This is a genomic window from Pedobacter miscanthi (assembly GCF_032678605.1).
Classification (GTDB): domain Bacteria; phylum Bacteroidota; class Bacteroidia; order Sphingobacteriales; family Sphingobacteriaceae; genus Pedobacter; species Pedobacter miscanthi_A.
Genome location: NZ_JAVTSU010000029.1, coordinates 1 through 57,671, shown reverse-complemented (window position 1 = coordinate 57,671; position 57,671 = coordinate 1). Strand labels below are relative to the sequence as shown.

Here is a 57,671-nt window from a genome sequence, read left to right as displayed (position 1 = left end):
CGTGGTAAATTACTTTGTTAAAAGCTCAAATTCTTCATCTGTTAACTCAATTTCTGAAGCTTTTAAATTTTCTTTTAAATGGGTTACCGATTTTGTTCCTGGGATTAAAAGAATATTCGATGATCTTTTGAGTAACCAGGCTAAGGCAATCTGTGCGATTGTGGCATCATGTTTTTCGGCGATTGCTTTAATGCTATCTTCTAATTTATCCGGACCAGAAGCCAGAGGAAACCAGGGAATAAAAGCAAGCCCTTGTTCGGCAGTAAAATCGAGTACACCCTCCCATTGCCGATTTCCTAAATTATATAAATTCTGAACCGAAACAATCGGCAAGATATCCTGCACCTGTTTAATCTGTTCGATGGTTACTTCCGAAAGACCAACATATTTTATTTTACCTTCTTTTACAGCTTCTACTACCGGCGCGAGGGTTTTAGCTACATCCACATTTGGATCGATGCGGTGCAATTGCCATAAATCAATGCAATCTACTTTTAAGCGCTGTAAACTGCTCTCAATATTTTCTTTAATATTTTCTGGCGAACCGTTTGGCACCCAATTATTAGGCCCAGGCCTGTTAAAACCACCTTTGGTAGCAATAAGCAGATCCTGTTTGTATGGATGCAGGGCATCAGCAATTAAAGACTCATTAAACTTTGGCCCGTAAGCTTCTGCAGTATCAATAAAATTAACGCCATTTGCTACAGCTTCCTGTAAAACCTTTATCGCGTTATCGCGATCTTCTACTTCGCCAAAAACGCCGTTACCCGTTAATTGCATGGCCCCATAACCTAAACGGTTAATTTCAAATTCACCTAATTTAAATGTTGTATTTCCCATTTCGTTTTAGATATGATGATTATTTATATGATAAAGATAACCCTAAGCAGCTGGCATTGTTTGTGAAATGGATTTTATGATAAACAGATGAACAAAAACAGCATTTAATAGATACTAACCGATGCGGCCAGATTAATTTAGTTTATCAGAACGATTTAAATAAATTTCAAGCATTGCTACCTGGTGTTTGTAAAATCAAAAAAGGCCTTGAATACTATTTAAAAGTACCTTCGAAGACCAATTTGGTGTTCCGAACTAGAAAAAAGCCCTTCCGAAGGGCAAATTGCTCTTCCGAAGTACTAAGCAGGAGCTCAGAGGAGCAAAAAGGTAGCTCCGAAGGGCAAATTGCTCTTCGGAAGTACTAAGCAGGAGCTCAGAGGAGCAAAAAGGTAGCTCCGAAGGGCAAATTGCTCTTCCGAAGTACTAAGCAGGAGCTCAGAGGAGCAAAAAGGTAGCTCCGAAGGGCAAATTGCTCTTCTGAAGTACTAAGCAGGAGCTCGAAGGAGAAAAAAGGTAGCTCCGAAGGGCAAATTGCTCTTCCGAAGTGCTAAGCAGGAGCTCAGAGGAACAAAAAAGCCCTTCCGAAGGGCAAATTACTCTTCCGAAGTACTAAGCAGGAGCTCAGAGGAGTAAAAAGGTAGCTCCGAAGGGCAAATTGCTCTTCTGAAGTACTAAGCAGGAGCTCGAAGGAGAAAAAAGGTAGCTCCGAAGGGCAAATTACTCTTCCGAAGTACTAAGCCGAAGCTCAGAGGAACAAAAAGGTAGCTCCGAAGGGCAAATTACTCTTCCGGAGTACTAAGCCGGAGCTCAGAGGAGCAAAAAGGTAGCTCCGAAGGGCAAATTGCTCTTCCGAAGTACTAAGCAGGAGCTCAGAGGAACAAAAAGGTAGCTCCGAAAGGCTATGGTGAACTTATAGATTTCTCGGCTGCGCTTGAAATGACGACCGCGTAGGATATTGTGCTTAGTTTGCGCTCGTTTCCAAACGAGTGCAAGAATGGTTTTACGATTTAATCGTTAGAAATGAGCGCTGGCAGATTTCGCTGCCCTATCAATGAAAGATTCTAAAAAATGGTCGTCATTCCCGCGCACGGGGCAATCTTAATGCAAACTGCAAGCCCTACCAAGGCATTACGATTGCCAGTCGAGCTGGCAATGACGATTTTACGCGCTGTCATTATCCCTCAGCATGACAAAAAACAAAAGGCTGCCCCAGTTTGGAACAGCCTAATCGAATATAAGGATAATATGACTTAAAAGGAATGTACTTACTTAAATGGGACTTGGTGTTTACTTAGTTCCATCCGCCACCAAGGGCATGATAAATATCTACAACAGCGTTTAATTGCTGTTTTTTGGTTTCAATAAGTTCTAATTTTGATTGTAAGGCATCACGTTGGGTCATCAAAACCTCAAAATAATCTGCTCTTGCGGATTTAAACAAATCGTTCGAAATATCGATCGATTGTGTAAGTGCGGCTACCTGTTTTGATTTTAAATCGTAACTTTTTTGCAGGTTACTGATTTTCGAGAGCTGATTGGCCACTTCGATATAACCATTCAGAATGGTTTTTTCATAATCAAAAACGGCTTGTAGCTGTTTCGCGTTTGCAGAAGAATATTCTGCTTTTATAGCGTTTCTATTGATCAACGGTCCGGCTAAATCTCCGGCTAAGGAATAGATCAGGGATTCTGGCGTTCTTAACAGATAAGATGGATTAAATGCCTGGTAACCAATGTTTGCAGAAATGCCTAATGAAGGATAAAACTGAGCCTTGGCTACTTTAACATCTAGTTTAGCAGCTGCAAGTTCGAATTCGGCCTGTTTAATATCCGGACGGTTAGCCAATAACTGCGATGGTAAACCTGCCTGCACGGTTGGTGGTACCAGATCGGTAAAACTAGATTTATCCCTGATCACCGGCTGAGGAAAACGACCTAACAGAAAATTAATTTTATTCTCGGTTTCGGTAATGTTTTGCTGAATATCAAACTCCAAGCTTTTCGAGCTTAATACTTCAGCCTCAAACTTGCGTACGGCAAGTTCGTTAACCCTGCTCGCCTGTTTTTGGATTTTCATCAGTTCTAAAGCATTTTTCTGCAACTCAATGTTCTTTTTCACTGTTTCCAACTGATTATCTGCAGCTAATAACTCATAATATGAATTGGCTACTTCAGCAATTAAATTGGTGATGACGAAATTTTTGCCTTCAACGGTTGCCAGATAATGACTCACAGCGCCTTTTTTTGCATTGCGCAATTTGTGCCAGATATCGGCTTCCCAATTGGCCTGTAAACCAAAGTGATAATCGGGCAATACCTCAGGTACTTCTTTACCGGGAGTAATTTCTGTTGAAGCATCGCCGGCCCCCGAGCTGGTATAACGGCCAACTTTATCAAAACCTGCCCCCACACCATAACTTACACTTGGCAAAAGCTCTCCTTTTTTAGCTTTGATCTCGTTTTTCGCAATCTCAATATCCTGAAGGGTGATATTCAGCTCCTGGTTATTTTTTAGTGCTGTATCGATCAGGTTTACCAGATTTGGATCGGTAAAAAAATTACGCCATTTAATGCTGGCTGTGCTTACGGTATCCTGAGAGCCATTAAAGCTCACAGGTACGTTTTTATTTTCGGAGCGTTGGGCCACTTCTGGCAATTTACAGGCGGTATATGCAGCGCATATCAACACCAGTACAAGGCTTTTATAAAGATTCTGTTTAAACATTATTCTCAATTTCTTCAGTTAACGGATGTTCTTCTTCAATTTTGATCAGCTTGTGTTTTGCTGCAATTGTTCCGAATATATAATACAGTCCCGGGATTACAATTACTCCGAAAATGGTACCGAAAAGCATACCACCTGCAGCAGCCGATCCGATGGTACGGTTACCAATCTTACCTGGGCCGGTTGCAATCATCAAAGGGATTAATCCTGCTATAAAGGCAAAGGAGGTCATTAAAATTGGACGGAAACGCACTGTAGCACCTTCCATGGCCGCCTTAAATACCGTTGCCCCCTGTGCGTGGCGCTGTGTGGCAAACTCCACAATCAACACGGCATTTTTACCGAGTAAACCGATCAGCATCACCATGGCTACCTGTGCATAAATGTTGTTTTCCAATCCCAATAATTTAAGGAACAAAAAGGCTCCAAAAATACCCGCCGGTAAAGAAAGGATTACTGAAAGTGGCAAAATGAAACTTTCATATTGTGCAGCCAAAACCAAATACACGAAACCTAAACAGATCAGGAAGATATAGATTGCTTCGTTACCTCTTGATACCTCATCTTTAGAAATACCTGCCCAATCGATACCAAAACCCCTGGGCAATGTTTTCTTGGCAACCTCTGTAATCGCTTTAATGGCTTCACCAGAACTATAACCCGGTGCCGATTGTCCGCTGATCTCAGAAGCATTGTACATATTATGACGGGTAATCTCCGATAAGCCATATACTTTACGCATTTTGATAAAGGCCGAGAAAGGCACCATCTCATCGCGGTCGTTTTTAACCGATAGTTTTAAAATATCCTCCGGCAAAGCCCTGTATTGAGGCAAGGCCTGTACAATTACCTTGTATTGACGGTCGTATTTAATAAAGCTGGTTTCGTAATTACTACCCACAAAGGTTGATAGCGTGTTCATCGCGTTATCGATACTTACTCCTTTTTGCTGCGCAATGTCATTGTCAACATCCAGCATGTATTGAGGGAAACTGGCACTGTAAAAAGTAAATACAGATGAAAGCTCTTTACGTTTGTTCAACTCGCGTACAAAATCGTTGGCTACGGTTTCCATTTTTTTATAATCGCCGCTACCTGCTTTATCCAATAAACGAAGCTCGAAACCGCCCGCTGCCCCATAACCCGGAACTGCCGGTGGCTGGAAGAACTCGATGGTTGCACCCGGAATTGATTTTGATTTTTCTTCAAGTTCTTCGATAATCTCTACTGCCGAATGTTTACGTTCGCTCCAATCTTTCAGGTTAATCAAACAGGTACCTGAGTTGGATCCCGTACCTTCGGTAAGGATTTCATAACCAGCTAAAGATGAAACCGATTTTACGCCATCAATGTCTTCGCACATTTTCTGCAGTTTCTCTGCAATCTGGTCAGTACGCTCTAAAGTAGATCCCGGAGGGGTTTGAATAATCGCATAAACCATCCCCTGATCTTCGTTAGGGATAAATCCTGATGGCACACTTCCACTCAGTGCCCAAACACCCAAACAGAAGGCAATCAATACCCCAAAAGTTAATAACCTCCGGCTTACCACTTTGCTTAATACCAGTTCGTATTTACCCGAAAGTTTATTAAAACCATTATTAAAACCATCCAGAAAACGGTCGATCAGGGTTTTCTTTTTCGCTGTACCATGATTATTCTTCAACATAATGGCACATAAAGCCGGTGTGAGGGTTAAAGCTACAATACCCGAAAGGATAATCGCCGTTGCCATGGTAATGGAAAACTGACGGTAGAAAATACCCACCGGACCCGACATAAATGCCACCGGAATAAATACCGACGCCATTAAGAAGGTAATGGCGATAATTGCCCCACCAATTTCTTTCATGGCCTGTTGCGTGGCCTTCAATACCGAAAGATGCCTGTCGTGCTCCATCTTGGCGTGAACCGCCTCGATTACCACAATCGCATCATCTACCACTACCCCAATGGCCAAAACCAGGGCAAATAAGGTAATAAGGTTGAGCGTGATGCCGAAGAACTGCATAAACACAAAGGTTCCGATTAAGGATACCGGTACGGCAATAGCCGGAATAAGTGTTGAACGCCAGTCGCCAAGGAATAAGAACACCACTAAACCTACCAAAATAAAGGCTTCTACCAGGGTATGGATTACTTTTTCGATAGATGCATCCAGGAATTTAGAAACGTCGTAACTGATTTCGTAATCTAAACCTTTTGGAAAGGAAGCCGCTTTAATTTCGGCCATTTTAGCTTTAACATCTTTAATAACCTGGCTGGCATTACTACCATAAGATTGTTTTAAAACGATCGCGGCAGATGCTTTTCCATTTAAGGTAGAATATAAATTGTATGCAGAAGCACTAAAATCTACATCGGCCACATCTTTTAAGCGGAGCAATTCGCCATTAGGCGTAGCCCTCACCACAATATTTTCGTAACCTTCTTTGGTATTAAAACGACCAGAATATTTCAGTACATATTCAAAAGCCTGCGAGCGTTTACCCGAACTCTCCCCTGTTTTACCTGGCGAAGCTTCTAAACTTTGCTCATCAAGGGCTTTCATTACTTCATCAACCGAGATTTTATAAGCCTGCATACGGTCGGGTTTTAACCAGATACGCATCGCATAATCCCTGTCGCCCAAAATATCTGCAAAACCTACACCATCAACCCTTTTCAGTTCCGAAAGTAAGTTGATATCGGCATAGTTATACAGGAAGTTCTGGTTCATTTTAGGGTCTTTACTATACAAGTTGATGTACATCAACATGTTCGACTCTTCACGGGTAATTTTTACCCCTTCACGAACCACCAAAGGCGGGAGTTTGTTGGTAACGGCCGCTACACGGTTTTGTACGTTAAGCGAAGCCTGGTTAGGATCGGTACCGAGGTTAAATACCACCTGAATTGATGCTTCACCATCGTTACCGGCATCAGAAGCGATGTATTTCATGCCGGGTACACCGTTAAGTGCACGCTCCAGCGGAATAACCACCGATTTAATTAATAATTCGTTGTTAGCTCCAGGGTACTCTGCCGTAATATTAACTTTAGGCGGAGAAATGGATGGGAATTGTGTAACCGGCAGGTAGCTGATGGCCAACACACCCAGAAACACAATAATAAGCGATATTACGATAGAAAGGACGGGCCTTTGTATGAATTTACTAAACATAAAATAAGTATGGAGGGTTTAGATTATTCTGTTTTTAATCTCAATTGTTTCATCACATCCTGAGGCTGCTGGAATTTAAAGGCGATTTTATCATCGTCTTTAACTTTTTGTACGCCTTCAAGTAAGATTTTGTCTTCCACCGTGATGCCGTCGCCGATGATGTATAAGTCAGGTAATTCGCCTGCAATGGTAATGGCCCTTGAGTGGACTTTATTATTCTTATCGATTACAAAAACGTAGGTTTTATCTTGGATATCGTAAGTTGCTTTTTGTGGAATAACAATCGCATTTTTTAAAGGAACAACCATTTGTATTTTACCCGTTTCGCCATTTCTCAACAGTTTATCGGAATTATTGAACCTGGCCCTGAAAGCAATATTTCCGGTTTCGTTATCAAACTCGCTCTCGATTACCTCCACTTTACCTTTCGATTTAAGCAATTCGTTATTGGCCAATAACAAACTCACCTCTTGCTGTCCTTTTGCTTTTGCAGCACTCTGATAGTTTAAATATTCAGGCTCTGATACATTGAAATAAGCAAAAACCTGACTGTTATCTGAAAGGCTGGTTAATAAAGCACCTTCATCTACCAAACTTCCAAGCTTTAAAGGAATACGATCGATGGTGCCATCAAACGGCGCCCTGATTTCGGTATTGGATAAGTGGAATTTTGCCAGTGAGGTTTCGGCATTTGCCGATTGCAGTTTAGCCTTCGCCATGGCCAGTTCGTTTTTAGAAACGATGTTTTTATCAGAAAGTAATTTGGTATTCTCCAGCTCAATTTCTGCCGATTTGGTTTCGGCCTGTGCTTTTAATAATTCAGACTGCGCCGCTTTAGGCATAATTTTAAATAGAATTTGACCAGCTTTTACATGCTGACCTTCATCTACATAAATGTTTTGAAGGTAACCCTTTTCCTGAGCCCTAACTTCGATATTGCGCACAGATTTGATCTGCGAAACATATTCTTTGGTAAAGGAAGTGTCCATTCTTAACGCGGTGGTTACCGCATAAGTGGCTACTTCTTCTTTTTCTTCTTTTTTCGAGGTACAAGCCGTTACGTAAAGCAAAGCACTCAGGCCCAGGCATATTACAACTCTTTTCATTTTTCTTTGTTGAATGGTTAAATCTGATTTATTTTTTCTCTAATTAGTTTAGCTGAGCAGCCTTTTTACGATATAAGCATTTACAACCGCGGTGCGGTGCCTACTTAATCTCAATAAATGGTGGTTACTCAACGATTTAATTCGATAGCGAAATAAATACAGATTTATGAAGTTTAAATGAAGTTGAAATTCATGTTTTACTTATGAAAAACGCCTTTTAGCAGGTAAACAGGTGATTTATAGGTATAAATAAATAATTTGAAGTAGTTTTTGCCCTGTTATTTAATTAATTAATCTTTTTTATTGATAAAAAGAGCTTTTTAAGCAGAAAATCCGGTTTACATACTTCCTTATTTTTTTTTAAACAAATGGGTATTAAGTAAGTTTTATGACTGTTAAACTACAGATTCAATTAGTCATTTTGAGCGTAGCGAGCATCCGGCAACACAAATTCACATCCCATATTTTATCAGAGCGTAGCATCCCGTCATCATAAAATTCTCTCTGTATAACCCATTGTTCACAAACGATAAAATCGTAAAGCTATTTCTGCACTCGTTTGGAAACGAGCGCAAGCGAGACTGTTAAACTACAGATTCAATTTGTCATTTTGAGCGTAGTGAGCATCCGGCAACACAAATTCACATCCCATATTTTATCAGAGCGTAGCATCTCGTCATCATAAAATTCTCTTTGTATAACCCATTGTTCACAAACGATAAAATCGTAAAGCTATTTCTGCACCCGTTTGGAAACGAGCGCAAGCGATCGAAGCTAATGATTCTCAATGTTTATGGAATCTCACCTATAAAACCATCATATCTTAAAACTAAACCACTCCATGGAAAAAAAATCCTTTGCCTTCATTTACTTTTTGATAGTCTTATTGGCTTCGGGCTGTAATGCTATTAATGACACGAAACAATGGGATGATGCACACCTCGACCCGGGATTGCCCAAAAAAGTTATTTACGGTGAGATGAACACGAGAGAGGAAGTTTATTCTTTTTTCGAAAAACCAGATGGATCTAAACGGACCAGCGATGTAGCCTATTTCCGTTACGGCAAACACGAAAAGCAAGACGCTGCTTTTGCAAAACTGAACAACTGCCGCGCCTACTACTATTCAAAATCGGATACTTTGTCGATCAGGATTGGCATAAGCGATGGCTTTACAGGACAAGGATTAAATATCAGATACAAAAATAAAAAGTTTAATGCCGCTGCATATCAATTTACAGATTTAATTATTGAAGGAGAAACTAAACCAATGCAAAAAGTAATCCATCAGAAACTAATACTAAATAAATTAAATTATAAGGTTGGAGATAGTTTGTTTGGAAGAATTGAACTGAAATCTATTGACATTAATGATCGGGGCGATACCGTTTTAAACGTGGCTAATGGAAATTTCAGGACCAAGGTAAAGAGCATGATTATTGAGGAATAATTTTTTAAAAGTTGTTTGAATAAGTATTTCCAAATTATGCGCCCGTAGATATTCCATTGATTATATTCGTAATATAAAAAATTCACTATAAACTTCAAATGCCTTTTTTATCACAGATACTTTTACAACGAATGGTACCCGGTGTAAGTTATACCTCACAGATTCCTAGTTTGTGTGAAGGACTACAACTTAGTTTAAAAAGCAATGTAACGTTTTTTGTAGGAGAAAATGGGTCAGGCAAATCTACCTTGCTCGAAGGGATTGCAGAAAAGTGCGGCTTTAGCCTTAAAGGCGGTAACCGTAACCATAACCTCAATACCGGTTATCGTTTTGAAGGTTACGAATCGCCAATAACACAGCTATTAGCGCTAACCTGGACACCCAGGAGGATAAACGACGGTTTCTTTATGCGGGCTGAAAATTTTTTCAACTTTGCCAGCTATATTGATGAACTGGCAAGGGAAGATAACCGCATTTTAGATGCGTACGGTGGTCGTTCGCTACACGAGCAATCGCACGGAGAATCTTTTCTATCGCTCTTTAATAACCAGTTCGAATCGGGTATTTACATCCTTGATGAGCCTGAAGCAGCCCTATCGCCAGCGAGAATTCTGGCTTTTATATCGGTTATTAATCAATTGGAACAGAGCGGCCGCGCCCAATTTATTATTGCCACACACTCACCCATACTCATCTGTTATCCTGGAGCCAGCATTTATCAGTTTGACGATGATGGCATATCAGAAATCGGTTACGAGGATACGGAGCACTTTACGCTAACCAAATCATTTTTAGATAATCCACAGCTTTACCTTCGCCATTTAACAAATAGTTAAAGCAGTAAAACCAGTCAATGCAAAAAAAATAACAACCTAAAAATAAAACACTTAGCAACAAACATTGTATTTATTTAAACGATAATTACCCATCACTGTAAGCAAGCCTTACCTTTGCAAAAAAATACCATAATGAACAGTACCCATTCAAAAGCGCTCGAACTTGTTGTAGGCATCATTAAAGATACCATAAGCGATATTAAAATCGAAAACACATCTGCTAACACCGCCACTTTAAAAGACGGGAATGCGACTATACAATTAACACAACAACCAGGCGAAAGCGGAGATAAGGAAACGGTTGTGATCCTTGATCCAAAAGACATTATTTACAGTGAAGACCTTCTTCCGGAACTAAACGACCTTACATCGGTTACGGTAGTGATAAACGGTTTGGATATAGAAACACACCTCGTTTTTCAGGCCGTTAGAGATTGTTTTGACCAGATCAGCAACAGCTACGAATTTTTGAAAACCTTTGAAAAAGATGTAATCAGAATTAAATGCGGGTTTAAATTTGGAAGTCATGCCTTTGTACTGAATATCCTGAATGAAAAAGACCAGATTATCTTAAGTGCAGAATTTGCGGCTTCATTTGATGCTGCTGTTAGAAAAACAGTTGAAACAGATGTAATTAAAGTCCAGAAAGCCATTAATAAAATGGTTAAGGAAGATGGTAATCTAGGTTAACCTGGTACCTAAAATAATTAAATAGCCTTATGGCAAACATAGGGCTATTTTAATCCTTTACCGTCAACCGCTTTGGGTTACTAAAAACCTAAGTAACTCCTTTTATAGACGAATATATTAAACCACTAGTGCCGATAGGCTAGCTTATAGGGGTCTACTTTCATCAAACGTGCAACCTTAGGCCCGTTTTCAGCGTCACCACCATATGAAAAAAGCCTTAGTGATCATCCTCTTTCTTTTATTTAATCATCTTTTACTTCGTGCACAAACCATTGATAGCGTAAGGATTTTCCTAGATAAAAGTCTGGAAACAATCCAGTTAAATTCGATTAACCGTGATTCGATAGATTGGCCAGCCTTAAAGAAAAATGTATATGAAAAGGCGGTTAATGCAAAAACTTATCAGGAAGCAGCAAAGGTTTTTCCTTATATTTTTGAGCAGATTGGCGATCATCACGGCGCCCTTAAACTTGGGAAAGAAACTTACTATTGGAAAACCAATGAACCATACCTTAATCAGACGGTAAAACAAGCTGTAAAAACCCATACTCAAGTAAGCGTACAATTATTGAAAGGCAACATTGGTTATATCCTCCTGCCCGGTAACAGTGATTTTTCGGGCCAGCAGATTGATGCAGATACAAAAGAAATCAGGGCTGCAATTGCCACACTTAATGGAAAAAAGATAAAAGGATGGATTCTAGACCTCCGTGTGAATACCGGTGGAAGCATGTATCAAATGTTGGCAGGCCTTGCGCCAATTCTTGGTGATGGGAAAATCGGAAGTTTTATCAACCAGCATCAAAAAAACGATGGCAACTGGATTTTGCGCAAAGGAAATATTTACCTTGATAGTACGCAGGTTTCTAAACTTACTGAACAATTGCCTTCCATTAACCAAACCTTACCACTTGCTGTGTTAATCAGCGGAATAACAGCAAGTTCGGGCGAGGTAACCGCCATCAGTACCATAGGCCGTAAAAAAACGGTACTTATCGGCGAGCGCAGTGCAGGTTACACCACCGCAAATGAAGGTTTTAAAATAAACAAATACGCTGGACTCAACCTCGCTGTTGATTATGACGCAGACCGGAATGGAAAAATCTATAAAAGCTTTATTAGTCCTGTTATACTCATTCAGGGCGGCGACAATTTCAGTGATATTGCCCTGGATAAAAAAGTAATGGGTGCAGTGAACTGGATCAGAAAACAACATTAATTAAATATGAGCTAAAAAGCTGTATGGTGATGTTAGATTTAACTTCACAACGGAGATGCTTTGCAAGCAACCATTACCGTTTTAAGTTAAGAAAAATATTTTTTCAAAATCAAAAACCCCTTTTAGGAATACTTCGTATATGTGGCATAAACCAAACATTTATTCCCGATTCGAATGTCCCAATTTTCAGCATACCAGAATATACTTCCGCTGATCAAGTATTTTGAGCAGTATCATCCATTATCAAAAGGTTTTATTGCCGACCATGTGTTACACTGCAGAAAAGTAGGAATAAAAAAGAATAAATTTATCCTTTCCCCTATTGATCATAATGCATCGCTTTATTTTGTAGTTCGTGGCCTGGTAAGGGGATTTATTAAAGATAATGGCAAGGATATTACCACCCGGTTCAGTTTTGAAAATGAAACCATAGGTGCTATCCACCACCCTGATCATGCTACTCATCATTCTATTGAGTATTTACAGGCACTGGAAGACTCGGAGGTGATCTGCATTCCCTTTACCCTGATCGATTCGGTTTATTCGCTTTATCCTGAAGCTAATATCATTGGAAGAAAAATATTATCTCTGCAGTATTATGCGGCCTCTGAGCGTTCTATTTTAGCCAGGATCCCAAATGCGGCGACTCGCTACAAACGATTTGCCGGCACTAAACCAACAGGCGTAGATAGAATTCCATTGCGCCACCTGGCAAGCTATCTGGTGATGCGAAGCGAAACTTTAAGCAGGATAAGAAGCAAGGAAATTCGTCTGGATCAATAACATAGTTAAGCATCAGTGTTGTATCCCTGGCTACCGATGGAAAATTGGTACAGGGCTGCCGCCGCCAACAGGCGCATTCATTTTACTAAAAAAAGAAAACCGTTCGGCTAGAAAAAACACACCCTTTGAAAGATGGGAATTTATGCAGCTAAATAATATTTAAATCACCTCGGTGTATGTCACTTCAGACCTAAGTAAAAAATCACCATAAAAATCAGGGATTTCACTTTCGTAAATGGCTTTTGCCACTTTTTCGATGGCATAATCTACCTTTATAATCTCTGCCCCTACTTTTCCATCACTGATGGTTAATATGCTATAGGTTGCTTTCTGGTCTGTTTCCCTGCTCCTGCCTACAGAACCACAGTTAACCATCAGTATACCGGACTCATTTTTAATATAAGAGGCGTGTGTATGCCCCATCACCAGGGCATCAATAGTTTGATCAGGCAACATATTGATCAGCCCCTGATTTGGGTGCGTTTCATAAATATACTCGTCGTTACTCCTCGGACTGGCGTGTACCAATAGTATATTTTTTACGGCATCGCCTGTTTTAAATGAAAGTTTTAATTGATATGGCCGTTTTGTTAACCAGTTTTTATTTTCTGCAGTAATGGTTCTTTTACTCAAATTAATGGCCACATTCCGGTGAAAGGTTTCTTCCTCATTATGGTGCACCAAAGGGATAATGGGCTGATTAAAACCAATACGTTCATCATGATTTCCTAAAAGGCAGGGAATGCCTTTATTTTGGATTAATGCAATTACTTCGTTGCCCCATGGCGCAAAATCGACCAAATCGCCCAGGCAATAAATGTCGGTAATCTTTCTTTTTTCAATATCCTCTAAAATTGCTTCTAAGGCAATAAGGTTGGCATGTATGTCGCTAATGATGGCTAATTGGATCATAATCTGTTTTTCTCACTGGAGAAATATCCTGCGCGCAAAACTAAATGGTAAATAAGCAAAGTAATTGTACAGATCATTAAAATTATGGTACTTTTTGAAGAATTTGGCTCTTACTCATCTGTTTTAAAGAAAATTATCAGTTAGCGTTTGAACGAAAAAGCCGATGAAACAGGCTTTCGATGTTGACTTAACCCGAGATATAAAACGAAATAAAACACCTAAATTAATAGTCATGTACAGGTATATTTCTGTATAGAGACATCGGTTGTAACTTTACATTTACTTAACTTTCAGTTACAATACTACCTGATGTCGGATTATGTACATTATTAATTTTTCTGTCTGAATGAGCAGACGCAAACGTTTGTTTAAGAATAAGCAGAAATGTGCTTATTCTTCCTCACAAGTGCCACACACACATCCATCAATCAGATAAACAGCAAGTTACATAACGCCATAACCTTTATGTTACCTAGATAAGCACTGAATTTATCCCACTGGCAATATTGGCTTTACAATAGCGCCCGCTGTCACACCGATAATACTTTTTTCTTAATCTATTTTAACATTCGCTTAATCTGGGCTTTAACTGACAAAATGAACTTTGGCGCAACTAATTCAATAACAGATAAGATCAACATGAAAAAAATCTTTACCATTTTGTCCTTATTGTTTGCTGTGATTTCTCTGCATGCGCAGGTCACGACGGGTAATTTATCCGGAACAATAAAAGATTCTAAAACCACTCTTCCCGGAGTGACGATTAAAGCCACACACTTACCTTCGGGTACCAGTTATGTGGTAAGCACCAATGATGATGGCCGCTTCACCATCTCGAACATGCGCCCTGGCGGACCATACAAGGTAGTGGTTACCTATGTAGGTATGGATCCGAAAACCATTGAAAACATTAACCTGCCATTAGGCGACACCTACATCCTGAACCTGAACATGGGTTCAGGAGGAAAAGAACTTGGAGAAGTGAACATTAAAGGTGCCTCTAAAAACTCGGCCCTAAATGCAAGCAGAACGGGTACATCAACCAACCTGGGTAAAAAAGAGATCAACGCACTTCCAACTTTGAGCAGAAGTTTGAACGACCTGATCAGGCTTGCTCCGCAGGCTAACGGCGCATCTATTGGCGGCGGTAACTCACGCCAGAACAATGTAACTGTAGATGGAGCCGATTTTAATAATAATTTCGGTATCGGGAACAACCTTCCCGGAAACGGAAATCCGGTTTCTATTGATGCATTGGAAGAAATATCGGTAAATGTTACGCCTTATGATGTAAAACAGACAGGTTTTATCGGTGCATCCATCAATGCTGTTACGCGTTCGGGTACAAACGAATTTTCTGGTTCGGCCTACACGTATTTCAGAAACCAGAACCAGATCGGTAAAAAAGTAAGCAATTACCCTGAACTGGCCGATCCAACAGACCAGACCTACAAAACTTTCGGTGCAAGAATTGGCGGTCCGATTATTAAAAACAAATTATTCTTCTTCTTAAATGCAGAAAGAGAAAATGAAGTAAGACCTGGCCAAACACGTTTAGCAGCCACACCAGAAGCCCCTTATGGTTCGGGTATTCCGAATGTGGTCCGTCCGACGGTTTCAGAGCTGGATGAAATCAGCAATTACCTCAAAACAACCTATGGTTACGATCCGGGGATTTACCAGGGTTATCCTTCTGAAACAGAAAGAACAAACTTATTGGGAAGGTTAGACTGGAACATCGACCAGAACAACCATTTCAATATTCGTGGTAGTTATGTTAAAACCAAATCACCATCGTTTGTAAGTACTTCCAGAAGTCCGCTGGGTGCATTTCCGGGTGGAGGATCTAGAACTGGTAATACAGCACTGGCCTTTAAAAATTCCAATTATTATCAGGAGAGCAATTTATACTCCATTACAGCGGAGTTAAACAGTAAGGTGTTTAACCGTTTTGCCAATACTTTACGTTTATCGTATACCAATCAAAACGACCCAAGGAGTTCAGACAGTCAGGTATTTCCTTTGGTTGATATTTTAAAAGCAGATGGTAACTCGGCACCTACACCATTTACCACATTTGGTTATGAGCCTTTTACGTATGGAAATTTAAGGGATGTACAGGTTTATTCATTAAATGATTATGTAACCTGGTCAGTAGGCAAACACAACATTACCGCGGGTTTACAAGGCGATTATAGCATTACCAAAAATGGTTTCCAACGTTTTGGAACCAGTTATTATACTTTTAACTCGTGGGATGATTTTAAAAACGGTGCTAAACCGATTGAATTTGCGCAAACCTATTCGTTATCGCCAAATTATGAGCAGGCCTTCCCTACCTATAAATTCTGGCAGTTTTCTGGTTATGTACAGGATGAAATTTCGGTTACTGAACGTTTAAGGGTAACAGGCGGTATCCGTGCAGAATTAGGAACTTATCCTAAAATCCTGAAAGAACATCCGCTGGTATCGTTGCTTACCTTCCATGATGGTGAACATTTAAACACCGGAAACCTTCCAAAATCAAGGATTTCGATTTCTCCCCGTGTTGGTTTTAACTGGGATGTTGCTGGAGACCGTTCGATCCAGTTAAGGGGTGGTGCCGGCTTATTTGTGGGCCGTATTCCAAATGTTTGGATTGTGGCACAAGCCGGTGATGCAGGTATGTTACAAATTACCGAAACCTATTCCGGACAAAATAATACTCCTGGTCCGTTTAACCCGAATATCGGCGCTTACCGCCCAACTACGGTACCAGTCGCCGGGACGGTATTACCTAACCCGATTACGGTAATGGACAGAAACTTAAAAATGCCAGCTGCCTTTAAAACCAGTTTGGCTGCAGATTTCAAACTTCCTTATGGGATAGTGGCATCTGTTGAAGGCATTTTTAACAGGGATATCAGAACCATCCTGTTCCGTAATGCCAACCTGGTTGATCCAAAACCATTAAATGTTGCCGGATATCCTGATAACAGAATGATCTATCCGAGTGCGGCTACCGATAAATTTATCAATCCGATTTTAAACGGTTTGCCAGTGGCAAACGGTACTGTAATTGCAGGAGCTAACGCCAGACAGCCTGATGCGTTTAACGTAATTGTACTTGGAAATGCCAACAAAGGGTATTATTATTCTTTGACAGGTACTTTAAGCAAACGTTTTGATAACGGTTTTGGTGCTACGGTTTCTTACATCAGAAGCTCGGCAAAAAGTTTATACGAAGGCAGTGGCGACCAGACTTTATCAGGCTGGCAGGCTACAAGCACTGTAGACGGTGCTAATAACCCGACTTTAGGTTATTCGGGTTTTGTTTCTCCTGACCGTATTATCGCGTCTATTTATTACCGTAAAGAATTTATCAAACACCTGGGTACACAATTAACTTTGGTTTACGATGGTTCTAATGGTCGCTCATCATATACTTACTCTACCGATATTAACAGGGATGGTGTAAACGGAGATTTGATTTATGTACCAAAAGATGCTTCGGAAATTACATTTGTGCCTTTAACTGTTGGAACAGGTGCTGATGCGGTTACTTTCACCCCCAAACAGCAAAGTGATATGTTTTTCCGTTATGTTGATCAGGATAAATACCTGCGTGGCAGAAAAGGACAATATGCAGAACGTAATGCAGTAATTACACCATTTAACGGCCAGTGGGATTTTAAATTCCTACAGGATATTTTTACCAATGTTGGTGGCAAACGTAACACCATCCAGTTCAGTATCGACATCAAAAACTTTGGTAACTTATTGAACAAAGATTGGGGTATGCAAACCAATTTTGGAACAACTTCTATCCTTGTACCTACTAACGTAGCGGCCTTAACACCAGGTGGAACAACCAAACCAACTTTCCGTATCGCAACAGACAGGAACTTCCCTATCGTAAACGGCACTAAGGATGTGGTAGGTTATGCCTCTACTTACGAGATGCAGTTTGGTTTCCGTTATATCTTCAATTAATTTATTTTTTTATCAGGGAAAGCTGTAACGGCTTTCCCTATATCATTATCCCATGTTAAAAAAATTACTATTCCCTGCGCTTTTGGTCACCATTTGTTTTGCTTTAGTCTCATGGGGCGTAACTGGTCACCGGGCCATTGGTAAAATTGCCGAAAACCACCTGAGCACTAAGGCGAAAAAAGCGGTTCAGGATATTTTAGGCAGTGAGCGCCTGGCCATGGTAAGTACCTACCCTGACGAGATCAGGTCTTATGCTCAATATGCTTATACTGCACCATGGCATTATGTAAACCTGCCTGAAGGTTTAAATTACGATGATTTTAATGCTCAACTGAAATCAATGGAAAAGCCAAATATTTATAAAGCGCTTTTGCAATGTATAAGTGACTTAAAAGATGCTTCGAAAACCAAAGAAGAACATATTTTTGCACTAAAATTCTTAGTGCACCTGGTTGGCGATATCCACCAGCCGATGCATACCGGCCATTCTGAAGATTCGGGCGGTAACGGGATTAAGGTAAAACTGATGCGTAAAGAAAGTAACCTCCATGGCCTTTGGGACAGTGGTTTAATTGATTATGGAGGTTTAAGTTACCGTGAACTGGCTGCAGATTGTGATGTGGTAGAAAAAAATGAAGCAAAAACCTGGGAAAAAGATGATGTGGCAAAATGGGCTTTTGAATCGTACGAAATCAGCAAACAGCTTTATGCAGAAGCAGCAAAAAACCCAGAATTCGACTACAGTTATTACCCTGCCCATGCGGATATTGTTAAAAAACGCCTTGCCCAGGCCGGTATCCGCTTAGCGGCTATCCTGAACGAAATTTATAAATAATTACAAAATGAAAAAAATCAAATATAGCTTCTGTTTTATTGTTGCGGCTTTCCTTTTATCAACAGCAAGCCAGGTACAGGCACAAACTGATACGATAGAACACGTAGCCCAGGGGCGCAAAAATGATGCTGCTCAAATTAAAAAACCTTATGTGATTTTAATTTCGGCAGATGGCTTCCGTTATGATTATGCAGCGCGTTACCAGGCAACCCACTTACTTGCACTTAGTCAAAACGGGGTACAGGCCGAATCCATGATCCCGAGTTATCCATCGGTAACTTTTCCAAATCATTATACTTTGGTAACCGGAATGTACCCTTCGCACCATGGCCTGGTGAACAATAGCTTTTTAGACGAAAAAGCGAATGAAAAATATTCAATGGGCGCAAAAGCAAAAGTAAGGGATGGAAAATGGTATGGCGGCACTCCACTTTGGGTGCTGGCAGAACAACAGCATATGATTGCTGCAAGTATGTTCTGGGTAGGTTCTGAAGCCGAAATTAAAGGTATACGCCCTACTTACTACTATGATTATACGGAACAGATTACGGTTGATAAAAGAATCAGCATTGTTAAAAACTGGCTAAGTTTACCAGAGGATAAAAGACCTCACCTGATTACTTTTTACCTTTCAGAGCCTGACCATGCCGGGCATAGTTTTGGTCCGGATGCACCACAAACAGAAAAAGCAGTTAAAATGGTCGATTCTGTTATTTATGCCTTAACAAAAGCCATTGAGCCGCTTAATCTTCCGGTAAATTATGTATTTGTTTCTGATCATGGTATGACTGCAGTAGACCGTGAACATCCGATTGCAACGCCACAAGCCATTGATACTGCGAAATACATCATTGCGTCATCAGGCACGCTGATGGATATCCACGCTAAAAACAAAGCAGATATACAGCCATTATACGAGCAGTTAAAAGCCAGTGAAAAGGATTATAAGGTGTACCTGAAAAGCAATATGCCGGAGCATTTTCATTACAATGCAAAAGATGACCGCATGAACCGCATTGGTGATATTTTACTGGTACCTGAATGGCCAAAAGTATTTTCGAACCGCAAACCGGGTATCGGTCATCATGGTTTCGATCCATCGGTAGTAAAAGATATGCATGCTACCTTTTTGGCATGGGGCCCTGCCTTTAAAAAACAGGTAAAAATTCCATCTTTCGAAAATGTAAATGTATACCCACTGGTTGCTAACATTCTTGGCCTGAGTTATCAGGAACCGATTGATGGAAAGCCAGAGGTATTAAAACCCATTTTAAAATAAAATACAATGAAAAGATTATTATTCATTTTTATCGCACTGTTCAGTTTCAGTTCGTTATACAGTCAGCAATATGCGCTGAAATTTAAAAAGGTAGAGGAGTTTCAAAAATTTATGCAGTGGACGCCTTCACGTTATCCGCTCATCAGCTGTCACCGCGGTGGCCCTATGGCTGGATTTCCTGAAAATGCCATCGAAACCTTTGCCAACAGTGTAAAACTTCATCCTTCCATTATCGAATGTGATGCGGCCTTAACCAAAGATTCGGCATTAGTGATGATGCACGACGACCGTTTGGAAAGGACATCAAATGGCACCGGTCCTATCGGAGAAAAAACACTTGCAGAACTAAAAGATATCCTTTTAAAAGATAATGCGGGTACCGTAACTGCTTTTCGCATCCCAACCTTGGATGAAGTTTTAAAATGGGGAAAAGATAAAGTGATTTATACCTTGGATGTAAAAAGAGGTGTTCCCTATAAAAAAATGATCGAAGCGGTGCGCCGGAATAAAGCGGAAGCTTACAGCATCATTATTACCTATAGTGCCACGCAGGCTGCCGAAGTTTACCGCCTTGCACCCGATCTGATGATTTCTGCGTCAATTAGAAACATTGCTGATCTGGAACGCTTAAACCAAATGGGCATCCCTAACAACCGAATTGTAGCCTTTGTCGGAACTTCTGCACCAGAAAAAACGGTGTACGATTACCTGCATAGTAAAGGCATCTGGTGTATTCTGGGTACCATGGGTAACCTTGATAAAAGTGCAAAAGCCCAGGGCGACAAAGTTTATTCAGCGTTAATTGATAACGGCGCAGATATTTTATCGAGCGACAGGAGCACTGAGAGTGCAAATGAGCTGTTAAAATATGCTAAAGAAAAAGGATTAACGAGCAGTCATCTTGCTCCGGTAAAAAAATAAAATGAAATAGATCCGTATGATCTTCTTACGGATCTATTTTTAATAAAAAGCTGTTATTATACCTTAAAGATTTCCCCCGGATTGTTTTAGCTTTGAGCACTAAAATCCCATGCTCTTAAAATCACTTATATTTGCCGGTGCTTTACAGGGTTTATTCCTGGTTCTCTTGCTTCGTGCTAAAAAGCCAAAACCCTTGGCCGATCAATGGCTTATGGCCTGGTTAATACTGGTAAGTATACAGCTGTTTTTTTATTTAGATAGCCTTTCGATAAAGCCTGTTGCCACAAATTTTTGTGGCATTATCGCTTTTTCTATTCCTTTACTAACTGCTCCGATCCTGTTTCAGTATATTCTTAGTATTTCATCTGGTAAAGCACCACATTTAAAAACTGTGGCATTTTATGTCGTTCCCTGGTTGATTTATGTAATCCTAACCACCGCTACCGGATTAACCTATCACAACGGAATCACAGTTAGATACGGCTTTCCGCATTTCACAGCAATTGTTCCAAAGCTGCTTATTTACCTTTTTACCATGCCCATTGCAGTAATACCCGGACTTTATGCCTTAAAAGGATTACTTGTTCTCAACCGCTACCGAAAATCGCTGCCCGATAAGTATTCTTACACCGAAAAAATCAATTTAAACTGGCTTAAATGGTTAGTCATTTCTATTCTGGGTTTATTCGTGTTGCTGTTTTTATTTATCCGTTTCGGAAGGCAACAACAACTTGCGGGTACTGAAAACCTTTTCGCATATGTAGGAGCTACACTTGCGCTATATGTATTTTTTATTGGCTACATGGGCCTGCAACAGCAAAGTGCAATAGAAAAAGATAGCAATACAGCAAAACTGGAACAACCAGCTGCTTATCAGAAAACAGGGCTTGATGAAATTTCATCTGCACAACTATACTCAAGTTTACTGAACTATATGGAAGAAGAAAAGCCATATCTTAACGATGAGCTTAACCTTGCTATGCTGGCACAACAAATTGGTATAAATGCAAACCAACTTTCTCAGATCATCAACCAGCAATCGACAAAAAACTTTTTTGTTTTTGTAAATGGTTACCGCGTAGAAGCGGTTAAAGTAAAACTTCTGGATCCTCAGTTTTCGCATCTTTCTATCCTGGGTATTGCCTACGAAAGTGGTTTCCGTTCGAAATCAGCTTTTAATAGAATTTTCAAAACCCAAACCGGCCTCACTCCGCTCGAATATCAAAAACAAAATAACCTGGGTACAAGTCCTGCCTTATAAGCTGGGGCAGTAACCATCACCAAATGTGGTTCCTTTGGGATAAAAAAGCAAATGGAACTCTTATCAATCTTGCATAAAAGCAATATCATTCTCCACGTAAGCGCTGGTTCGCTGGCATTATTAACCGGAATATTTATCTTATTGTTTAAAAAACAGGGGCGAATTCACCGCCAATCAGGAAGGCTCTTCTTAATACTTTTGGGAATTGTAATTTTTACAGGCCTTCTGGGTGTGTTTGTATTTAAACGTAACAGCTTTTTGTTAGTGATTACGGTTTTAAGCGGTTATATGGGTTTTTCTGGTTTCCGCGCCATACGCAACAAATCAAACATTCCTCAGGCAATTGATATCGTTATGGCTTTACTCGCCCTGGCTTCGGTATCGTTTTTTATATTTTACTTTAATGCCATCGGGATGATCTGGTCGCCTGTGATTATTTACAGCACCGTTGGATACCTGTTGATGGCTGTTGGTTACGATTTAGGCCGTTATCTGCTCTCTACAAAAACTTATGGTCAACTTTGGCTATATGAACATATTCTTAAAATGGTAAGTGCTTTTAGCGGATTGCTTTCTGCCTTTGCGGGTACAGTACTACCACAATATCAGCCCTACAGTCAGTTTCTTCCATCGGTACTTGGAAGCCTGATTGCCATAGCTTTTATGGCTAATTATTGGCGACGACTAAAAAGAAACAAGCTTATAATCAAACAGAAAGGCAATTAGCGACTAAAAAAATGTAAATTCTGAAAACAAAGTAATCTCTTACTGGTTTATACCGCACATCTATTTATTAAAACATGATCTGATACTTTGGTTAGTTGATGGATCAAAAAAAGGTTATCATCCTATGATGGTAACCTTTCCTATTTATAGATCTTGATAAGATATAGATTCGAGCGTTACTTTTTTTGATTTTTTACCCGTAATTTGACTTGGTAAAATCACGAAGAAATACGGTTTTTATATACTTATTGATTAAAAAATGATAAAAACACTAAATTCGCGAAAAGACATCCTTAATGAAAACTCCTTTTTTTAACCGTCCTGTAACGGGATTCATCCTCTCCATTATCTTTACGATTGCAACTTCTGCCCTATCTTATTTTTCTGTAGAAAAATTTTACAACAGCGAAAAATGGGTAGACCATACCAATACTGTGCGTGGTAAACTCGAATCGATTATTTCATCAATGAAAGATGCAGAAACTGGTCAGCGGGGTTTTCTGCTTACGGGCAATGAAAAATTTCTGGAACCCTATAAAGGTGCAGCGCAACTTACCCGAGCAGCATTTGATACGGTTAAATACCTGACCAAGGATAATGCTGCACAGCAAAATGAGTTTAAAGGGCTAAAAGAAATGATCGATTCGAAATATGACCTTTTAGAAAATACCATTAACCAGAAACGCCTTGGCGGCACCATTAGTCAGGATGTACTTTTAATGGGCAAATCGTATATGGACAGGGCCAGAACGATTATTACCAGGATGGAAAGCAGGGAAGAAATATTACTGTCGACCAGGTTATCTACCCTTAATCTGTATGGTACAATCTCCTTAACTTCTATTATAATTGCTTTTCTGGTTTCTTTAGTGAGCACCATTTATTTTTACAGGCGTACCATGAGTGACTTTGAAGACAGGATCCGTTTGGAGGAGCAGGTAAAGCAGGAAACATTGGCCATGGAGAAAAAGATAACCACCCTTAAAAACCTTTCAGAAAGGATTGGAAAGGGAGAGTATGGTATTCGGGTAGACCCTGAAGAACTAAAATAAGCATCAATAAATCATTAATTGATTGTTTTTAATATTTTTAGGATGTTTTTTCCATCATTAAGATTATACGTCATTTAAGAAGCATATCACTTAAATAAATAATTGTTAACAAATCACAATTGATTCTATTATTATTTTAAATAAATATCCCGGATTGTAGCACTAGCTGGTTCATACTCGTTTTGGTAAAAAATAAAACGCTTTAAAATATGAAAAAACTAACCTTACTTTTTTTAGTCATCGGCCTGTTTTCTTGCAAAAAAGAAGAAGTTTATGGTCCGCTGAAACTTAAAAACGGACAGGAAGTAGAGCTTCTTGTTGACCACCGTTATGGTTCGGATAAAGATATCTTGCTCAAATTCCCGGAAAAAGAGCTGGCTGGCGCAGCACTTGTAGGTTTTGATCAAAGAGAAGTTGGCTACACCTACCGGGTCAAAGCCAAATTCCACAATGATGATAATCCACCTCAGGATGATTCTGCTTATTCATTTATTTTTTCAAGAATCGTAAGCAAAGAACAATATAAAGGCAACGAATCTTTCGATGTTCAATTAATTGTTTCCTATGTACCAGGTGGTCCGGTAATCAGATTGAACAAAACAGGTAATGACTACTTTTTTAACTATGATAAAGTACAGTTAACTTACGCAAACAGCACCGTTCAAAGTCAGCTAGAAGAAATCTATCAAAATGCATTGGAAGTGCGTACCAACGGGCAAAAAGCCCAGTTACCAAAATGGAAAGCCATTAAAGCAACGGTAACGCACGATCCTCAAAAATTCGGCAAAGCTTACCTGGTTCAAAAGATAGAGTTTACGCTGTAAATTTTTTCTAATAAATAAATACCCTGAAAAAAGGAATCATAATTAAACCATATCAGACAATTCAGGTCAATATGGGTATGGTGAGAAACACAATATTCGGGGTATTTAAATCTTTTTTTTTCATCCTACTATTTATCTGTGCTTCAGTTTTAGGTGTCTATGCCCAATCTGCTTCAGAAATCAAAAAGTTGCACTGGACGGTTGAGGGTACCGAGAGAGAAGCTTTGGTACACCTTCCAGCTACGGCAAAAACGAAAGTAAGCCCGCTTATTTTTGTGTTTCATGGTCATGGGGGCACCATGGAAAATGCTTACCGGAGCCACCAATTCGAAAAACTTTGGCCTGAGGCCGTTATTGTATACCCGCAGGGATTAAATACGCCCGGACAGCTTACCGATCCGCAGGGCAAATTACCAGGCTGGCAAAAGGAAGCCGGAGATATGAATAACCGCGACCTGAATTTCTTTGATGAGATGCTAAAAACGTTCGAGAAAGATTACAAGGTAGATGATAAACGCATTTATGCTACCGGACACTCTAACGGTGGTGGATTTACCTACCTGCTCTGGGCTACCCGACCTGATGTATTTGCGGCCTTTGCACCATCATCGGCTGTGAGTAGAAAAGCAGCCGGCCAGCTTCAACCCAAACCGGCCATGCACATTATGGGCGAAAAGGATGCATTGGTAAAACCCGAGTGGCAAAAACTAATGTGCAACCTGATCTTAAAAATAAACAGCTGCGAAACACAGGGAAAACCCTATGGCGAATATGCTACCTACTACCCATCAAAAACCGGGAATCCTGTAGTTTTGTATGTGCATCCGGGCGGACATGTTTATCCAAAAGAAGCTGATGAGGTAGTGGTTAAATTTTTTAAGGACATTAAAAAGCCATAATGAGAATACAGATTTTAAATTTGAGTGGAGGTGTTTATAAAGGAGTAAAGTTTTAAAAACCTTACTCCTTTAAATATAACATTTTATTCTTATCTACTCTTTTACTTCCGAAGCGGTAATTATTACACTATCGGTAATGGTGCGATAATTGGGCGAATATTGCTGTACTTTTTTAATAATCTCATTATAATCGGTATGTGTTCCGCTACCTTTTACCTCGTAATTAAACTTCAGTTCCTTAAAGCCGATACTGGCTTGCTCATCAACAGCTAAAAAGCCACGCAGGTTAAGATCGCCGACAATATGGAGTGCTACACTTTCAAGTTTAATGTTCCTTGCTGTGGCTTCGGCAACAAAACCAACCATCATACAGCCTGCCAAACCGCCCAAAAGGTAATCTTGCGGGGTAGGATTTAAATTGCTGCCCAATAACTCTTCTGGTTCGTCTATATCAAAAGTGAAATTTTTGATCACTTCTTTTGTGCCTACAAATTGGTTGTGTGTATGAATCTGCGTTTTTACGCCACCTTGCCATTTTGCGCTAATTCCGTAAGCAGATATTGCTTCAGCAGGTGTTTTGGTAATGAGCGCTTTATAAGCCTCGAGACCTTCTAAATTAATTTCATTCAACATCAATATATCCGGTTAATTACGACCAGCCATTACCCCACCATCAATATCCCAAATTGCACCTGTTACCCACGAGCTATCATCTGATAATAAAAAGGAGATTGTTTTGGCAATATCTTCAGGTCTGCCAACTCTTCCAATGGGATGAAAAGCGTTAAAGCCCTGTAGTGTTTCCTCAATTTTACCGGCTTCGATGAAAGAACCATAAATTGGCGTTACCACAACTGCTGGCGATACGGCATTTACCCTAATATTATCTTCGGCCAGTTCCATTGCCAAATGTTGTGTCAAACTGTGCAACCCGGCTTTTGCCATAGCGTAAGCGGACGATGGTGTGGCCTTAATGGCTTGTTGTGCCCACATAGAACCAATGTTTACAATAGCGCCACCTCCGTTTTCTTTCATCACTTTTGCAGCAGCCTGGGTGATGAAGAAAAATGCTTTATTGAAATTGTGGTAAATATCATAATCCTGCTCCGAATGTTCGAGAAAAGGTTTTGGACTAAAATAACCTGCGGCATTTACCAGGAATTTCAGGTTTGGCATTTCTTTTTTAATTGTTGATGCAAAGGCTGTAACCTCTTCGATTTTGGAAAGATCTACCCCTATTGTCCTGACCTGACCTAGAGCTGATAAATCTTTTTCGGCAGTTTCGAGATTCCTGTCTGTCCTCCCTACTATAATCACCTCTATTCCCTGTTTTAATAAAAGTTCTGCAGTGGCCCTGCCCATTCCGGTTGTTCCACCAATTATTAATGCTTGTTGAATCATTATTTTCTTATTTATTATCTGCAGGCAAAATTGCGACAGATTAAACAAGCATGAAATGGACAAATAAGAGAATAGATGGTAATTTTAGGAAATGGTTTTCCTAAAGGCACTTGGCGATTGTTTGGTATGTTTTTTAAAATACTTTACAAAGTAAGAAGGATCTTCGAAACCTAAGCGATAACCGATTTCATTTACATTCAGGCCTGAATGCGTTAATAAGCGTTGTGCCTCTATAATAATCCTTTCCTGGATAATGATAGACGGTGTTTTAAAAACAGTTTTATTGGTAAGCTCGGTGAGTGTTTTGGCCGATACATTTAATAAAGCGGCGTAAGCTGAAACACTAAGTCCTTTTTGATAGTTCATTTCTACCAGATCGATAAAACGGAGCAGTTGTAAATGTTTTTCGTTTGGAGAAAACAGATGCTGACGGAGCGTTGCATTTCCTTTTTCTCTTTGTGCGCGGATCAAAAATGCATTTACATAAAGCCTCAACAATTCCAGATGCCCGAAATCACTGCTTTTGTTCAGTTCAGCATTAATTTGCTCCACCAAAATTTTCAAATCCGTTTCTGCCAGTTGACTGATTTGACAAAAAGGATGCTGATGAGGATCGTTGAACAAACTGTATTTCAGGAAAAAGTGTACATCATCATCCTTTTGCACCAAAAAACGTTCGTTAAAATGGATCATGATTCCATCATAACCAGAAGCCTGGTCAAAATAATGCACCTGATTTTTGCCGATAAAAAACAAGGTATTGGGTAAAACTTCATATTGTTTAAAATCTACAAAGTGACTACCCGCTCCTTCAAAAAACCAAAGAACCTGATAAAAGCTATGGATATGCGGTTTAGTGGTATCCTGTTTATTTTTGGCAAGGTAATCTTTCATAGAGAATACCTCAAACTGTCTTTTTCCAGGTTGATCTTTATGTAAGTGATACTCGTTTATTTTGCTTTCCTTCATGTTCAGCTTGCTGTTAAGCCGTCCAAAGCTAGTTATTTATTTTTTTTATATTACCCAAAGTGTAGTCTCGTTTGTAAGCAGGATTAACGAAGTCCGTATTTGTAATGCTTATAAGAAAGAAATGAAGTTTCGGTTGGCGAGACACCAACCGATAAAAAATAACGATAAAACCACGATTCTCATGCATCCTCGTTACAACGAGAACGATATGTACTATGGTCTTTGTATGTTATCCCCACCATAACTAAAATTCGGTTTACTTCCCATTACAAATTTCATTGTTCCACCATTCACAATATCCTGATGTTTAATAAAAGTCTTATGATAAGGTTTTCCATTTAGCTCAACACTTTGGATATAAATATTTTTCGGACTGTTATTTACAGCTGTTACCGTAAAGCTTTTTTTATTGGGAAGTTTAATAGAAACCGAATCAAATTTCGGACTGCCAATTACATATTGTCCGGATGCCGGAAACACAGGATAAAAACCAAGTGAAGAAAAGATATACCATGCCGACATCTGTCCACAATCTTCGTTGCCTATAATTCCATCCGGACGATCGTGATAAAATTCATCCATGATGTAACGCACTTTTTCTGCTGTTTTCCATTGCTGTCCCACATAATTATACAGGTAGGCGATATGGTGACTTGGTTCATTGCCATGCGCATACTGACCAATGTTTCCGGTAAGATCAACTAAATCCCCTGCGGCAGGAACGGTAAAAAACTCATCCAGGCGTTTGGTAAATGTTTTTTCTCCGCCCAACATTTCAATCAGTCCTTTAACATCCTGCGGCACCAGCCAAAGGTATTGCCAGGCATTGCCTTCTGCATAATCAGTGGCATAAGGTTTAGTCGATTTTAAAGGATCAAAAACAGGGTTCCAGCTACCATCAGTCATTTTGCCCCTAGGAAATCCAACCGATTTATCATAATATAACTGATAATTTCCGGCTCGTTTTTCAAAATATTTATAATCGGCATCTTTGCCCATTGCTTTGGCCATTAAGGCGATACTCCCATCGGCAATGGCATCTTCCAAACCATTGGCAACAGGACGGTTGATACCTACATCAGATGGAATAGCTTTAAAATCACTCACATAATTTAATCCTCGGAGATCGCTCATCGCCGTTTTTTTCATGGCGGCAAAAGCACGTTCAGCATCAAAACCACGGAAACCTTTTAAATAAGCCTCTGCAATAATCTGCTGACTGCTTATTCCAACCATCGTACCGGTATCGTAACCATTTAAATGCCATATGGGCAAATAACCCTGCTCATCATAAATGGCGAGCATGGTATTTACAAAATCGCTGATTTTATCGGGATTAAGAATGGTAAAAAGCGAATGCTCGGCACGATAGGTATCCCAGGTAGAAAACACCGAATAATTGTTGAATGAAGGTTTTTGATGTATTTTATTGTCTGCTCCCTGGTAATCACCGTTATTATCGTTAAACAGCGACGGATGCATCATCGCATGATATAATGCGGTATAAAACACCCTTTTATCGGCTTTATTTTCAGTTTTGATTTCTACTTTCGACAATTCTTTGTTCCATTTATCATCTGCTGATTTAATTATACCGGCCATGTTCCAATCCGCAATTTCGGCGGCGATATTGGCTAAAGCATTTTCACTGCTTACAGGCGAAATACCTACTTTAAACTGTATGGTTCCGGGCGACTGGCCTAAACTAATCATGCCTTTAATTGCCTTTCCTTGTCCTTTTTTGGTGTTAAGCAATTTTGAACCTTCATACACATTAAAAGCCTCAATTGGCTTTTCGAAACGTATCGCAAAAAATGCCTGTTGTTCTTTGGCCCAGCCTGAAGAAAAACGATAACCTTTTAGGGTATAGGCATCAACCTGTTCGATATAGGTATCGGTAGCTTTATCGTTAAGCCCTTCCTGCAAATCGATAATAATTTGGGCCGGTTTACCTGCGGGGAATTTATAGCGGTGAAAACCTACCCTTTCTGTCGCAGTGAGTTCCACATCAATGTTATAATCTTCCAGTTTCACAGCATAATAACCCGGACGAACCTTTTCATTTTTATGAGAATACAAAGACGAGTAACCACTTTTATGATTTTGTTCGGTTCCTTTATCGGTTTTGATGGCTCCTGTAAAAGGCATAATCAGCACATCACCAAGGTCGCCTATGCCAGTCCCACTTAAACGCAGGTGCGAAAAACCTGTTAAAATACTATCGCCATAATTATAGCCAGAACACCAGTCCCAGCCTTTAAAAATATTCATCGGGCCAAGCTGCACCGCTCCAAAAGGAACATTTGCACCTACAAAAACGTGTCCGTGGCTACCCGAACCAATATAAGGATCTACATAGGTGGTTTTAGATTGGGCATGGGTGAGTGTAATTGTTAAAGTAAAAAGAAAGGTTAAAAGGTGTTTCATATTGTTTGACTGTTAGGATTGTTAGTTGTTATTTAATAGAAGACCCTGAACTAAATTCAGGGTGACGAAACGCAGGCACTTTTGCCTTACTCGATGCCCTAATATTTAACATGCAGGGAATATTAACTGTAGAAAACATCTCCTGATCGTTTTTTTGAGTGAGTTTTGCCAAAAGCAGTTTCATGATATGCTGTGCGATTTTCTCCATCGGTTGCTGAATCGCTGTAATGGCCGGAGAAATGAATTCGAGCAGTTCAAAATCATCAAATGAAACCATGGCCAAATCATCCCTTAACTTTCCGTTTGGTATTTTTAAAGCACGTAAACCTTCCATGGTAAGGTAATTAGCAGCAAATATTATGGCATCGATGTGGCTGTTTGCGTGTAAGAAACTGGTAATTGCATTTACCGTACTTCCGGTACCTTGATATTTCATTTTAAAGATCTGTTCTTCTCCATTGTGATCAGCAACCGCCATCCGGTAACCTTCTAAACGATCGGTCATTTGTTGTTCAGCTGTATCGGTGGTAATAAAGGCACAATTGTGGTAGCCATTTTCAAAAAGATGTTGAGTAGCCTTATAGGTACTGGCAAAATTATCTACCAATACATAATCTGCCGGAATGCCGGGCAGGTAACGATCAAAAAGCACTACAGGAATGCCAGAATCAACCAGCTTTTTCACTTCATCCTCCATTCCAACGGCTGTGGCTACAATGTAACCATCAACACGCCTTTCGGTAAAAACATCTACCAGTTCGGCAAATTTATTCCTTTCCTTACCTGTGCTGCTGAATAATATTTTATAACCATGCTGTGCGGCAATTTCTTCGAGAAAATGGGCAATGCCCGAAAAGAGAGGATCTGATATATGATCTACCAGAAAACCAATGGTATTCGATTTTCCTGTTCTTAACCCTTTGGCAAAAGAATTTGGCCTAAAGCCCACTTCAGCAACCAGGTCGAGAATTTTGGCGGTTACCTCTTTGCTGATAAACTTTTCTTTCGCTTTTCCATTAATTACAAAGGAAACGGTAGTAGTAGAAAGATTTAGCCTTTGGGCAATGTCTTTAATCGATATTTTTTTCGTCATGAGATTTAGATCAGCAAACTTATGGCTGACTAAATCAATACGGCGTAAATATAACTGGTATTCATTTGGTCAGCAGTAGCCAAACATATCCCCGTTCGATTAATAAAGCCTTAAAAAATGATTAAAAATGGGTTTTATTGTAGAGATTAATAGAAAAAAACACTTCCTAATGGTCTTAGCGTCTCGCGAAGATCTTGGTTTTTGCTTTTTGCCACGGATTCACGGAAAACACGGATTTTTGCCGAGTTGGAAAGAGTTTAATAAAAAACGTCTTCATCTCGACCAAAGCATGGCGGAGTGGAGAGATCTATCTCCGTAGATTTCTCGGCTTCATTTCATTCCGCTCGAAATGACGGCTTACTGCGGCTCTGCTTTAATCCTTTCCCTATGCCTCAAGCCCCATTCTACCAAAGTATCGGCTACAGGGAGCACGCTACAGCCATAACAGGTAATAGAATAGGCTACCGTTATTGGTTTAGAATCGATTACCTCTCTCGAAACTAAGAGATTTAATTCCAGATCCTGCAGTTCTTTAGATAACATTTTTGCCGAAATACCCTCAATTTCCCTTTGTATTTTTTTAAAGGTATTGCGTTGATCCTGCCGCGCATCCAGATAACGCATAATGCGGAGCTTCCATTTTCCGCCTAAAATTTCCAGACTATCGCGAATAGCCGAAAGCTCCTGCTCGCAGGTGGCTTCATGTACTTCGCCATTGATATTCGTTGTGAACATAGCTCTAATAGTTAACTTGAGGTTACCGGTTACCTTGAATTAACCCATAGCAAAAATAAACTATTACAGTCTAATTTTGAGATGAATTTTAAATCTAAAGGTCATGTTTAACAAATTTTTATATTACTGTTCGCGGATTAAAAAACTTTATACAACGATCGAAAATTATAAAATCATCACAGGTCTCAACAAATAAAACCATAAAAATGAAAAAATTAGATTATTACGTATTGGATGTTTTTACCGTTCAACGTTATACCGGCAACCAGCTTTCAGTAGTTTATACTCCCGAAGAGCTTAGCCTCGAGCAATATCACCAGATTTCGAGAGAATTTGGTTACTCCGAAACTTCTTTCGTGCATTATAGCGAAGTAAGTGGAGCTTTGGAAGTAAGATCATTTACACCTGCAGGTTTCGAAGTTAACGGCGCAGGGCACAATTTATTGGGTGCGGTTATCCTTGCGCTATTAAAGCAATGGGATATTTTTAAAACACAGGGTGATGCTAGATGGGTGGCTATTAATGGTACACCTATTCCATTAAATATATCACAGAATAACGGGCATCCTTTTGTGGCGATGAAACAACGCCGTGCCGAAATCCTCGGCAATATACCACATGCAAGGATTGCAGAAGCTATAGGGCTCGATGTGGAATCAATTGGCATTAATGGTTGGGAAAGTAAAGTGGTAAAAACAGAAGTGAGCCATTTGATGGTACCAATTAAAGATTCGAATACGTTAATACACGCCATCCCAAATAAAGCACTTTTAAAGGCATTGAGTGAGGAATATGATTTTGATGGATTTTATCTTTTTTCTACCGAACCATCGGCCAAAGGTTATCTTGCCAGTACAAGGTTTTTCAATCCGGGCATCGGCATTGATGAAGATCCTGCAACAGGTACAGCTGCTGGTCCGTTAACAGGTTATCTTGAAAAACTGGGCCATGTACAAAAAAACAAGGACCATATTATTTTTCAGGGCGAACAAACCGGGCATCCTTCAGAAATACATGTGCGGGTGGAGGATGATGGCGTTATGGTTAGCGGCTCATCGGTAATTGTAATGGAGGGAAATATTTATTTGTAGGTGAGAATGGTTTTCCATTGAGAATGTGCAATTCCAAAGGATTCGTCATTGCGAGGAGGTACAACGAAGCAATCTTACAACGATCGCTACCAGCGTTCGCTTTAGGATTGCTTCGTACCTCGCAATAACTAAGTCTTTTAGTTTTAATCTACTCAAAATAATATGTTTTCCCTGCTTCAGTCTTCACATCATACAAAAATGATGCTTTTAAAGCTACAGGATTAAGTTTTGCACTTTCAGCTATAATCGGTTTTTGCTGCTCCTCCACCTCAAATAATGGGTTTGGATTTTTCCCTTTTGCCAATGCAGGTGCAGATCCTTTTACAGACTTTATTTTATTTGGCAAACGTAACCTGCAGTTTCCGCCAAGCGCTGCGTGAACCACTAGTTTATTGATTTTGCCATCTTTCCAGCTGATATCAAAACTAAATCCACCACGCGACATTAATCCATTTACACTTCCCTCTTTCCATGCATCCGGCAAGGCAGGTAAAACATAAATAAAACCATCCTGCGATTGGAGCAGCATTTCGGCCACGCCCGAGGTACAGCCAAAGTTTCCATCAATCTGGAATGGAGGGTGCGCATCAAAAAGATTCGGGTATGTGCCTCCATCCTGCCCGCTTTCGGCCACCGGCGCCGGACTAAGCTGATCGGTAATCAATTTATAGGCGTGGTTACCATCCAGCAAACGGGCCCAGAAATTTACTTTCCAGCCCATACTCCATCCGGTCGATTTATCGCCCCTGTTGAGCAGCACGGTTTTAGCGGCATCAAAAAGTTCGGGATTATGGTAAGCAGAAACCTGATTGGAAGGATATAAACCATAAAGATGTGAAGCATGGCGGTGTTTATCGCCTGGCCTGTCGAAATCCTGCAACCATTCCTGCAGCTGACCAAAACGCCCGATCTGCATCGGCGGAAGTTTAGCCCTTAACGTTTTTAAGCTATCAGCAAAAGCAACATCCTGTTTTAAAGCAGACGAGGCTTTTATTACGTTACTGAATACATCAAAAACCAGTTGGTTATCCATTGTGGTGCCGGCAGCAAGCGCTACCCCTTTCTGGTATTCGTTTTCTGGCGACATTGATGGAGATACAATCAGCCATTTGTGCGTAGGCTCTTCCTGTAGTACATCTTTGTAAAACATAGCCAGTTCTTTTAACACCGGGTACATTTCTTTCAAAAACTTTTTATCTCCGGTATAGAGGTAATGCTGCCAGATATGCTGTGTTAACCATGCCCCGCCCATCGGCCACATGCCATAATAGCCACCATCTGTTGGTCCGGTAATGCGCCATAAATCGGTATTGTGGTGCATGTTCCAGCCGCGGGCGTGGTACATTTTGGCCGCACTCTGCTTCCCTGTAACGGAAAGATCTTTAAGCATGCTGAATAAAGGCTGGTGCATTTCGGAGAGGTTGGTTACCTCGGCCGGCCAATAGTTCATTTCTGTATTGATGTTTACGGTGTACTTGCTATCCCATGGTGGTGCAATTTTCGAATTCCACTTTCCCTGTAAGGTTGCGGGCTGGTTTCCGGGTTGCGAACTGCAAATCAATAGGTAACGGCCAAACTGGAAATAAAGTGATACCAATGCCGGATCATCGCCCGATTTAAATTTCCTGATACGTTCATCGGTAGGGAGTTTTGCGTCATCCGTAAGGCCAAGATCGAGTTTTACCCGGTTGAAATATTTTTGGTAAGCCTGGATGTGATCGGCTTTTAAGGCCTGATAACTTTTGCCCATCGCCAATGAAAGAAAGTTCGAAGCCTTTTCATTTTCATTAACATCTAACGTTTTATAATCCTTAAAATTGGTCGCGATAGAAACGTATATGGTTGCCGCATCGGCATTTTTAACCGTTAAGCTGTCCTTTTCTGTGCTTGATGTACCACCTTCAGTTTTGGTTTTAACAAGGGTTACATATTTAACTAAACCTTTTTTACCTTCCAGATCGCAGGTGACCCCACTTAGTTTAAGCGTATTATTTTCGGTGATGACTTTATAATTCGGCATCGGACTTTTCATACCTAAGCTAAAACTGATGCTTTTCGGTTTATCTGCAGTGATTCTGATGATCAGCACCTGATCCTTGAGTGAGGTAAAAGTTTCGCGTTTATAGCTTACGCCACCTTTACTGTAAGTTACGGTAGAAATGGCATTACTGAGATCGAGATCGCGGTAATATTCAGTGGCAGGCTGTAGATTTTCTGCGTTAATAAAGAGGCTACCGGCAAGCTGATACTGCATCCCATGGTTGTAACCTTCGCCACTGGCCCTTTTAAAGGTATTGTTCGCCAACTGCTGGGCATCATTGTATTTTTGATCGGCCAGTAGTTTACGCATGTCGGTAATATTGCCGTAAACATCAGGCAGCACGTTATTGCCTGGTCCGCCAGACCAGATGGTTTCTTCGTTTAGCTGAATTTCTTCCTTATCGGGGTTTCCATAAACCATGGCAGCAAGTCTACCGTTACCCAAAGGCAAAGCCTCATTCCAATTGCTGGCCGGTTTATCGTACCAGAGTTTCATGGTATTGGGTTTTCCTTTTTGAGCATGGCTAATCAGGGAGCAGAAGAGCAATGTGGTGCTAAGGAGGCTGATTTTTTTCAGTAACATTATATTCTGGTTAGGGAGATTTTTAATTTATTGGTATTGGCTGTCAAGATAAGATTTATTGTTTTATTTTATATAGAGCATCATGGATCCTTCGACTACGCTCAGGATTGATGACAATTTAATAAAACGAGCGTCATTGCGAGAAGGCTTTTTCAGCCGACGAAGCAATCTTTTTTGCAGGAAAGATTGCTTCGTCGTACCTCATCGCAATGACGATTTTTTTTGCTTGCGTCTTTTCACTTTGGTCTTTCTGCTTTAATCTTTCAGCTTTAACCTTAACTCCTCAACCATATTTACAAAAAGTTTTGCGGCAATCGGGTCGGTGTTTCCTTTGCTCAACAACATTTCAGAAAGTATTGCAGTTCCTTTATCTGTTATTTTCACAATCGGAAATCCCCTTATGGCATCTAAACTTTTGGTACGCTGGTAAATATTCCCTTCGAGGTAACCGTGTACTTTGGTAAATGCTGCGAGGGCTTCTACCCCCGAGTTTCTATTAATGCGGTAGGCGCCAGCACTCACCGTTGGGTTTTGCCTTTCGTTGTTATTAAAATAGCGCAATTCCATCGGTTCAATGCCTTTAAAAACATTCGATTCCGGAATTTCCATCGAAACGATTTCCCCCTGCTCTTTTACCATACTTCTAATCTGCTCCGGAAAGATAACCGAAGCAAGGCTTCCACTGTTAAACAGCAATAGTTTTCCCCCGTCTTTTACAAAGTTTCTGATGGCAGCAGCTGTTGCAGCTGAGGTATTTACAGAGTCCATTCCGCTTAAGATCAATACATCGGGTTTTTGTTTTACAGCAGCATCAAAACTGGCAACAGCAATTACATTTATACCAGAATTTGCAGCCAATGGCGCGATTTTACCACTTTGATCTAGCAATACTATTTTTTTTCCATTCAAACCAGTTGCACTGATATAATTTTTATCGGCAATGGTAATTTCGTAATCGTTTGCTGAAATTTCTTTTCCTTTTTCGATCAGTTTAATCACCAGTTTAGCGGCTGTTTTCGCTGAAGAAAGGTTTTCAGGAAGACTGATCTTTGGTGCAATCCATTTGCGTCCATAATAATCAACCGGAGGAACAGTTTCTTTCCCTTCTTTTAATACTTTTCCGTTCTGATCTTCGATAGACCACTGAATGGTACTTTGCGCGATGGCATTTCCGTCTTCGCTATCATTTACCAGATAAAAGCGGACAGGTAAAGTTGCGCCGGCATAAAAATGCCTGCCCCATAACTCTGCAGATACTAAAACGGGCTGCAACGCTTTTTTCATCTGGTAATAAGTACGTTCAGGTTTAAGCAGTTTAGCATCTTCAATATTGCTGAACCAGGTTAGTGCCGCGAAATGCAGGATACCGGCAGCTTTATCATTGGTACGCCTTACCGCCTCGGCCGATTCGCGGGTGATGAAAGATTGTGCTTCTAGAAAATATTTCGGATCGGCATATTCGTAGGCATAATTCCCGACCAATGAGGAAGGGTTTTGATGCACATAAGTGTAAAACCGCGTCGGATGTCCGGTTTCGGAAGGATAACCTGTAGAAAACTCCTGACTGATCAAAGGTCTGCCCGGATTTTTGAAACGCTGTTGCCATTCGCCATTAAATTCGGAAAAAACAGAGCCATGATACCAGTTCAGGTACCAATGCTGATCATCAATATCACCATCATCAATGTTGGTATAAAAATCTTTCCCGAATTTTTTCTCCTTGCGGGTATAATTAGAATCAAAGCTGATGGGCCTGGTTGGATCAATTTCCCTCATTTTTTTCACAACGTCTGAGATAATCTTCATTTTAAGTTTCGCCCGTTCCAAATCAGGATCGTTGTCATAAAATTTCATTTCGTTGTTTACCGTCCAGAATAAAAGCGATGGATGGTTGCGGTATTTTTTAATCAGGTCGAAAAATTCGTTTTTCCACAAATCGATCAATTTTGCATCGGGCATACTGCTGTTGATCATGAGCCATGGCCAGCCGCCTTCGTAACTTACGCCCACCCCCTGATGGTCGGAAGCGTTCATCCAAACCTCGCTGTAAGGTGCAGTGTGCGTACGGGTGATCGCAATATTGCCCTCATGCATTAATTTGGAAAAAGCATTGGCCAATAAAGTATCATTTGGTGCGAGCGACATTGGCGTATGGTTTCCACCGCGCAGCCAGTAAGGTTTGTTGTTGAGGTAAAAATAATCACCTTTGGCGGTGAAGGTCCTAAAGCCTGATTCTATTGTTAAACGATCAGTTTCCTGTTTGTTTTTAGCAATGATGAAGCTAAAATTATAAATATTAGGAGTAGCCGGAGACCATAATTTAGGTTTTAACCCAGTGATATTGTATTTAAAAACTTTTTCTTCGCCGGCATGCAAACTTTGATCTTTTAAGGCGTCGCCAGAGAATAATGCCCGGAGATCTTTATTCTCCACAATCGAGGTAGACAGATTGAACACACTGTTTTTAGCGGTATTGTTTTTTACGGTAACTTCTATATCGGCACCTGTTAAATTTGGTTTAATAAACACATCGGTGATTTTCAACGGATCGGAAATCACCAGCGATACGGGTTGCCAGATCCCGGCGGGATCATCATTATAAAAACCATGTGCCAGATCCTTAATCATTTTATTGGTGATGGGCACCGTTACGGCCACATCGGTGATTTTATCGGCATCTTTAATATCTTTCACAAAATCCCTCGAAACTTTTACTACAATCAGGTTTTTACCTGGCTTAAATAAGCCTGTTCCCTCAACTTTAAAAGCGCCGAACATGCCGATATGTGCTTCATTGGCTTTTTTTCCATTGATAAAAACCTCTCCGACCTTTGATACCGCGTCAAAATCAAGCTCGAGATTTTTGCCCGCTACATCTGCCGGAAGTTCAATCCACTGACGGTAGTAACCCACATCTGTTTTTTTATAATCGAAGGTATAGGCTTCGCAACGTTCAATTTCTTTCTGATAATGATTATCGGCAACACCTTTACTTGCGGTATTGTACTTTTCGCCGTGTAACCATTCCCTGTTCGGGTTCCAGAACTGTGGTACTGTCATTACATGCCAGTTTTCATCATTATTTTCAGGTGAAATTGCCTTTTGAGCATCGCTGATTTCATATCCCGGCGCAAATAACCATTTTCCGGTGAGGGAAAGATTAGTCCTGCCTTTTGATAATACATTTAGCTTTACCGATTTATAAGCGGAACGTTCCTGGATTCTTTTTTGTGACTTATTGATCAATGGAGCAGCAAATTCCTGTACTTTATCATTTTTAAATGCATCAGCAGGTAACGGTTTGATCGATAAATCATCAAATTCATTTGCCAGCCAGCTGCCACCAAGGATTACTTTTCCATTAGGCGAAAACTCCGTATAAGGATCTTTTACATCAATAAGCGGAAGTGTTTTATTATCCAGAAAAACCTTAATCCTGTTGCCCACCACCTGAATGCGTAAATTGTACCACTGACCAGGAATAAGGTTAAAATCAAGGTGACGAAGGGCCAGATGATCATCAGTACCCATATAACCAAGTCTGGCAAGATAAAGGTCGTTCTGGATGCCACCTCTTAAACCAATAATATATTTGTCGTTCCGCGATGAAGCCCTGAAACCGGCCCAAATCTGCACTTGTTTTTCATTTTGAGGCGTTCTCGCTTTAAAACTCACTTCATAATCACTCGCTGTAGCATCTCCAAAAGCGACATCAATAGCTTTGGTTTTTAAAACACCTTTTTCTATTTTGGCCGTTCCACTACCGGTAGTTTCTAATTTGTGAGCGGTTTCAAAGCCTTCGTTAATGCTGTTTTGGGCATGTAGCGAAATAAAAGGGAAAAGGCAAAATAATATGGTTAAGGTAAGGTTAAGTTGTTTCATCGTTTGGTTTGTTGAGTGTTTTTTGGAGCAGTAAGTCCTGGCCAATCGTCGGTACGGAAAGGGCTTGCAGGCAATCCATCAAGGTTATAAAGATTAACATCGGGCGGATTATCGGCCCAGCAATAGCGCACCGCCATAGGTGCTGGTACATTAGCACAGGAAACCACCACCGTATTTTTTACAAGTATGGCTTTGGCAGGAAAGAATTTTCCATCAGCCCCGGCAATAATAAAATTGTTAACAGAATCAACTGGCTTTATCTGTCCTGAATGTTTGGTAAATTCGATAAAGGCTTTATTCCCTTCAATTTTTAAAGCAGCATAACGTAGACCAGATGCCTGTAGTTTCTCATGATAAATGAGCTGTTGGGCCATTAAAGCAGCCCGGTTACCGATCGGTTTTTTCTCTTTAGGGTGCAAATCACCATTGGCGTTAATATCAATAGTAGTTGCAAAATCTACGTTTGGCATCAAAGCCGCCATAGCCTGGGCTTCGCGTAACTCAGCAATGGCACTTCCATTAAGTTGTGGCTGCACTTTATTGTAATTAGGCAATTGCACAATGATAAAAGGCAGATCTTTTTTATCGAAATGTTTACGCCAGTCGTTAATCAGCGTAGGCAATAATTTTCGGTACTGAAAAGCCCTGCTGGCATTAAATTCGCCCTGGTACCACAATACACCTTTAACATTATATGGAGTAAGTGGTGATAACATGGCATTAAAAAGCGTGGTCGGGTTCGATTGCTCGGAAGCTAATTTTGGTTGTTTTAAAAAACCGGGAAAATCTGCCAATCCTTCTTTACTAATCCAGGCCTCGGCTAATGATGAGCCATAACTGCTGTTGATTACCCCAACAGGAATTTTATATTTTTCGAATAGAGCTGCCGCATAAAAATAAGCCACGGCCGAAAACCTACCCAAAGTTGCAGGCGATGCGCTTAGCCATCCTGTATGCAAAAGAATATCGTTACGCACTGTATCTGCAGCCTGTCTGTTTACTTTAAATTGCCTGATTTTTGGATTAGATGAATCCTGTATCTCTTTGGCATATAAAAATTTATCAATGCCATACTCCATATTCGACTGACCTGCACATAAAAACACATCACCGATCAAAATATCATGAATGGTGATGGATTCGTTTGTCGCGCTAACCATCATTTCATAAGGTCCGCCCGCATTTGCTGCAGCAAGCTGCATATTCCATTTCCCATCTCCTGCAGTAACTGCTGAATAGCTTTTTCCCTTAAAAGAAATACTAATCATTTCTCCGGGTTTAGCCCAACCCCAAACCGGGATTTTAGCCCCGCGTTGAAGCACGGCATGATCGCCGATCAGGGCCGGCAATTTTAGCACAGCCCTGGCGTTTACGCATAACATTACCAGGAAAATTGAAAATACTGCTTTCATTTTGCTATTTCGGTAAAGGAATGTTTTGCTGAAAAGGGATTTGTTTTTTGAGCATTTTTGAAGCAAAACCAGCCAGGTAGAGGTAATAATCATTCGGGATGCCCTCTTCAAATTTCACAAAACTATTTTCGCCAACCGGTGGGTTTTTAGAAGCCTTGAAAATAGCCGTTCCTTCATCTACTTCATCAAACATGGCTACATAAATCATTTCAACCCCATTATTGATGGCTCCTGAAAGTTGTTTCCAGAAAAATTGTCCCCTATTTCGTGGGATCTGATCGAATGGTGAATTAGGTTTCATGTTATGCCAGCTAAAACCGGGGTAAATTACCGGAACAAAATCAAGCCGATTGGCTTTGCACCAGGCTATATCGGCTTTGATCCGTTCCATCATTACCGAAATATTATCTTCTCTAAAACGGCCAACAAACCAGGGCTGAATAATATCAGCCTTTTTGCATACTTCCAGCAATTCCGGATCTGAAGTGGCATCTCCTTTAAGCTCACGCCACTGGGTAGGCACGCCAAGCAATAAAGAACAACCGCCATAAACCGGATCGTGCTGCAGAAAATCCATAATTTTGGTGATGGTTTTTAGCGTATAACGTCTTTTATCGTTAAACCCGATTCCCCAGAGGGCAACCAGTGGTTTTTGGTTATGGTATAAATAACTTTGTTTATTGCCACGGTTGGTTAGCCTTAAACTATCCACCAGGTTTTTAAAATCATTGATCACCAGGTCTTCGTCTCCCTCCTGCATGCCCGAAAAATCGTACATCAGCGATATCGCTCGTTTGTGTTTTCCGGCCGCATCTAGCGCCGAACGCAATACTTTGTTGTTGTGCGCCAAACTCTTTGCATTTTTAAGGTTGGATACAAAACGCTGTACAAATACGCCATCAATGCCATACTGTTCCATCCATTTAAAATGCAGCTGAACGGTCGATTCATCATAAGAACTGAAAAGGTATGCGGCGCTTCCATCTGCATGTTGAAAAGCAGTTTTATAGGTTTTTTTATATTCAGAAACATCAGGCCATAAATCAATTTTGATGCTGCCCGGTGCAAAACCTTTGGCCCCGGCATAATGGTTCCAGCCGCGCCCGCCGCCATCGCCCATGGCATTAAACCAACCCTGATAACCGGCCATTACCAAACCTTTATAACTTTTAAATGCACTGGTAGCACTATGTTTAAGCTGTGCACCTGCCGTGCAGGCAAAACACATGATCAACAAGAATATCGTATTTCTTTTCATTATTTGCTTGCATTAATCGTTCCATTGCCCCAATTTTTGTTTGGTTTTGGCCCCATTTCGAGTTCTAAAGTAGCACCGGCAACCAGTTGCTCGTGCGTAAACCACGGGGTGTTCAATTCTTTTCCGTTTAGTTTGGCACTTTGTATGTATTTATTCACCACCGAACTGTTATTGGCAATTACACGGAACGTTTTTCCATTGGGTAAGGCAATGTTTACTTTTTCAAAAACCGGACTTCCGATGGTATAGGTAGGAATACCCGGGGTTAGCGGATAAAACCCCATAGAAGAAAATACAGCAAAGGCTGTCATGCCGCCACCATCTTCGTCACCAGGGATACCAAAAACATTATCTTTAAACCAGGTATCCAATAAAAAGCGGATCCTTCTTTGTGTTTTCCATGGTGAGGCAGTGAAATTATAGAGGTACGGAATATGGAAACTTGGTTCGTTTCCCATCGAATACTGACCTACTAAACCGGTTGCATCGGGAAATTTGGCATTAAATTCATATTTACTCCTGTCTAACGGTTCCCTGAAAAGCTGATCGAGTTTATTTTCGAAGTTTTTTGTCCCGCCGAATAAGCCGATCAAACCTTTCACATCATGTTGCACCTGCCATACATATGTCCAGCCGTTATTTTCATCGTAATAATCACGTCCGCCCATTCCACCATCAAATTTAGGATCGATGTTGATCCAGTTACCTTTGTTATCCTTTGGCATAAACAATTGCTTTTTCGGATCCCATAAATTATGGTAATTCTGTCCGCGTGCATTGAACTTTTTATAATCTGCTGTTTTACCAAGGTCGTTGGCCAGTTCACCTAAAGCCCAGTCATCATAACTATGGCCAAGGGTTATCGCTACCGCCTGGCGTTTTTCAAAATTATGCACTTCTGCAACAGTTTCCTTTTCTCCGGGATGTAATGCAGGAAAATAACCTTTTTGGTAATACACTTCTTCCAGTTCGGTTTTCGGGCCATTTTTCCAGGGTAACATGGTGGCTTCCGTCGCGTTTTTGTACATGCCTTTATAAGCTTCTGCCATGTCGAAATTTTTCAATCCTTTACGATGTGCATCCAGAAAACTCACGGTAGAGTGAAAACCATTCATGCAAACGTGATCACCAAAAAGCACCGGAAATGTGGGCATCCAGCCACTCTGGCTGTACATGTTTACATAAGAATTAAGCATATCTTCTTCCTGTGCGGGGTTTAAGATTACGCGGAGCGGATGATGCGCCAGATAGGTATCCCAAGCCCAGTCATCCACAAAAAAAGGACGGTTGGTTTGGTGGATCTTATTATCGTAACCACTAAAATACTGGCCATCTTCGGTAATATCCACCATACGTTCGTAAGTACGGTAAAGCGCGGTATAAAACGAACGTTTTTGTGCTTCCGTACCTCCGGCGGTCTGGATCTGGTTAATCACCTTCGCCCAGGCATTTTCGCCCTGCGATTTAATGCTTTCAAAACTTTGTCCTGCAAATTCTGCATTATAGTTCTTTTTGGCCTGCGCTGCACTGATGTAAGAAATGGCATATTTAAAACTGATGTTTTTCGCTTTGCTCTGGTCGAAATTGATCCATGCTTTTACACTTTTACCATCTATGCCAGGCTCATTTACCACCTGATTGCCTTTAACTACACCAAAACTCGCACCGGCATCAAAAACGCCATATAAATATACCTTAACATTGCCGTGGTAAGTTTCCAGCCCTGTTAATTCGGTATCGGAAATGAATTGATAAGCCGATTCGCCCGGATTGTAAGTACCCAATAACAGCGATTTCTGTGCGTTTGCAGGAAATACGAAACGGTAATAACCTGTCTTTTTACCGGGCACAAATTCTACATTCACCTCATCATCAAGCAAAAATGCACTGTAATACCATGGTCTGGTTATTTCAAGATCATAATCATAGGTCATTTGGTTTTTCCAGTTGGCTAACTCAATCTTTTTTACAGATGGTTTAATAGAAAATACTTCACCCAAGCGGTGAGAAACCACGTTTAAGGGGAAGCTTGAAATCTGATCATCCATATAATCGGTACGTTGCGGAAACATGCGGATCATCTGGTTGGGCAATTGTACGGTTGGCCGGGTAGGCTGCAACAGCTGCCCAACATTACCGATACGGGGATCTATATATTTGAGGTTTCCTGCCCCATCGTTATTTTTTTCCTGTGCCTGGGCTGATATAATGGTATTAAGAGAGAGCAATACAATATTGGAAAGGGTAATACAGGATCTGAATAGGTTCTTCATTTATGGGTTAAAAGTTATCGTAAATTTGTGATGGCTTGTTTAAATTACATGTAAAGATTTTGATGCCCGTAATTTTCTGGAGCGCATGTAAAGCAATAATCCGGTAAAGGCAAGCACCAATATCAAAGGAATTACCAATGTAGCCTGCAGGATTTCTGGTCCGGCCATATTTTTGGCTTCGTTCAGATCTTGCGCTAAAAGCGAACCTTCTGAAGCTTTTGAATAAATTTTGAGGTCTGCCCCGGCAGGAAGGTGTTTTACAATTAGTTTATCGTAAAAATTACCCATAAATACGGTGTACACCGATACGGCAAACATACCTGCTCCCCCCATTAAATTTAAGCCTAAAGCACCAGAACCCGGAATGTTTTCGGCCACAAAGCCGATCATGGTTGGCCAGAAATAACATACACCGATTCCGAATACTATGGCGGCCAGGAAAATTGAACTTCCGGTTAACGTACTGAGCATGTAAAGCCCGCTGGCGGCAAATATCGCCGACAATAACAATACGCCTTGTGGAGCCAGTTTATGTACTACAGGTTCGGCAAATGCACGGCCGATTACCATAATACCCGTGGTAAGGGTAAGCAAAAGCAAAGCATTATCGGTTACGTTTTTCAATAACAAACCAATCCATTGTCCGGTAAAAAGTTCGGTGATGGCTGTACCGAACATACAGATAAACATAAAAATAAAAAGGGGTGATAATACGGCACGGTACATATCGGATGTGCTGTAACCAGAGGTAACACGTTCGGTTTTCGGAAAATCGAGTTTCGAAAAAAGAAAACCATAAACCAATGTAGGCAGTAACATCACGGCAACCTGCCATTGCCAGCTCAAACCAACTTTTACAAACAACGTAACCACCAGTGTGCCGATTACAATGCCTCCGGGAAACCATAAATGAAAGTGGTTCAATTTTGTAGTTTTATTCTCGGGAAATAAAGTTGCTACCAAAGGATTACAGGCAGCCTCAACAGTTCCGTTTGCAATACCGATAAGCAAGGTAGAAAGGAACAAACTCCAGTAACCCTGTGCAAAAATGGTTAAAGCGATGCCTGCCAGGTGAAATACGAAAGCGGCAACAAGCAGGCGTTTCATGCCCACGGCATCTACAATGAAACCACCAACGATAATGGCCAATGGGAAACCCCAAAAAGCCGTAGCGGTAATGGTACCCAATTGTGTGGCACTGAGCTGAAACTCGTTGGCAAGCTGCCCCATCATACCCGCCCTGATCCCGAAAGAGAGCGAGGTAACGAGCAAAGCCAGGCAGCTTGCCCAAAATAATTTGTTGGTTTGAATGTTTGGCATATTGTTTTTTATAGGTTTATTTAGAAGATTCGAGTTCGGTGATGGTCCATGGTTTGGTGCGCGAAGCATGTAAATCGCGGACTTTTTTTACATCAGCAGGTTTGATAGTGCTGGCTTTATTGCCTAAATCGTTACGGATATAACTTAATACTGAGGCAATATAATCGTCGGTATTAAAGCCTAAAGCAGGCATTACATCCGGATAGGTTTTAGCATTGATTGGCCCTGAAAGCCCATGAAGCAAAATTTTAATCAGTTTCTGCGGATCGCCGGTTACATCTTTCGATGAGGCAAGTGGTGGCGCTGGCATATCTTTACCACCGATAGAAACCCCTTTTCCATCTGCACCGTGGCAGGTAGCACAAAGCTGTTTAAAAATCAACCCGCCTTCGGTTACCAGCTTACGGTCAGCCTCTACCATTAATTTGGCATTACGCTCTGTAGCCGCCCTGGCATCAATAGCTGATTGGTATTTCTTTTGAGATTCGGCTAAAACCGCAATTGATTTATTTTGAGCCAATACATCAGCCAATAAGGTTTTAGCTTGTTCTGATTTTGCATAACGCAGGCTTAGTGCCAGCTGGAAACGTACATCTTCGCTCGGATCGTTTTTAAGTGAGGCAAGTGTGGTTAATAAACTGGTATTTCCTTCCCTCAATTTGTCATCGCAAATCCAGACGGCGGTTTTCCTTACCGAAGCATCTTTATCTTTTAAAGCTTGATTCAGGCTTTGTTCATCAAGCGATTTTAAGCCATTAAGTGTCCACAAGGCATGGATGCGTGCAAGTGGGTTTGTAGAACTGGTTGCCATGTTTTTTAATGCCGGCACAACCGATTTATCGCCACGTACCACCAATAATTTCTGTGCATTATCTCTCCACCAGCCATTTGGATGCTCTAAATAAGCAACAAGTTCACTGGCAGGCTGGTTTAACATCTGCGGACGTTTTTTATCGGGTTTGATCCCATCATAAACCACACGGTAAATGCGGCCACGACCGATATTCTTGTCCAAACCACGCGGTACAATTTTACTTCTTAAAAAACTGCCAGGTTTTGTCCAGTTTCCTTCCTGGATAATACCACGGTACATATCTACAATGTAAAGGCTGCCGTCCGGACCGGTTACACTGTTTACCGGGCGAAAATTCATATCGGTAGAAGCAATAAATTCTTCTTTATTATAGGCATTGGTCAGCGTAATTTTGCCTCCGGTATTGGCTACTTTAGCCCTGCGGATTAAACGGCCCACAGGCTCACAGATAAACAGATCTCCTTTGGCATCATTCGGTAAAGCAGTTCCTCTAAAAACAGATTGGCCGGTACAGCCTGTAAAGTGGTTCAGGGTACTATCCGGACGGAGCCGGTTCACCCCACCCTGTACATCAGGCGTAGAAATAATTGGCCAAACGGCCTGAAATTCATCATTAAACTGATCTTTAAAATCAAGCCTGCCATAAGCCGGGTTCTGCTGAAAACTTAATGCCGGTGTTTCGGAACCTGCAGCAGAGAAATACAACCTGCCATAATCATCGTTGGTTAGCCCCCATTGTCCGCCGGGGCCTTCCGGTAAAAATTCGCGTTTAATTTGTCCGTTATCATAGCTATAACGGGCATTTTCTACTGTAACATAGATTTTATTATCGATGTTCCAGATTAAACCACTTTTCTGGTGTTCAAGATTACCTGTATTAATGGCATCATTATTAAATACCTGTTTTTTTTCGTCGGCCACGCCATCACCATTGGTATCGCGGTAGCTGTAAATATTGTTAGAATTGGTTTCGTTTACCAGTAAACGGTCATCGAGGGTTAAAATCATGCGCGGAAGCACCAGATTATCGATAAAAATGACTGATTTATCCATTTTTCCGTCGCCATTGGTATCCTCAAGTCTTTTAACCGAACATACAGCTTTCATCTCCCCGGTACCGTCTACATCCTGCATATAGGTATTCATTTCGGCAACGTACATTCTTCCGTTCCCATCCCATACCATGGCTACAGGCTCGTGAATCATCGGTTCGCTGGCCACCAGTTCTAAATGGTATCCTTTCTGCAGGTGGATGGTTTTCATGCTTTCTTCCGGAGAAAGATAAGCCGGAGATGGTTTGGTATTGACAATAATTTTCCCATCGGCATCGCGCTTAAGGGCGGTTTGGGTAACTTTACAGGTATAGATGAAACTCGAAAGTGCCAGTATACCCACTACAATTTTTTTGTTCTTTTTCATTTGTTGGTTTTGTGTTGTGGTTATTTTTTGCGACCCAATGCATATTTAATGCCTCCTAATAAATGCTGAAGGAACAGTGGTTCGTTGTAAGATGCTTCTGTATGGCCCAATTCGGTATAAAAAGCCCTGCCGCCATCATAAGTATGGTACCAGGCCATGGGATGGTTATCGCCCATTTTGGCCTTGCCTGCATCGTAGCTTTTTTCGTTAATGGTCATCAGCACTTTAAGATCAGTAGCAACAGATTTAAAATTATACCATTCATCTTTCCGTTTCCATAAGGCCGGGAGCATTTCGGTTGAAAGGTGATTTTTATCGGTTACATTCAGTTCGGCTTCCTGCTGGTTGGGGTGACCGGCAAAATAAGCCCCCACCAATTTTCCATACCATGGCCATTGGTATTCGCAATCGGTTGCGGCGTGCACGCCAACAAAAGCACCACCCTGATGAATATAATCTTCAAAAGCTTTTTGTTGTGTATCATTTAATACATCGCCGGTAGTGCTTAAGAAAATTACCGCCTTATATTTTTTAAGGTTAGCGGTGTTGAAGTTGGTGGAGTTTGTGGTGCTATCTACTTCAAAATTGTTTTCTTCGCCCAGTTTTAAAATGGCTTTTATCCCATCGGCAATGGCATTGTGGTGAAAACCTGCCGTTTTACAAAAAATAAGGACTTTTTGTTTTTTTGCCGATAAACTGTTGCTGAAAAGCAAAATGGCGAGTACAATCAGACTGCTGATGTATTTAATTTTTTTCATAAAATAGGTTTAATCTGGTTAGTTTAACAGAAGGTGAATTTAGGCGAAGGGCTTAAAAAAATATTAATAAACAATTAATAGAAATTTGTTATTTGTAACGAATTGGTGATCAAAAAACACAACAAAAACATTAACACCTAATAATCAACAGATTAACACAAAACAAACCAAGTGTTTAATAATATATTATTGTGAAAATTAATTACTGCTGAAGTTGCCTGTATTCTTTAAAATAAAACCGACAATGGGTTTAGGATTAGGCAAACGATGTGGCTGATGTGCAAATCCATGCTTGTGGATCAACTTGATTTAATACTTTGTTAAGCAATTATTAATGGGCTTTGGGTAGCTTCGTTTTTATAACCAAATAACATGAAAAAATTACATCCTTTTTACTACGGCTCTTTTATTATGCTGGGCTTTATTCTATTTTTTGAATCTGTTTCAGCAAAAGTAAGCTTGCCTGCCATTATCGGCGAAAACATGGTTTTGCAGCGGGGAATGAAGGTGCCAATGTGGGGCTGGGCTGATCCCGGAGAAAAGATAAACGTTATTTTTAATGGTAAAAAGTTCGCGACCACTACTGCACAGAACGGAAAGTGGTTTTTAAAGCTGGAGAGCTATGGCAAAGGCGGTCCTTATGAAATGCAGATCAGTTCGGTGCAAAACAGCATCATTTTAAAAAATATTCTGATCGGCGATGTATGGTTAGCTTCAGGACAATCGAACATGGAGTTCGGCATACAGAAGGAGAAAAGTGGTGCAGCAGAAATTGCCAATGCCCAGGATACGATGATCAGGTTGTTTTATGTTCCGATGGCATTTTCGATCAATCCGCGGGAAAATATCGATGCTTCTGCTGCATCCAGGAATGGTAAATGGATTGTTTGTTCGCCGGAGGCAATGGCTGATCCCAAGTTTGCTTGGCATGGTTTTTCAGCAACAGGATATTATTTCTCAAAAGAAATCAGAAAACATCAAAACACACCTGTCGGGATGATTGCCAGTTACAAAGGTGGTACACCCGCGCAGGCCTGGATGAGTGAACAGGCATTGGCTATGGCACCTGCTTTCGAAACTTATGTAAGCGATCATCAAAAGCTGCTTACTAACCTCGAACAAGCCAGGCAGGAATATCCTAAAAAGTTAGCCGAATACCGGGAAAAAATCAAAAATTTAAACCCGCTTTCATCGGCTGCTACACCGCCAGCACCTCAGGCACCTGAAGGTGGTTTTTCTGCTCCCTCGAGTTTATTTAATGCCATGATTAACCCCATCATCTCTTATGGTATTAAAGGTGTAATCTGGTATCAGGGCGAGAGTAACGGCGATAAACTGCCGCAAGCAGTAGAATACCGGCAACTTTTCCCGAGGTTGATCGCCGATTGGAGAAAACACTGGTTTCAGGGTAACTTTCCATTTCTTTTTGTACAGCTGGCCAATTACAAAAAGGCACCAGGCAAACCGGCAGAAGGGATCTGGGCATGGGTACGCGAAGCGCAATTAAAAACATTGGCTGTACCGGCAACGGGCATGGCGGTGATTACCGATATCGGCGATTCTGCAGATATACATCCAACCAATAAAAAAGATGTAGGGATCCGGTTATCATTAGCCGCAAGAAAAATTGCCTATGGGGAACAGCTGGTTTATTCGGGGCCAATTTTTAAACAAATGAAAATTAAAGGTAATATTATCGAACTCAGTTTTGATCATACCGGAACAGGATTGATTGGCTACAGGCCCGGAACCACGCAAACGGCTAATGAACTTAGGGGATTTGCCCTTGCTACCGCTGATGGGAAATTTGTATGGGCAGAAGCTAAAATCGAACGCAATAAGGTATTGGTTACGGCAAAAGGAATTGAAAAACCGGTTGCCGTACGCTATAACTGGGCTGATAACCCACAGGGAACGCTATATAACATGGAAGGTTTGCCGGCATCTCCATTCAGGACGGATGATTTTAAACCGGAACAATAACCAAAAAAGCGTCTGGTAAAATAATGCCAGACGCTTTCTTTCAATGAATATGTCGTCATCTCATCTGAAACGCAGCGGAACGGAGAGATCTGCTTAGATAGATTTCTCAACTACGTTCGAAATGACGACTCTACCGAGACTAATTCAACTTAAATTCCTGTCTGGTAATATCTAAATACAAATCGCCATAACCCTGCGTTGATTCGATCTGTGTATCCTGGTTATAATTATTCCACGAATCGATAAAAATCAGTCCACTTGATGAAGCATTATTTTTAGCCACATTACAGAATTTCCTGTAGAATAAACCACCATCATTCCTTAAAAAATTAGGATTTCTGCTCGCCGGATTTGTAATGAGGTTATTAAAAGCCGGCGAAATGCTTGGAATAAATTCGATATTCCATGATTGCAATATACTTTTCCAGTATTTCCAGCCCTGATCTACGTTTTGAAGGAATAAAAAGTAGCGGTCGTAATCGCGGGTATCAATCATATTATATTCATACATGGCATCAACACAGTTTTGAAAGCGGTAGTAAAAACGTTGTGGCGGCGACCAGCGATCCTGCATACCTACAATATAAAGTTCGAAACCCAATAAGGATAATCTCCTGCGCATTTCCTTATACACAGCCGGACAGTCGTTTGCATTCAGGTTTTGAGCATTATTAATGATTAACAGCGTTTTTCCGTTCACCTTCATGTAATTTTCCTTTTTAAAGTAGCTGGTAGCATCTGCACCCATCCTTTGGAAATCCTTATAAAAAGACTCCAACCTGGCTGGCAGCGTTTCTATGGCAATGGTATTACTGATTCCCAGCGATGTGGTATTGAGGTTATAAGAAAGCGCAAATTTCATATCCTTGGTATTCGGGGCATTTAAAAAAGTGCTTATGGTAATCGAATCGCTTCTGTAATTGTTAAAATCGAGGTTTGCAGAGCGAACGTTAAACACAAAATAATCGAGGTTTGCTTTTTTAGCCATCGTAATCTGTTCGGCCATTACATTTACCGTTGAAGCCGGGATGGTTGTTGGCAATGCATTCGGATAACCATATTTACCAAGGGTAGGTATTTCTTTTATATTGGCGTTAAAACCAGAACCAAAATTGGTATAAAAGGCGCCCAGAATATAGTTACGGGTAGGTGCTTTAATCTCAATTTCGTAATTGAGTACGTTATCATCAACCGAGGGCTGATCGCCGCCTTTTTTGCAGGCAAAGGTAAATGTGGCCAAAGCCATTAGCAATACACATTTGTATCTGTTTAATTTTTTCATTGAATTTTTATTGCTGTAAATCCCAATCAATTCCATTTTAAATGCTCTTCTCATCTTGATCTGATTAAATTTTAACAAACTTATTTACGATGGTGTAGCTTACCCCTGCCGCTGTTAAATCCTGTATGGTATTACCAAACCATTTCTGTTCGAAACGGGCATCAAAAACCGGTTGTGCCAGGCTCCAGTTGCGGTGTACATAAGGGGTGGCAAATTTTAATGCTTTTTCAGGAGAATCCTGCGGACTACCCAAAATAGTAAGCGCCTCCCTGTAAGCCTCAATATTTCTTTCGGCGATAACCGGATATTCCCAACGATCGGGGATTTCCTGAAACGGATTGTTTAATACGGCACTGGCCGGATTGGTATGCGGCACCAGTTTAAGGTTATTGGTTCTACGCTGCAGGGTCCAGGCTTCGTAAGCACCATCGGGATAATAGTTTAACCAGCGCTGTACCCAGATTTTCGCCATGTTATTTTGCGGAATATCTGAATTAACCAGGCTCCAAAAATTGTTATAACCCTTCCCTTCTGTATTCCATTTAATGCCATTGCCTGCGGTATAGGCAGCAGCAGCATTACTTAACCCCCAGAAAGTAAAGTTGGCATTAATACCGTCAAGGTAATATTGTTCAGCTGTTTTTAATCCACCTAAACCCAATTCTTTTGCTTCAGCTTTCATAAAACAAACCTCTGCGTAATCCATTAACATAAAGGGATGCGCAGCAGCCAATACAGGTGCCTGCACATTACTGTAACTGTTTACATTTGCCCCGTTAAACGGACTTAAGCCCGGAAGGTTCCAGGTAGGGATGTTAAAGGTACTTTTGGCATTGCCCATGTAAGGGATTTTATAATTCACCACCCTCAGCGTATCATCAGCCGTGCTGGAAAGGGTATCTAAAATCACAAACTGGTTGGCCGGTGCTACTGCTTCAAAATAAGCCTGCATCCTCGGATCTTTATAGGGACGAAAATAAAGCATGGCGTAATCGCTCATTTTCGGCATCTGATCGGGATTGGTTACATTTTTAAGCAATTTGATAAAATAAGGCGATTCACTTCCTTCTGCAGCAGAGTAAACTACTTTTGCATTATCTGCATCTGCAGAAATCAACATCGCTTCATTTGCCATCACTTCTTTAATGGTTTCCTGTGCGGCAGGGATGTTCGAACGAACGGTAAGGGCAAGCCTCAACCTGAAAGAGTTGGCAAATTTTTTCCATTTGGTTAAATCGCCACCATACAAAATATCAGGATTAAATTTATCGCCTGTAAGCACAATGGCATCCGAAGCTGCTTTTAAACGTGCAAGTAAACTGGTATAAATGCTGTTTTCGTCATCATACCTTACCGATGGAGTCATTTCGAGCGCTGCGCTGTATGGCACAGGGCCATAAGTACCCACCATCATGGCATAAACATAACACTCCCAAATATTAATGATCTGAATCCTGTTCGCATATCCGGGATTATTTTTATACAATTCCCTAAGTTGTTTCAGGTTCCCCAGCACTTCAACATAAGTTTGTTGCCAGTAGCTATCGTTTCCGCCGTTATAACGACCGCTTTTGTTGATGATATGGGTATATTCCCATAAAAAATCAACATTATTATTGCCCATCAGGTCGGCCGTACGTTTTACCGTGCTCGAAAACACCGGCTCTGCATCTGGGGTTAAAAACTGTGCAGGATTGGTATTAATTTCTTCAAAATCTTTTGTACAGGACGATAAAATCCCGATAGCCATAAAGCTGAGTATATATATAATCTTTTTCATTTCTCTTTATCCTTAAAATGATACTTTTAAATCGAATCCATAATTAACAAAAGGCAATGATCCCCCCTGTTCAAGTCCCAGCGCATTGCCTGATGTATTGGCCGATTCGGGATCGATTCCCCTAGGAGTTTTTTTGTAGATCGTCCACACGTTTCTGGCCACAAATGAAAGCCTTGCCGATTGGAACGGCGTTTTCAGCAACCATCTTGATGGTGCGGTAAAACCAAAAATAAGCTGGTTCAGTTTAACATATGAGGCATCGTAAATCATCAGGCTAGACATGTTCTGGGCATTAGGCCAATAAATAAACGGGTTTACACTGATTACATTTACCTTATCGGCAATCATACGTCCATTGGCATCAAGCACCAGGTTACCACTTGCATCTCTTTTAGGGCTGTATCCAACGGTTTGCATCCCTTTTCTACGGGCAGCATCGGGATAAGGTTTATTGTAAAGCTGGGTAACACCGGCAAGCTCGGTACCGCTTTCGCCTAAAATTACATTACTGAAATAAAAATCATCTCTGCCATCGATACTCATTAAGGAAGTACCTAAGAAATTGGCCTGTGTCTGGCTGCCTGAATAAAGACTTCCGCCCATTTTTACGGATACGTTAAAACTCAGGTCGAAGTTTTTGTACCTCACATTAGAGCCGATAGAGCCTAACCATTTTGGCTGGAAATTGCCCAGGTACACATCAGCATCAGGATATGGCCTGCCGTAAGAAGTACCCGCGCTAGGTACATCGTTCACAATCACTTTTCCTGAGGCATCACGGTAAAAGTCTATCCCAAGCAGGTCGCCGATTGGCCTGCCCACAATGGCGTTTACACTTACGTTATACACACCACCCAATCTGAATTTATTGATCCCATCAGCCAGCGAAATTACTTTGTTGCGGTTGGCAGACCAGTTAGCGGTAACACTCCAGGTTACGTTTTTAGTCCTCACCGGGGTTGCATTTAAAGTTAACTCGATACCTTTATTTTCAATCTCACCTGCATTTACAATCCTGTTGGTAAAACCAGTTTCTACGGGTACCTGCGAATCAAAAATCTGGTTAGAGGTTTTCGATTTATAAACTGTTGCATCAAGGCTGATTCTGTTGTTTAAAAACCTTAAATCAAGACCAAGTTCTGTTGAAGAAGTTTGCTCAGGTTTAAGGTCAGGGTTTTTAAAGGTATTTTCGTAGTTCAGGATTGGCAACCCGTTAAAAATTCCATCTGTTTGAAATGAAGAACGTAAGGCATAGGGGTTGGTATCTTTACCCACTTTAGCATAAGATGCCCTTACTTTGCCGAAGCTCAGAAATGATTTTGCGGGAATCTTTAAAAAATCGCTAAACACAAAACTACCACTTACCGAAGGGTAAAAGAACGACCAGTTCTCTGGACCAAGCGATGAAGACCAGTCGTTACGTCCGGTAATATCAAGGAATAAATAATTGTTATAACCTAAAGTTGCCGTACCAAAAACAGAGTTTTTTCGGAATTTAGTAGGATTTTCGGAAATGGTTGGCAACACGGCTGAATTGGCCATGTTCATCATATCATGAATCTGTAAAGAGTTGGTTTGCCCGGTTACCCTTAACGTATTCCTGTTATTGAGGTTGCCTCCAAGATTGGCTGAAAGGGTAAAATGTTTATTCAGCGTTTTATTATACATCAAAAGCCCCTCAATATTCCAGTTCTGGTTATTGTCGGTAAATTCGCGGTATTGGCCCAGTGGATTTCTCAATCCGCCTTTATCAATAAATACCATGGCATTGCCAAAGGTAAGGTCGGCCGCTATCTGCGTTCTAAATTTCAAATCTTTCAGTAAACCAATGGTAGCAGTTACCCCACCAATTACCCTGTTCTTTTTATCGGCATTGTAGTTTTCGTTTAACGACCAATATGGATTTTCGTACCCCTGCTGACTGGTTGCGGTATACGCAAATGAATTCCCGCTGGCATCTTTCCATGGAATTAAATCGTTGGTGCGGAAACTCCTCATCATTACCGATGCCGCATTCATCGGGCTGTTTGCATCCAGGTTCCGCGAAACACGGTTTTCTACTTTTTCGTCGAAATACTGAAGCCTGGTATCTATCCTTAACCATGGACTAAAGTTTTTAGATCCATTTAAGGCCAGGTTATGTCTGTTTACAATATTTTGTCCTTCTATTACATCATTACCGTTGGTATAGGTATAAGATGCCCGGAAAGAAGATGTTCCATCACCGGCACTAAAGGACAGGTTTTGCACGCCAGTAAAACTAGAATGGTAAAAATCGACTACGTTATTGGGTTGTGGACGATACTCTCCCGGGACACCCGAATAAGAGGCATAAGGCTGGCCCAGCATTGGCGCTCCGAAACTCCTGGTATCATTACCCATCCTCATGGTTGGTGCATTAGGGTTGGTTAAATCAATCCGGTTGGTATTGGCCATGTGGCTATCTGCTCCTTCACCGTAAACATTCTGATATTCGGGATATTCGGAAATGGTATTGATCATGATATTGGAGTTAAAGGAAATACCAAACCCTTTGCTCTTTTTCCCTTTTTTAGTGGTAATTAAAATGGCTCCGTTTGCAGCGCTCGATCCGTATAGGGCAGCAGCGTTTGGTCCTTTTAGTACCTCCATACTCTCAATATCGTCGGGGTTTACTGCACTGGCACCGTTACCATAATCGAGGTTACCAATACCCCCGTTCTGTCCGTGCGAATTATCGATCGGAATACCATCTACCACCCAAAGCGGCTCGTTGTTACCCGAAACGGAATTGATACCCCGCAAAAGCACTTTGGTTGATCCGGTAGCCTGACCGCTGGTAATGATCTGCAAACCGGCCACTTTACCTTCGAGCATATTAGTAATATTGATATCCCTGGCCTCGGTTAATTCGTCGGTATTAATACCTTGCCTTGCGTAGCCCAGTGATTTAGAATCGCGGCTAATGTTCAGGGCAGTTACCACCACCTCAGTAAGGTTTGATGCATCTTCGCTCAGCCGGATCACCAGGGTTTGTTTACCATCCACATTGATCACCTGTGTTTTATAACCTACATAACCAACATTCAGTATGGCAGTTTTGGCATTGGGTACGGTGATGCTAAATTCACCTTTTGAGTTGGTTGAGGTGCGTACAGTAGATTCTTTTAAGGATAGCGTTGCCCCGGGTAAGCCCTTACCCGTTTCATCTAAAACCCTTCCTTTAATGATGACACCCTGCCCGAAGCTATTAAGAGCCACAGCGCATGCTATCATCAGCATGAGTAGTTTTAATTTCATATTTGGTTAATATTTGGTTTGTAATTGAGAATGAAATTCGCATTCTCTAATTAAAAAAAGCTTAATAATTGATTAATTATAGGTAGAATGGCATTTTTTATTGAAATAAATCGGATGGAGCCACGGATGCATGGAGTAATAAGGAGGATTCATCGCCAGTTCTTTTATGCGTTTTGTCATCCTGAGGGATAATTTATGGTATAAAAATCAATATTTGTGACAGAGATATTTTTTAGATACGGGATAAGCTGCGAAAGACCGTCATTGCCAGCTCCACTGGCAATCGTAAAGCCTTGGTAGGGATTGCAGGTTGGATTAAGATTCCCGCCTGCGCGGGAATGACGACCACTCTTTAGAATCTGTCATTGATAGAGGTTAA

At 40.8% G+C, this 57,671-nt stretch carries 38 protein-coding genes; 16 read left to right on the top strand and 22 right to left on the bottom strand.

Annotated elements, in window-relative coordinates; genetic code table 11:
* Nucleotides 1-9: 9 nt before the first annotated feature.
* The 4 genes from R2R28_RS27240 to R2R28_RS27225 all read right to left on the bottom strand — a co-directional run bounded on the left by R2R28_RS27240 (nucleotide 10) and on the right by R2R28_RS27225 (nucleotide 7,834).
* On the bottom strand, nucleotides 10-840 hold the full coding sequence (locus tag R2R28_RS27240; RefSeq protein WP_316828821.1) for an aldo/keto reductase: 831 nt from the start codon (nucleotides 838-840) through the stop codon (nucleotides 10-12).
* A 1,291-nt stretch (nucleotides 841-2,131) separates the two neighbouring features.
* The gene (locus tag R2R28_RS27235; protein ID WP_316828820.1) at nucleotides 2,132-3,565 is read right to left on the bottom strand and encodes an efflux transporter outer membrane subunit; all 1,434 of its coding nucleotides are present in this window, start codon (nucleotides 3,563-3,565) and stop codon (nucleotides 2,132-2,134) included.
* Complete coding sequence (locus R2R28_RS27230) at nucleotides 3,558-6,728, bottom strand: efflux RND transporter permease subunit (protein ID WP_316828819.1); 3,171 nt, start codon at nucleotides 6,726-6,728, stop codon at nucleotides 3,558-3,560. Before R2R28_RS27230 ends, R2R28_RS27235 begins: the two co-directional genes overlap by 8 nt.
* Nucleotides 6,729-6,751: 23 nt before the next feature.
* Nucleotides 6,752-7,834, bottom strand: a complete 1,083-nt coding sequence (locus R2R28_RS27225; RefSeq protein WP_316828818.1) for an efflux RND transporter periplasmic adaptor subunit — start codon at nucleotides 7,832-7,834, stop codon at nucleotides 6,752-6,754.
* A gap of 841 nt (nucleotides 7,835-8,675) precedes the next feature.
* On the opposite strand from R2R28_RS27225, the gene R2R28_RS27220 reads away from it, so the two are divergent.
* From R2R28_RS27220 to R2R28_RS27200, 5 genes are all read left to right on the top strand, one after another.
* Nucleotides 8,676-9,284, top strand: a complete 609-nt coding sequence (locus R2R28_RS27220; RefSeq protein ID WP_316828817.1) for a hypothetical protein — start codon at nucleotides 8,676-8,678, stop codon at nucleotides 9,282-9,284.
* A gap of 98 nt (nucleotides 9,285-9,382) precedes the next feature.
* On the top strand, nucleotides 9,383-10,120 hold the full coding sequence (locus R2R28_RS27215; RefSeq protein ID WP_316828816.1) for an AAA family ATPase: 738 nt from the start codon (nucleotides 9,383-9,385) through the stop codon (nucleotides 10,118-10,120).
* Nucleotides 10,121-10,252: 132 nt separating this feature from the next.
* Nucleotides 10,253-10,810, top strand: coding sequence for a hypothetical protein (locus R2R28_RS27210; RefSeq protein WP_316828815.1), 558 nt, complete (start codon nucleotides 10,253-10,255; stop codon nucleotides 10,808-10,810).
* A 205-nt stretch (nucleotides 10,811-11,015) separates the two neighbouring features.
* Entirely contained in the window at nucleotides 11,016-12,029 is a 1,014-nt protein-coding gene (locus R2R28_RS27205; RefSeq protein WP_316828814.1) for a S41 family peptidase, read from the top strand.
* Nucleotides 12,030-12,203: 174 nt separating this feature from the next.
* Nucleotides 12,204-12,812: a Crp/Fnr family transcriptional regulator gene (locus R2R28_RS27200; protein ID WP_316828813.1), complete on the top strand. Its 609-nt coding sequence runs from the start codon at nucleotides 12,204-12,206 to the stop codon at nucleotides 12,810-12,812.
* Nucleotides 12,813-12,971: 159 nt separating this feature from the next.
* On the opposite strand, the gene R2R28_RS27195 is transcribed toward R2R28_RS27200, so the two are convergent.
* Nucleotides 12,972-13,724, bottom strand: coding sequence for a metallophosphoesterase family protein (locus R2R28_RS27195; protein WP_316828812.1), 753 nt, complete (start codon nucleotides 13,722-13,724; stop codon nucleotides 12,972-12,974).
* Nucleotides 13,725-14,363: 639 nt separating this feature from the next.
* On the opposite strand from R2R28_RS27195, the gene R2R28_RS27190 reads away from it, so the two are divergent.
* The 9 genes from R2R28_RS27190 (at nucleotide 14,364) to R2R28_RS27150 (ending at nucleotide 25,493) form a co-directional block, all read left to right on the top strand.
* Nucleotides 14,364-17,696 carry a TonB-dependent receptor gene (locus tag R2R28_RS27190; RefSeq protein WP_316828811.1) on the top strand — a complete coding sequence of 1,111 codons (3,333 nt, stop codon included), beginning with the start codon at nucleotides 14,364-14,366 and terminating at the stop codon, nucleotides 17,694-17,696.
* A gap of 52 nt (nucleotides 17,697-17,748) precedes the next feature.
* The gene (locus R2R28_RS27185; RefSeq protein ID WP_316828810.1) at nucleotides 17,749-18,531 is read left to right on the top strand and encodes a S1/P1 nuclease; all 783 of its coding nucleotides are present in this window, start codon (nucleotides 17,749-17,751) and stop codon (nucleotides 18,529-18,531) included.
* A 7-nt stretch (nucleotides 18,532-18,538) separates the two neighbouring features.
* Nucleotides 18,539-19,810, top strand: coding sequence for an ectonucleotide pyrophosphatase/phosphodiesterase (locus tag R2R28_RS27180; RefSeq protein WP_316828809.1), 1,272 nt, complete (start codon nucleotides 18,539-18,541; stop codon nucleotides 19,808-19,810).
* A gap of 6 nt (nucleotides 19,811-19,816) precedes the next feature.
* Nucleotides 19,817-20,731: a glycerophosphodiester phosphodiesterase family protein gene (locus R2R28_RS27175; RefSeq protein ID WP_316828808.1), complete on the top strand. Its 915-nt coding sequence runs from the start codon at nucleotides 19,817-19,819 to the stop codon at nucleotides 20,729-20,731.
* A 109-nt stretch (nucleotides 20,732-20,840) separates the two neighbouring features.
* Nucleotides 20,841-21,992, top strand: coding sequence for an AraC family transcriptional regulator (locus tag R2R28_RS27170; RefSeq protein WP_316828807.1), 1,152 nt, complete (start codon nucleotides 20,841-20,843; stop codon nucleotides 21,990-21,992).
* 51 nt (nucleotides 21,993-22,043) lie between these two features.
* Nucleotides 22,044-22,718 (top strand): hypothetical protein, encoded by a 675-nt coding sequence (locus tag R2R28_RS27165; protein ID WP_316828806.1) that lies wholly within the window; start codon nucleotides 22,044-22,046, stop codon nucleotides 22,716-22,718.
* A gap of 296 nt (nucleotides 22,719-23,014) precedes the next feature.
* Nucleotides 23,015-23,770, top strand: a complete 756-nt coding sequence (locus R2R28_RS27160) for a CHASE3 domain-containing protein (RefSeq protein WP_316828805.1) — start codon at nucleotides 23,015-23,017, stop codon at nucleotides 23,768-23,770.
* Nucleotides 23,771-23,979: 209 nt separating this feature from the next.
* On the top strand, nucleotides 23,980-24,594 hold the full coding sequence (locus R2R28_RS27155) for a hypothetical protein (protein ID WP_316828804.1): 615 nt from the start codon (nucleotides 23,980-23,982) through the stop codon (nucleotides 24,592-24,594).
* Between the two features lie 77 nt (nucleotides 24,595-24,671).
* Complete coding sequence (locus tag R2R28_RS27150; RefSeq protein ID WP_316828803.1) at nucleotides 24,672-25,493, top strand: alpha/beta hydrolase family esterase; 822 nt, start codon at nucleotides 24,672-24,674, stop codon at nucleotides 25,491-25,493.
* Between the two features lie 93 nt (nucleotides 25,494-25,586).
* Here R2R28_RS27150 and R2R28_RS27145 read toward each other — a convergent pair whose 3' ends face one another.
* From R2R28_RS27145 to R2R28_RS27120, 6 genes are all read right to left on the bottom strand, one after another.
* Nucleotides 25,587-26,126: an OsmC family protein gene (locus R2R28_RS27145; protein ID WP_316828802.1), complete on the bottom strand. Its 540-nt coding sequence runs from the start codon at nucleotides 26,124-26,126 to the stop codon at nucleotides 25,587-25,589.
* A gap of 12 nt (nucleotides 26,127-26,138) precedes the next feature.
* The gene (locus R2R28_RS27140; RefSeq protein ID WP_316828801.1) at nucleotides 26,139-26,894 is read right to left on the bottom strand and encodes an SDR family oxidoreductase; all 756 of its coding nucleotides are present in this window, start codon (nucleotides 26,892-26,894) and stop codon (nucleotides 26,139-26,141) included.
* Nucleotides 26,895-26,978: 84 nt separating this feature from the next.
* Entirely contained in the window at nucleotides 26,979-27,863 is an 885-nt protein-coding gene (locus tag R2R28_RS27135) for an AraC family transcriptional regulator (protein ID WP_316828800.1), read from the bottom strand.
* Nucleotides 27,864-28,076: 213 nt separating this feature from the next.
* Nucleotides 28,077-30,290 carry a GH92 family glycosyl hydrolase gene (locus R2R28_RS27130; protein WP_316828799.1) on the bottom strand — a complete coding sequence of 738 codons (2,214 nt, stop codon included), beginning with the start codon at nucleotides 30,288-30,290 and terminating at the stop codon, nucleotides 28,077-28,079.
* A 28-nt stretch (nucleotides 30,291-30,318) separates the two neighbouring features.
* A complete protein-coding gene (locus R2R28_RS27125) occupies nucleotides 30,319-31,383 on the bottom strand; it encodes a LacI family DNA-binding transcriptional regulator (RefSeq protein WP_316828798.1) in 1,065 nt (354 codons plus the stop codon).
* Between the two features lie 357 nt (nucleotides 31,384-31,740).
* Nucleotides 31,741-32,118, bottom strand: a complete 378-nt coding sequence (locus R2R28_RS27120) for a helix-turn-helix domain-containing protein (protein ID WP_316828797.1) — start codon at nucleotides 32,116-32,118, stop codon at nucleotides 31,741-31,743.
* A 206-nt stretch (nucleotides 32,119-32,324) separates the two neighbouring features.
* Between R2R28_RS27120 and R2R28_RS27115 the strand changes: the two genes are divergently transcribed.
* Nucleotides 32,325-33,209 carry a PhzF family phenazine biosynthesis protein gene (locus R2R28_RS27115; protein WP_316828796.1) on the top strand — a complete coding sequence of 295 codons (885 nt, stop codon included), beginning with the start codon at nucleotides 32,325-32,327 and terminating at the stop codon, nucleotides 33,207-33,209.
* 148 nt (nucleotides 33,210-33,357) lie between these two features.
* On the opposite strand, the gene R2R28_RS27110 is transcribed toward R2R28_RS27115, so the two are convergent.
* The 8 genes from R2R28_RS27110 to R2R28_RS27075 all read right to left on the bottom strand — a co-directional run bounded on the left by R2R28_RS27110 (nucleotide 33,358) and on the right by R2R28_RS27075 (nucleotide 48,968).
* On the bottom strand, nucleotides 33,358-35,832 hold the full coding sequence (locus R2R28_RS27110; protein ID WP_316828795.1) for a glycoside hydrolase family 95 protein: 2,475 nt from the start codon (nucleotides 35,830-35,832) through the stop codon (nucleotides 33,358-33,360).
* A 255-nt stretch (nucleotides 35,833-36,087) separates the two neighbouring features.
* A complete protein-coding gene (locus tag R2R28_RS27105; RefSeq protein ID WP_316828794.1) occupies nucleotides 36,088-39,714 on the bottom strand; it encodes a glycoside hydrolase family 2 TIM barrel-domain containing protein in 3,627 nt (1,208 codons plus the stop codon).
* Nucleotides 39,711-41,126, bottom strand: coding sequence for a sialate O-acetylesterase (locus tag R2R28_RS27100; protein WP_316828793.1), 1,416 nt, complete (start codon nucleotides 41,124-41,126; stop codon nucleotides 39,711-39,713). Before R2R28_RS27100 ends, R2R28_RS27105 begins: the two co-directional genes overlap by 4 nt.
* Before the next feature lie 4 nt (nucleotides 41,127-41,130).
* Nucleotides 41,131-42,384 carry a glycoside hydrolase family 71/99-like protein gene (locus R2R28_RS27095; protein ID WP_316828792.1) on the bottom strand — a complete coding sequence of 418 codons (1,254 nt, stop codon included), beginning with the start codon at nucleotides 42,382-42,384 and terminating at the stop codon, nucleotides 41,131-41,133.
* Nucleotides 42,384-44,657, bottom strand: a complete 2,274-nt coding sequence (locus tag R2R28_RS27090) for a GH92 family glycosyl hydrolase (RefSeq protein ID WP_316828791.1) — start codon at nucleotides 44,655-44,657, stop codon at nucleotides 42,384-42,386. The genes R2R28_RS27095 and R2R28_RS27090 overlap by 1 nt, the downstream gene beginning before the upstream one ends.
* Before the next feature lie 39 nt (nucleotides 44,658-44,696).
* On the bottom strand, nucleotides 44,697-45,977 hold the full coding sequence (locus tag R2R28_RS27085) for an MFS transporter (protein ID WP_316828790.1): 1,281 nt from the start codon (nucleotides 45,975-45,977) through the stop codon (nucleotides 44,697-44,699).
* A 16-nt stretch (nucleotides 45,978-45,993) separates the two neighbouring features.
* Nucleotides 45,994-48,210, bottom strand: coding sequence for a c-type cytochrome (locus R2R28_RS27080; protein ID WP_316828789.1), 2,217 nt, complete (start codon nucleotides 48,208-48,210; stop codon nucleotides 45,994-45,996).
* A 20-nt stretch (nucleotides 48,211-48,230) separates the two neighbouring features.
* Entirely contained in the window at nucleotides 48,231-48,968 is a 738-nt protein-coding gene (locus tag R2R28_RS27075; RefSeq protein ID WP_316828788.1) for a ThuA domain-containing protein, read from the bottom strand.
* A gap of 372 nt (nucleotides 48,969-49,340) precedes the next feature.
* Between R2R28_RS27075 and R2R28_RS27070 the strand changes: the two genes are divergently transcribed.
* Nucleotides 49,341-50,951 carry a sialate O-acetylesterase gene (locus tag R2R28_RS27070; protein ID WP_316828787.1) on the top strand — a complete coding sequence of 537 codons (1,611 nt, stop codon included), beginning with the start codon at nucleotides 49,341-49,343 and terminating at the stop codon, nucleotides 50,949-50,951.
* A 139-nt stretch (nucleotides 50,952-51,090) separates the two neighbouring features.
* Here the strand turns inward: R2R28_RS27070 and R2R28_RS27065 are convergent, their stop codons facing one another.
* Genes R2R28_RS27065 through R2R28_RS27055 form a run of 3 tightly spaced genes read right to left on the bottom strand, consistent with a single transcriptional unit; the run spans nucleotide 51,091 to nucleotide 57,292 of the window.
* Nucleotides 51,091-52,287, bottom strand: a complete 1,197-nt coding sequence (locus tag R2R28_RS27065; RefSeq protein ID WP_316828786.1) for a glycoside hydrolase family 99-like domain-containing protein — start codon at nucleotides 52,285-52,287, stop codon at nucleotides 51,091-51,093.
* Nucleotides 52,288-52,297: 10 nt separating this feature from the next.
* Entirely contained in the window at nucleotides 52,298-54,013 is a 1,716-nt protein-coding gene (locus tag R2R28_RS27060) for a SusD/RagB family nutrient-binding outer membrane lipoprotein (protein ID WP_316828785.1), read from the bottom strand.
* Between the two features lie 12 nt (nucleotides 54,014-54,025).
* A complete protein-coding gene (locus R2R28_RS27055; protein ID WP_316828784.1) occupies nucleotides 54,026-57,292 on the bottom strand; it encodes a SusC/RagA family TonB-linked outer membrane protein in 3,267 nt (1,088 codons plus the stop codon).
* Between the last annotated feature and the right edge of the window lie 379 nt (nucleotides 57,293-57,671).

What these genes read in the sequence shown, in the direction of transcription:
- R2R28_RS27240 (WP_316828821.1), bottom strand. Translation starts at nt 840, where the DNA reads ATGGGAAATACAACATTTAAATTAGGTGAATTTGAAATTAACCGTTTA.
- R2R28_RS27235 (WP_316828820.1), bottom strand. Translation starts at nt 3,565, where the DNA reads ATGTTTAAACAGAATCTTTATAAAAGCCTTGTACTGGTGTTGATATGC.
- R2R28_RS27230 (WP_316828819.1), bottom strand. Translation starts at nt 6,728, where the DNA reads ATGTTTAGTAAATTCATACAAAGGCCCGTCCTTTCTATCGTAATATCG.
- R2R28_RS27225 (WP_316828818.1), bottom strand. Translation starts at nt 7,834, where the DNA reads ATGAAAAGAGTTGTAATATGCCTGGGCCTGAGTGCTTTGCTTTACGTA.
- R2R28_RS27220 (WP_316828817.1), top strand. Translation starts at nt 8,676, where the DNA reads ATGGAAAAAAAATCCTTTGCCTTCATTTACTTTTTGATAGTCTTATTG.
- R2R28_RS27215 (WP_316828816.1), top strand. Translation starts at nt 9,383, where the DNA reads ATGCCTTTTTTATCACAGATACTTTTACAACGAATGGTACCCGGTGTA.
- R2R28_RS27210 (WP_316828815.1), top strand. Translation starts at nt 10,253, where the DNA reads ATGAACAGTACCCATTCAAAAGCGCTCGAACTTGTTGTAGGCATCATT.
- R2R28_RS27205 (WP_316828814.1), top strand. Translation starts at nt 11,016, where the DNA reads ATGAAAAAAGCCTTAGTGATCATCCTCTTTCTTTTATTTAATCATCTT.
- R2R28_RS27200 (WP_316828813.1), top strand. Translation starts at nt 12,204, where the DNA reads ATGTCCCAATTTTCAGCATACCAGAATATACTTCCGCTGATCAAGTAT.
- R2R28_RS27195 (WP_316828812.1), bottom strand. Translation starts at nt 13,724, where the DNA reads ATGATCCAATTAGCCATCATTAGCGACATACATGCCAACCTTATTGCC.
- R2R28_RS27190 (WP_316828811.1), top strand. Translation starts at nt 14,364, where the DNA reads ATGAAAAAAATCTTTACCATTTTGTCCTTATTGTTTGCTGTGATTTCT.
- R2R28_RS27185 (WP_316828810.1), top strand. Translation starts at nt 17,749, where the DNA reads ATGTTAAAAAAATTACTATTCCCTGCGCTTTTGGTCACCATTTGTTTT.
- R2R28_RS27180 (WP_316828809.1), top strand. Translation starts at nt 18,539, where the DNA reads ATGAAAAAAATCAAATATAGCTTCTGTTTTATTGTTGCGGCTTTCCTT.
- R2R28_RS27175 (WP_316828808.1), top strand. Translation starts at nt 19,817, where the DNA reads ATGAAAAGATTATTATTCATTTTTATCGCACTGTTCAGTTTCAGTTCG.
- R2R28_RS27170 (WP_316828807.1), top strand. Translation starts at nt 20,841, where the DNA reads ATGCTCTTAAAATCACTTATATTTGCCGGTGCTTTACAGGGTTTATTC.
- R2R28_RS27165 (WP_316828806.1), top strand. Translation starts at nt 22,044, where the DNA reads ATGGAACTCTTATCAATCTTGCATAAAAGCAATATCATTCTCCACGTA.
- R2R28_RS27160 (WP_316828805.1), top strand. Translation starts at nt 23,015, where the DNA reads ATGAAAACTCCTTTTTTTAACCGTCCTGTAACGGGATTCATCCTCTCC.
- R2R28_RS27155 (WP_316828804.1), top strand. Translation starts at nt 23,980, where the DNA reads ATGAAAAAACTAACCTTACTTTTTTTAGTCATCGGCCTGTTTTCTTGC.
- R2R28_RS27150 (WP_316828803.1), top strand. Translation starts at nt 24,672, where the DNA reads ATGGTGAGAAACACAATATTCGGGGTATTTAAATCTTTTTTTTTCATC.
- R2R28_RS27145 (WP_316828802.1), bottom strand. Translation starts at nt 26,126, where the DNA reads ATGTTGAATGAAATTAATTTAGAAGGTCTCGAGGCTTATAAAGCGCTC.
- R2R28_RS27140 (WP_316828801.1), bottom strand. Translation starts at nt 26,894, where the DNA reads ATGATTCAACAAGCATTAATAATTGGTGGAACAACCGGAATGGGCAGG.
- R2R28_RS27135 (WP_316828800.1), bottom strand. Translation starts at nt 27,863, where the DNA reads ATGAAGGAAAGCAAAATAAACGAGTATCACTTACATAAAGATCAACCT.
- R2R28_RS27130 (WP_316828799.1), bottom strand. Translation starts at nt 30,290, where the DNA reads ATGAAACACCTTTTAACCTTTCTTTTTACTTTAACAATTACACTCACC.
- R2R28_RS27125 (WP_316828798.1), bottom strand. Translation starts at nt 31,383, where the DNA reads ATGACGAAAAAAATATCGATTAAAGACATTGCCCAAAGGCTAAATCTT.
- R2R28_RS27120 (WP_316828797.1), bottom strand. Translation starts at nt 32,118, where the DNA reads ATGTTCACAACGAATATCAATGGCGAAGTACATGAAGCCACCTGCGAG.
- R2R28_RS27115 (WP_316828796.1), top strand. Translation starts at nt 32,325, where the DNA reads ATGAAAAAATTAGATTATTACGTATTGGATGTTTTTACCGTTCAACGT.
- R2R28_RS27110 (WP_316828795.1), bottom strand. Translation starts at nt 35,832, where the DNA reads ATGTTACTGAAAAAAATCAGCCTCCTTAGCACCACATTGCTCTTCTGC.
- R2R28_RS27105 (WP_316828794.1), bottom strand. Translation starts at nt 39,714, where the DNA reads ATGAAACAACTTAACCTTACCTTAACCATATTATTTTGCCTTTTCCCT.
- R2R28_RS27100 (WP_316828793.1), bottom strand. Translation starts at nt 41,126, where the DNA reads ATGAAAGCAGTATTTTCAATTTTCCTGGTAATGTTATGCGTAAACGCC.
- R2R28_RS27095 (WP_316828792.1), bottom strand. Translation starts at nt 42,384, where the DNA reads ATGAAAAGAAATACGATATTCTTGTTGATCATGTGTTTTGCCTGCACG.
- R2R28_RS27090 (WP_316828791.1), bottom strand. Translation starts at nt 44,657, where the DNA reads ATGAAGAACCTATTCAGATCCTGTATTACCCTTTCCAATATTGTATTG.
- R2R28_RS27085 (WP_316828790.1), bottom strand. Translation starts at nt 45,977, where the DNA reads ATGCCAAACATTCAAACCAACAAATTATTTTGGGCAAGCTGCCTGGCT.
- R2R28_RS27080 (WP_316828789.1), bottom strand. Translation starts at nt 48,210, where the DNA reads ATGAAAAAGAACAAAAAAATTGTAGTGGGTATACTGGCACTTTCGAGT.
- R2R28_RS27075 (WP_316828788.1), bottom strand. Translation starts at nt 48,968, where the DNA reads ATGAAAAAAATTAAATACATCAGCAGTCTGATTGTACTCGCCATTTTG.
- R2R28_RS27070 (WP_316828787.1), top strand. Translation starts at nt 49,341, where the DNA reads ATGAAAAAATTACATCCTTTTTACTACGGCTCTTTTATTATGCTGGGC.
- R2R28_RS27065 (WP_316828786.1), bottom strand. Translation starts at nt 52,287, where the DNA reads ATGAGAAGAGCATTTAAAATGGAATTGATTGGGATTTACAGCAATAAA.
- R2R28_RS27060 (WP_316828785.1), bottom strand. Translation starts at nt 54,013, where the DNA reads ATGAAAAAGATTATATATATACTCAGCTTTATGGCTATCGGGATTTTA.
- R2R28_RS27055 (WP_316828784.1), bottom strand. Translation starts at nt 57,292, where the DNA reads ATGAAATTAAAACTACTCATGCTGATGATAGCATGCGCTGTGGCTCTT.